Annotated in this window: 45 protein-coding genes (2 of these 45 only partly in view); 22 read left to right on the top strand and 23 right to left on the bottom strand. The window is 73.9% G+C overall.

What is annotated here, in order from left to right:
• The 3 genes from ACFVVA_RS08530 to ACFVVA_RS08520 form a co-directional block, all read right to left on the bottom strand.
• Positions 1–799 carry the 5' portion of a helix-turn-helix transcriptional regulator gene (locus ACFVVA_RS08530; RefSeq protein WP_387687064.1) on the bottom strand. Its footprint begins 158 nt before the window's first position, so only the first 799 of its 957 coding nucleotides appear in the window; its start codon is at positions 797–799; the stop codon falls past the left edge of the window.
• Between the two features lie 218 nt (positions 800–1017).
• Positions 1018–3603, bottom strand: a complete 2586-nt coding sequence (locus tag ACFVVA_RS08525) for an excinuclease ABC subunit UvrA (RefSeq protein ID WP_387687062.1) — start codon at positions 3601–3603, stop codon at positions 1018–1020.
• On the bottom strand, positions 3600–4178 hold the full coding sequence (locus ACFVVA_RS08520; protein ID WP_387687060.1) for a pyridoxamine 5'-phosphate oxidase family protein: 579 nt from the start codon (positions 4176–4178) through the stop codon (positions 3600–3602). Before ACFVVA_RS08520 ends, ACFVVA_RS08525 begins: the two co-directional genes overlap by 4 nt.
• Positions 4179–4489: 311 nt before the next feature.
• Between ACFVVA_RS08520 and ACFVVA_RS08515 the strand changes: the two genes are divergently transcribed.
• The 3 genes from ACFVVA_RS08515 (at position 4490) to ACFVVA_RS08505 (ending at position 8861) form a co-directional block, all read left to right on the top strand.
• Positions 4490–5722: a C40 family peptidase gene (locus tag ACFVVA_RS08515; RefSeq protein ID WP_387687058.1), complete on the top strand. Its 1233-nt coding sequence runs from the start codon at positions 4490–4492 to the stop codon at positions 5720–5722.
• 168 nt (positions 5723–5890) lie between these two features.
• Positions 5891–6304, top strand: coding sequence for a VOC family protein (locus ACFVVA_RS08510; protein ID WP_387687056.1), 414 nt, complete (start codon positions 5891–5893; stop codon positions 6302–6304).
• 181 nt (positions 6305–6485) lie between these two features.
• Complete coding sequence (locus tag ACFVVA_RS08505) at positions 6486–8861, top strand: ATP-binding cassette domain-containing protein (protein WP_387687053.1); 2376 nt, start codon at positions 6486–6488, stop codon at positions 8859–8861.
• Positions 8862–8912: 51 nt separating this feature from the next.
• Here ACFVVA_RS08505 and ACFVVA_RS08500 read toward each other — a convergent pair whose 3' ends face one another.
• From ACFVVA_RS08500 to ACFVVA_RS08480, 5 genes are all read right to left on the bottom strand, one after another.
• Positions 8913–9446 (bottom strand): GNAT family N-acetyltransferase, encoded by a 534-nt coding sequence (locus tag ACFVVA_RS08500; protein WP_359915054.1) that lies wholly within the window; start codon positions 9444–9446, stop codon positions 8913–8915.
• Between the two features lie 111 nt (positions 9447–9557).
• Positions 9558–11426, bottom strand: coding sequence for an endonuclease/exonuclease/phosphatase family protein (locus ACFVVA_RS08495; RefSeq protein WP_380352924.1), 1869 nt, complete (start codon positions 11424–11426; stop codon positions 9558–9560).
• Between the two features lie 225 nt (positions 11427–11651).
• Positions 11652–12605: a Gfo/Idh/MocA family oxidoreductase gene (locus tag ACFVVA_RS08490; protein ID WP_359911225.1), complete on the bottom strand. Its 954-nt coding sequence runs from the start codon at positions 12603–12605 to the stop codon at positions 11652–11654.
• Between the two features lie 161 nt (positions 12606–12766).
• Positions 12767–13477 carry a hypothetical protein gene (locus ACFVVA_RS08485; RefSeq protein ID WP_387687049.1) on the bottom strand — a complete coding sequence of 237 codons (711 nt, stop codon included), beginning with the start codon at positions 13475–13477 and terminating at the stop codon, positions 12767–12769.
• Positions 13478–13644: 167 nt separating this feature from the next.
• The gene (locus tag ACFVVA_RS08480; RefSeq protein WP_387687046.1) at positions 13645–14460 is read right to left on the bottom strand and encodes a sugar phosphate isomerase/epimerase family protein; all 816 of its coding nucleotides are present in this window, start codon (positions 14458–14460) and stop codon (positions 13645–13647) included.
• 108 nt (positions 14461–14568) lie between these two features.
• On the opposite strand from ACFVVA_RS08480, the gene ACFVVA_RS08475 reads away from it, so the two are divergent.
• The 3 genes from ACFVVA_RS08475 (at position 14569) to ACFVVA_RS08465 (ending at position 18235) form a co-directional block, all read left to right on the top strand.
• The gene (locus tag ACFVVA_RS08475; RefSeq protein WP_359911216.1) at positions 14569–15783 is read left to right on the top strand and encodes an ROK family protein; all 1215 of its coding nucleotides are present in this window, start codon (positions 14569–14571) and stop codon (positions 15781–15783) included.
• An 82-nt stretch (positions 15784–15865) separates the two neighbouring features.
• The gene (locus tag ACFVVA_RS08470; protein WP_387687042.1) at positions 15866–16894 is read left to right on the top strand and encodes a hydroxyacid dehydrogenase; all 1029 of its coding nucleotides are present in this window, start codon (positions 15866–15868) and stop codon (positions 16892–16894) included.
• A gap of 3 nt (positions 16895–16897) precedes the next feature.
• Positions 16898–18235: a sulfatase gene (locus ACFVVA_RS08465; RefSeq protein ID WP_387687039.1), complete on the top strand. Its 1338-nt coding sequence runs from the start codon at positions 16898–16900 to the stop codon at positions 18233–18235.
• Positions 18236–18296: 61 nt separating this feature from the next.
• Here ACFVVA_RS08465 and ACFVVA_RS08460 read toward each other — a convergent pair whose 3' ends face one another.
• From ACFVVA_RS08460 to ACFVVA_RS08430, 7 genes are all read right to left on the bottom strand, one after another.
• A complete protein-coding gene (locus ACFVVA_RS08460) occupies positions 18297–20294 on the bottom strand; it encodes a hypothetical protein (RefSeq protein WP_387687036.1) in 1998 nt (665 codons plus the stop codon).
• Positions 20295–20320: 26 nt separating this feature from the next.
• Positions 20321–22165, bottom strand: coding sequence for a dipeptide ABC transporter ATP-binding protein (locus ACFVVA_RS08455; RefSeq protein WP_387687034.1), 1845 nt, complete (start codon positions 22163–22165; stop codon positions 20321–20323).
• Positions 22166–22179: 14 nt separating this feature from the next.
• A complete protein-coding gene (locus ACFVVA_RS08450; RefSeq protein WP_387687032.1) occupies positions 22180–23031 on the bottom strand; it encodes an ABC transporter permease in 852 nt (283 codons plus the stop codon).
• Positions 23028–23987, bottom strand: a complete 960-nt coding sequence (locus ACFVVA_RS08445) for an ABC transporter permease (protein WP_387687030.1) — start codon at positions 23985–23987, stop codon at positions 23028–23030. The genes ACFVVA_RS08450 and ACFVVA_RS08445 overlap by 4 nt, the downstream gene beginning before the upstream one ends.
• Before the next feature lie 87 nt (positions 23988–24074).
• A complete protein-coding gene (locus tag ACFVVA_RS08440; RefSeq protein WP_387687028.1) occupies positions 24075–25637 on the bottom strand; it encodes an ABC transporter substrate-binding protein in 1563 nt (520 codons plus the stop codon).
• A 49-nt stretch (positions 25638–25686) separates the two neighbouring features.
• The gene (locus tag ACFVVA_RS08435) at positions 25687–26484 is read right to left on the bottom strand and encodes a heparin lyase I family protein (RefSeq protein ID WP_387687026.1); all 798 of its coding nucleotides are present in this window, start codon (positions 26482–26484) and stop codon (positions 25687–25689) included.
• A gap of 67 nt (positions 26485–26551) precedes the next feature.
• Complete coding sequence (locus ACFVVA_RS08430; protein WP_387687023.1) at positions 26552–28120, bottom strand: DUF3604 domain-containing protein; 1569 nt, start codon at positions 28118–28120, stop codon at positions 26552–26554.
• A gap of 266 nt (positions 28121–28386) precedes the next feature.
• On the opposite strand from ACFVVA_RS08430, the gene ACFVVA_RS08425 reads away from it, so the two are divergent.
• Entirely contained in the window at positions 28387–29403 is a 1017-nt protein-coding gene (locus ACFVVA_RS08425) for a hypothetical protein (RefSeq protein WP_387687021.1), read from the top strand.
• 73 nt (positions 29404–29476) lie between these two features.
• On the opposite strand, the gene ACFVVA_RS08420 is transcribed toward ACFVVA_RS08425, so the two are convergent.
• Together ACFVVA_RS08420 and ACFVVA_RS08415 are read right to left on the bottom strand one after the other, a co-directional pair.
• On the bottom strand, positions 29477–30019 hold the full coding sequence (locus ACFVVA_RS08420) for a TetR/AcrR family transcriptional regulator (RefSeq protein WP_387687019.1): 543 nt from the start codon (positions 30017–30019) through the stop codon (positions 29477–29479).
• 279 nt (positions 30020–30298) lie between these two features.
• Positions 30299–31210: a LysR substrate-binding domain-containing protein gene (locus ACFVVA_RS08415; RefSeq protein WP_387687017.1), complete on the bottom strand. Its 912-nt coding sequence runs from the start codon at positions 31208–31210 to the stop codon at positions 30299–30301.
• Positions 31211–31402: 192 nt separating this feature from the next.
• Between ACFVVA_RS08415 and ACFVVA_RS08410 the strand changes: the two genes are divergently transcribed.
• From ACFVVA_RS08410 to ACFVVA_RS08395, 4 genes are all read left to right on the top strand, one after another.
• Positions 31403–32782 carry a TolB family protein gene (locus tag ACFVVA_RS08410; protein WP_387687014.1) on the top strand — a complete coding sequence of 460 codons (1380 nt, stop codon included), beginning with the start codon at positions 31403–31405 and terminating at the stop codon, positions 32780–32782.
• Between the two features lie 151 nt (positions 32783–32933).
• Entirely contained in the window at positions 32934–34319 is a 1386-nt protein-coding gene (locus ACFVVA_RS08405; protein ID WP_387687012.1) for a hypothetical protein, read from the top strand.
• 193 nt (positions 34320–34512) lie between these two features.
• Entirely contained in the window at positions 34513–35928 is a 1416-nt protein-coding gene (locus tag ACFVVA_RS08400; protein WP_387687010.1) for a hypothetical protein, read from the top strand.
• 164 nt (positions 35929–36092) lie between these two features.
• Positions 36093–37691, top strand: a complete 1599-nt coding sequence (locus ACFVVA_RS08395) for a TolB family protein (RefSeq protein WP_387687007.1) — start codon at positions 36093–36095, stop codon at positions 37689–37691.
• Between the two features lie 202 nt (positions 37692–37893).
• On the opposite strand, the gene ACFVVA_RS08390 is transcribed toward ACFVVA_RS08395, so the two are convergent.
• Together ACFVVA_RS08390 and tdh are read right to left on the bottom strand one after the other, a co-directional pair.
• The gene (locus ACFVVA_RS08390) at positions 37894–39087 is read right to left on the bottom strand and encodes a glycine C-acetyltransferase (protein WP_359911169.1); all 1194 of its coding nucleotides are present in this window, start codon (positions 39085–39087) and stop codon (positions 37894–37896) included.
• Positions 39088–39140: 53 nt separating this feature from the next.
• Complete coding sequence (gene tdh / locus ACFVVA_RS08385) at positions 39141–40169, bottom strand: L-threonine 3-dehydrogenase (RefSeq protein WP_387687004.1); 1029 nt, start codon at positions 40167–40169, stop codon at positions 39141–39143.
• A 565-nt stretch (positions 40170–40734) separates the two neighbouring features.
• On the opposite strand from tdh, the gene ACFVVA_RS08380 reads away from it, so the two are divergent.
• Entirely contained in the window at positions 40735–42192 is a 1458-nt protein-coding gene (locus ACFVVA_RS08380) for a serine hydrolase domain-containing protein (RefSeq protein ID WP_387687002.1), read from the top strand.
• A gap of 96 nt (positions 42193–42288) precedes the next feature.
• On the opposite strand, the gene ACFVVA_RS08375 is transcribed toward ACFVVA_RS08380, so the two are convergent.
• Complete coding sequence (locus tag ACFVVA_RS08375; RefSeq protein ID WP_387686999.1) at positions 42289–43350, bottom strand: ATP-dependent DNA ligase; 1062 nt, start codon at positions 43348–43350, stop codon at positions 42289–42291.
• Positions 43351–43416: 66 nt separating this feature from the next.
• Here ACFVVA_RS08375 and ligD point away from each other — a divergent pair, with 66 nt between their 5' ends.
• Positions 43417–44424 carry a non-homologous end-joining DNA ligase gene (gene ligD / locus ACFVVA_RS08370; RefSeq protein WP_359913322.1) on the top strand — a complete coding sequence of 336 codons (1008 nt, stop codon included), beginning with the start codon at positions 43417–43419 and terminating at the stop codon, positions 44422–44424.
• Positions 44425–44437: 13 nt separating this feature from the next.
• Here the strand turns inward: ligD and ACFVVA_RS08365 are convergent, their stop codons facing one another.
• Positions 44438–44926: a hypothetical protein gene (locus ACFVVA_RS08365; protein ID WP_387686996.1), complete on the bottom strand. Its 489-nt coding sequence runs from the start codon at positions 44924–44926 to the stop codon at positions 44438–44440.
• Between the two features lie 59 nt (positions 44927–44985).
• On the bottom strand, positions 44986–46209 hold the full coding sequence (locus ACFVVA_RS08360) for an 8-amino-7-oxononanoate synthase (protein ID WP_387686994.1): 1224 nt from the start codon (positions 46207–46209) through the stop codon (positions 44986–44988).
• A 175-nt stretch (positions 46210–46384) separates the two neighbouring features.
• Between ACFVVA_RS08360 and ACFVVA_RS08355 the strand changes: the two genes are divergently transcribed.
• From ACFVVA_RS08355 to ACFVVA_RS08325, 7 genes are all read left to right on the top strand, one after another.
• On the top strand, positions 46385–46837 hold the full coding sequence (locus ACFVVA_RS08355; RefSeq protein WP_387686993.1) for a hypothetical protein: 453 nt from the start codon (positions 46385–46387) through the stop codon (positions 46835–46837).
• Between the two features lie 32 nt (positions 46838–46869).
• The gene (locus ACFVVA_RS08350) at positions 46870–49152 is read left to right on the top strand and encodes a hypothetical protein (RefSeq protein ID WP_387686992.1); all 2283 of its coding nucleotides are present in this window, start codon (positions 46870–46872) and stop codon (positions 49150–49152) included.
• 6 nt (positions 49153–49158) lie between these two features.
• Positions 49159–49878 (top strand): hypothetical protein, encoded by a 720-nt coding sequence (locus ACFVVA_RS08345; protein ID WP_387686991.1) that lies wholly within the window; start codon positions 49159–49161, stop codon positions 49876–49878.
• 29 nt (positions 49879–49907) lie between these two features.
• Entirely contained in the window at positions 49908–50630 is a 723-nt protein-coding gene (locus tag ACFVVA_RS08340) for a hypothetical protein (protein ID WP_387686989.1), read from the top strand.
• Between the two features lie 28 nt (positions 50631–50658).
• Positions 50659–51414 (top strand): hypothetical protein, encoded by a 756-nt coding sequence (locus tag ACFVVA_RS08335; RefSeq protein ID WP_387686987.1) that lies wholly within the window; start codon positions 50659–50661, stop codon positions 51412–51414.
• On the top strand, positions 51407–51658 hold the full coding sequence (locus ACFVVA_RS08330; RefSeq protein ID WP_387686985.1) for a hypothetical protein: 252 nt from the start codon (positions 51407–51409) through the stop codon (positions 51656–51658). The genes ACFVVA_RS08335 and ACFVVA_RS08330 overlap by 8 nt, the downstream gene beginning before the upstream one ends.
• An 88-nt stretch (positions 51659–51746) precedes the next feature.
• Positions 51747–54239, top strand: a complete 2493-nt coding sequence (locus ACFVVA_RS08325; RefSeq protein ID WP_387687393.1) for a DEAD/DEAH box helicase — start codon at positions 51747–51749, stop codon at positions 54237–54239.
• A gap of 203 nt (positions 54240–54442) precedes the next feature.
• Here the strand turns inward: ACFVVA_RS08325 and ACFVVA_RS08320 are convergent, their stop codons facing one another.
• Positions 54443–55294: a hypothetical protein gene (locus tag ACFVVA_RS08320; protein ID WP_387686983.1), complete on the bottom strand. Its 852-nt coding sequence runs from the start codon at positions 55292–55294 to the stop codon at positions 54443–54445.
• A gap of 282 nt (positions 55295–55576) precedes the next feature.
• On the opposite strand from ACFVVA_RS08320, the gene bioB reads away from it, so the two are divergent.
• Positions 55577–56860, top strand: coding sequence for a biotin synthase BioB (gene bioB / locus ACFVVA_RS08315; RefSeq protein ID WP_387686981.1), 1284 nt, complete (start codon positions 55577–55579; stop codon positions 56858–56860).
• 27 nt (positions 56861–56887) lie between these two features.
• On the top strand, positions 56888–57671 hold the 5' portion of the coding sequence (locus tag ACFVVA_RS08310) for an adenosylmethionine--8-amino-7-oxononanoate transaminase (protein WP_387686979.1). It continues 521 nt past the right edge of the window; only the first 784 of its 1305 coding nucleotides appear in the window; the start codon lies at positions 56888–56890; its stop codon lies beyond the right edge, outside the window.

The following is a 57671-nucleotide window of genomic DNA, read 5'->3' as shown; positions in this document are numbered from 1 at the left end:
CGTCCGGCGGGCCCGCGGTGGCGAGGGCGTCGGCGGCGGCGGTCGGTTCCAGCAGGGCGGCGAGGTTCTCCACGGCGAACGGGCTCAGGCGCACCAGGGCCCGTTCGCGCAGCATGGCGCGGGTGAACTCCCGTGCCGCCGCGGCCCAGTGCTCGGCGAGGTCGAACTCCGGGTCGCGTTCGAACCGTTCCTCGCCGGCCTCGGCGGTCTCGAAGCGGTCCACGCGGTACGAGCCGAACCGGCCGGAGGGCCCGCGCGCCACGGCGTACCACTGCCCGGCCTTCAGGACCAGACCGTACGGCTCCAGCCGCCGGTCCCGGGTGCCGCCGCGCGCCGCGTAGCGGGCGTGGAGCACGCGGTCCTCCCACACCGCGCGCGACACCTCGGCGAGCAGCGCGGGCGTCCCGGCCTCGCGGAACCAGGCCGGTGCGTCGAGGTGGAACCGCTGGACGGCGGCCGCGGGGGCGTCGCCGAGCGCGGCGGCGACCTTCAGCCGGGCGGCCAGGGCCCGCCCGGCCAGGCCCATGTCGCGCAGCGGGCCCGGGAGGCCGGCCAGGTGCAGGACTTCCGCCTCCGCGCGTTCGAGGCCGGTGAGGCGGGTGCGGTAGCCGTCGACCAGTCGGTAGCCGCCACCCCGGCCGCGTTCGGCGTACACCGGCACCCCGGCCTCGACGAGGGCGGCGACGTCCCGCTGCACGGTGCGCTCGGAGACCTCCAGCTCGACCGCGAGTTCCGCGGCGGTCATCTCCCGCCGGGACTGGAGGAGCAGCAGCAGCGCGATGGCCCGGCTCGCCCGCACGTCGCCCCCTCCCCTCGTCCGTCGTCGTGGTGCGCCTGTGGTCCCGCGGCGGCGCCGGCACCATTCTCGCCGGGCCCGGCGCCGTGGACCCGCCCCGGGCCCGGCGCGACACCGCGAGCCCGCCCGCCCCGGGGGGAGAGCCGTTGACCCGCCCCGGTTCCGCGGACGGCGCCGCGAGCCGCCCCGGCCCCGGGCGGGCCGAGCGCGGGAGCCGCCCGTCAGCGCTCGGCGCCGTCCGCGGCGTCCAGCAGGGGCAGGCCCGCCGCGTACCGGCGGAGGTATCCGGCGGTGGCCGTGTCCGCACCGGCGACGGTGTCGGGGGTGCCCTGGGCGACCACCGCGCCGCCGTCCGGGCCGGCTCCCGGCCCGAGGTCGATCACCCAGTCCGCGGAGGCGGCGACGGGGATGTCGTGTTCGGCCACGACGACGGTGTTGCCGGAGTCGAGCAGCAGGTCGAGCGCGTCCACGACCCGCTGGACGTCGGACGGGTGGAGGCCCGAGACGGGTTCGTCGAGGACGACCAGGCCGGCCCGGCGGCTCGCCGCCCCGCGCTGGATCGCGGCGGCGAGTTTGAGGCGCTGGGCCTCGCCGCCGGACAGTTCGGTGGCGCTCTGGCCGAGCCGGAGGTACCCGAGCCCGACCCGGTCGAGCGCGGAGAGGATCTCCGCGAGCTGCCGGGGCTCGGTGAAGACCTCCCCGGCCTCGGCGACGGTCAGCTCCAGCACCTGGTCGACGGAGAGCCCCCGGTAGGTGATGTCCAGGACCCCGGGCCCGTAGCGCCGGCCGTCGCAGGTGTCGCAGACCACCCACATGTCCGGGAGGAAGTGCATGTCGACGAGCCTGCGGCCGTGCCCGGCGCAGATCTCGCAGCGCCCGCCGGCGGTGTTGAAGCTGAACCAGGAGGCGTCGACGCCGCGCGCGCGGGCCGTGTCGGTGGCGGCGAAGAGCCTGCGGATGATGTCGAAGGCCTTGCTGTAGGTGGCGGGGTTGGACCGCGGTGTGCGCCCGAGGGGTTCCTGGTCGACCACGGCGACCCAGCCGAAGCCGTCGTGTCCGGTCACCGCGCGCACGGTGTCGGCGGCGGTGCCTCTGAGGGCGGCCGCCACGCTCCCGGCGAGCGCGCCGAGGACGCTGCTCTTGCCGCTGCCGCTGACCCCGGTCAGGCAGGTGAGCCGCCCGACGGGGATGCGCAGCAGCTCCGCGGCGGCGGTGTGGGCGCGCAGGCCGTGCAGTTCCACCCGGGCGGTGCCGTCGTCGACCGGGCGCGGGGTGCGGCGCAGCCGCGGCCCCCGGCCGGCCAGGTACCGCCCGGTGGCGGAGGCGGGGTCGGCGGCCGCCAGGGCGGGCGGGCCGGAGACCAGGACCTCGCCGCCGAGGCGGCCCGCGCCGGGGCCGAGGTCGACGATCCAGTCGGCGCGGGCGATCAGTTCGGGGTCGTGCTCGACGAGCAGGACGGTGTTGCCGGCGGCACGCAGCTCCAGGGCGATGTCGAGGAGGTGTTTCTTGTCCGCCGGGTGCAGTCCGGCGCCGGGTTCGTCCAGGACGAAGACGACGTCGCTCAGTTCGGTTCCGAGCTGGGCGACGAGCCGGGTGCGCTGCAGCTCACCGCCGGACAGGGTGGCGGCGCCTCGGGAGAGCCGCAGGTGGGCCAGGCCGAGCCGGTCCAGGAGGCGCAGGCGGCGTTCGAGGTCCTGCACCAGGGGCTCGCCGACGGTGCGCTGCCGGGGGTCGAGGGTCTCGGCGAGGTGCCCGGCCCAGCGGCGGACCTCGCGGACGTCCACCTCCAGCAGCTCGGGGTACGTCAGGCCGCCGAGGCGGACGGACCGGGCGAGCGGGGCGAATCCACTGCCGTGGCAGGTGCCGCAGGGGTCCTCGCGCAGGTACGGCAGGTAGCGCTGTTTGGCCTCGGCCGTCCGCGCGTTGCCGAAGACCCGTTCCACCTCGGCGAGCGCGCCGCGCAGCGGTTGGCTGGAGGTGTACGTCATCCGCGCGGTCTCGTGGCGGTTCGGGATGTCGACGGTGGCCTCGACGGCCTCGTCCCCGGTGCCGTACAGGACCTCGTGCCGGAACGTCTCGGGCAGCGACTGCCAGGGCCGTGCCAGGTCCACGCCGCGCCGGGCGGCGAGGGCGGGGACGAAGACGTGCTCGCCGGAGCGCCACTTGGCGAACCAGGGCGAGGCGCCTTCGAGGAGGGGGAGGTCGGGGCGGGTGATGACGAGGTCCTCGTGGGCCCGGCGCCGTCCGCCGGCGCCGTGGCAGTCCGGGCAGCCGCCTTCGGGGGTGTGGCGGTCGAAGTGGGCGGTGGTCGGCAGCTCGACGGCGGTTTCCGGAGCCGGGCCGGTGTCCGCATCCGTGTCCGTGTGCGGTGCCGGGCCGAGCCCCGGGAGGCGTGAGAAGAGCAGGCCGAGGTGTCCGTCGATCCCGGTGATGGTGGCGACGGTGGAGCGGGGGTTGCGGTTGAGGCGGCGCTGGTCGACCGCGAGCGTGGCGCCGAGACCGAGGATCCGGTCGACCTTGGGGCGGTTGCGCTGGGTGATGTACTGGCGGACGAACGGCGAAAGGCCTTCCAGGTACCGCAGTTGGGCCTCGCTGTGCAGGGTGTCGACGGCGAGCGAGGTCTTGCCGCTGCCGCTGACGCCGGTGAAGGCGACGAGCCGGCCCTTGGGGATGCTGACGGAGACGTCGCGCAGGTTGTTGGTGCGGGCGCCCACGACGTCGATGGTGTCCCGACGCACCGGGCCGTCCACGGGCGGGGCCGGGACGGGCGGGGCCGGGACGGACGCGCCCTCCGCGCGCGGGGTCACTCCTCGTCCGCCTTCCCGGCGAGCTCGCCGGCCTCGGCGACCTCGCCGACCTCGCCGACCTCGCCGACCTTGGCGAGGTCGGGGGCGAACGCGGCCATCCAGTGCGGGCGCAGCCGGTAGTAGACCACGTCGTTGTCCCAGTCGAAGGCGTCGGCGCCGTAGAAGTCCCGGAAGTACGCGAGCAGGTCCGGCCAGTCCGCGGCCGGCTCGCCGTCGTGGGGGTTGAGGACCTCCACGGTGCCGTGGGTGAACACGCCCAGGTCCTCCCCGCGCAGGTGCGCGGCGCTGGCGGCGGGCCGGGCGGCGAGGTGCCGCGCCTTGGCGGCGCCCCGGGCGGTGCCGAAGTGCCACATGCCGTGCAGGAAGTGCCCGTCCACGCCGCTGATCCGGGGCTCGCCCTTGGCCGTCACGGTGGACAGCGCGAGCGTGCACATGCCGGTGAGCACGCCGGTGAGCTGCCCGGCGGTGAGGGTGCGCTCGCTGTTGATGATCGACCGCAGGTGCGCCGTGGAGCGGGAGAGCGAGGTGTCGAGGAGGGCCTGGAGCCGGCGCAGCTCGTCGGGTGTTTCGCGCATGGGGGTCCTTCTTCCGTGCGAGTTCCGTGCGTCTTTCCGTGGGTCGTCCCGGCCGGCGACGTCACGGCGCCGGCCGGTGACCCCACTGTCTCCGCAGAACCCGACATCCTCTGTCGTATTTCCCCCGCGACTTCCGCGGGCGCGACGGGCCCCGGCCCTCGGCGGATCACCCGGCAACGCCCTCGCCGCCTGCCGCGCAGTTGCCGGTTTCCGCGCCCGTGACCAGCGAACCGGCAACTACCGGAACCCCAGGATCCGTGTGCCGCCGAACCATTGACCCGGAGTCAGCGCCTCCGGAAAGATTCGCGACCATGACTACGCGCGTAAACCTTCTGTCGCGGTGGCTGGTCGCCCCCCTGCGGTGGGCGGCTCTGCTGTCGGTGCTGGTGTCGGTCGGCGTGTTCTTCGCCGGGGCCGGAGCCGCTCAGGCGGCACCCGCCTGCGGGGTGCTCTCCACCGGCGCGGCGCCGCAGGCGACCGCCGCCGTCCGCTCCGCCTGCGGGCTGATAGGCACCCCGTACTCGTGGGGCGGCGGCCACGGCTCGCAGCCCGGTCCGACGTACGGCCTCTGCGACCCCGCCAACGGCGCCCCCAACGACTGCAACGTCCGCGGCCTGGACTGCTCCGGCATGGTCCGCTACGCCTACGACCTGGCGGTCGGCGCGGACGTCATCAACGGCACCACCCGGACCCAGTGGCCGACCTCCCGGGCGGTCGCCCGCTACTACCGGGCGGACGGGACCGCACCGCTGCTCCCCGGCGACCTGGTGTACTTCGGCAACACCGCCTCCACCATCCACCACGTCGCGATGTACCTCGGGCAGGGCTGGATCGTCGAGGCCCCCTACTCCGGCGGCTACGTCCAGGTGGCGGCGCTCTCCTCGCACGGCGACTACTACGGCGCGATCCGGCTGTACGGCCCCGGCAGCACCTCCCCGACGACGCCGCCCACCACCCCGCCTCCGTCGAACAGCGGCCAGTACTGGGTGGACACCAACGCCAACGCGCCGGTGTACGGCTCCCCGACCTCCACCACGAGCACGGGAACGCTGTACCGGGGCACGAACTACGTCTACTGCAAGGCCTGGGGCCGCGAGGTCTCCGGCGGCGCCGGCTACAACCACTGGTGGCTGAAGACCGACCCGGACAGCGGCCCCGGCGGCCAGTGGGTGTCCGCGTTCTACCTGTCCCGGTGGGGCAGCGACGTGGCCAAGGACAACAACGGCACCACCATCCCCGACTGCCCGGGCGGCGGCACCCCGCCCGCCACCGGCAAGTACTGGGTGGACACCAACGCCACCGCGAACGTCTACGCCTCGCCGACCTCCACCAACGCCACCGGGACGCTGTACCAGGGGACCAACTACGTCTACTGCAAGGCCTGGGGCCGCGAGGTCTCCGGCGGCGCCGGCTACAACCACTGGTGGCTGAAGACCGACTCGGACGGCGGCCCCGCCGGCCAGTGGGTGTCCGCCTACTACCTGTCCCGGTGGGGCAGCGACGTGGCCAAGGACAACAACGGGACCACCATCCCCGACTGCTAGGACCTGTTCAGAACCCGTTTCAGGACCCGTTCCGGCCGTGCCGGCCGCAGCCCCTCCCCCTGGGGCCGCGGCCGGCACGGCCGCTTCCCCCGAGGAGATTTCGCGGCCGCCCGGACCGATCAGGATTCGAGAAGCGCCCGGCCGGGGTGCGCGCCTAGCGTTGCAGTCATGAGCGACATCACCATTCACTGGACCTTCCTCCCCCACACCGACCCCGAGGCCTCCCTCGCCTTCTACCGTGATCTGCTGGGCTTCGAGGTGCGCAGCGACGTCGGCGGCGGCCCGATGCGCTGGATCACCGTCGGCCCCGCCGGCCAGCCCGACGTCTCCCTGGTGCTGGAGCCGGCGTCCGCCGACCCGGGCCGCACCGAGGAGGAGCAGCGGACCATCACCGAGATGATGGCCAAGGGCACCTTCGCCCGGGTCGTCCTGGGCACCCGCGACCTGGACGGCGTCTACGACCGGCTGAAGTCCGGCGGCGCCGAGCTGGTCCAGGAGCCGGCCAAGCAGCCGTACGGCGTCCGCGACTGCGCGTTCCGCGACCCGGCGGGCAACATGGTCCGCTTCAACGAACTGGGCTGAGCCGGACACCCGCGGGCACCGGGCCCGCCCCGCCCCTCGTCGGCCGCACCCGAAACCCGTTCGGTCCCGGCCGGATCGATGGTTGGATCGAACGGTTCGAGCACACCGACGGCGGCCGCGGGGCGGGCCCGCCCAGCAGGCCCCTCCACAGACCGCCGAGAGCCAGGGAGCGAAGAGAACGATGACCGAGCGGACGGACGCGCAGCCGCACCTCGCCGACAGCCATGACCTGATCCGCGTGCACGGCGCGCGGGAGAACAACCTCAAGGACGTCAGCGTCGACATCCCCAAGCGCCGGCTGACGGTGTTCACCGGGGTGTCCGGCTCCGGCAAGAGTTCGCTGGTCTTCGACACCGTCGCCGCCGAGTCCCAGCGGCTGATCAACGAGACGTACAGCGCCTTCGTCCAGGGCTTCATGCCCACCCTGGCCCGCCCCGAGGTGGACGTCCTCGAAGGCCTGACCACCGCGATCATCGTCGACCAGCAGCGGATGGGCGCCGACCCGCGCTCCACCGTCGGCACCGCCACCGACGCCAACGCGATGCTGCGCATCCTCTTCAGCCGGCTCGGCACCCCGCACATCGGCTCCCCCAAGGCCTTCTCCTTCAACGTGCCCTCGATCAGCGGCGCCGGCGCCGTCACCGTCGAGCGCGCCGGCAGGACGGTCAAGGAGCAGCGCAGTTTCAGCATCACCGGCGGCATGTGCCCGCGCTGCGAGGGCCGCGGCACCGTCTCGGACATCGACCTCACCCAGCTGTACGACGACGGCAAGTCGATCTCCGAGGGCGCGTTCACCATCCCCGGCTGGAAGACCGACAGCTGGTGGACGGTCGGCGTCTACGCCAACTCGGGCTTCCTCGACCCGGACAAGCCGATCCGCGAGTTCACCGAGCAGGAGATGCGGGACTTCCTGTACCGGGAGCCGACCAAGGTCAAGGTCAACGGCGTCAACCTCACCTACGAGGGCCTGATCCCCAAGATCCAGAAGTCGATGCTGTCCAAGGACAAGGACGCGCTGCAGCCGCACATCCGGGCCTTCGTGGAGCGGGCCGTCACCTTCACCTCCTGCCCCGACTGCGAGGGCACCCGGCTCAGCGCGGCCGCCCGCTCCTCCCGGATCGCCGGGATCAGCATCGCCGACGCCTGCGCGATGCAGATCAGCGACCTCGCCGCCTGGGTCCGCGACCTCGACGAGCCCTCGGTGGCGCCGCTGCTCGGCACGCTCCGGCAGGCCCTGGACTCCTTCGTGGAGATCGGCCTCGGCTACCTCTCGCTCGACCGCCCCTCCGGCACCCTCTCCGGCGGCGAGGCCCAACGGGTCAAGATGATCCGCCACCTCGGCTCCTCGCTCACCGACACCACCTATGTCTTCGACGAGCCCACCACCGGCCTGCACCCGCACGACATCGACCGGATGAACCGGCTGCTGCTGCGCCTGCGGGACAAGGGCAACACGGTGCTGGTGGTGGAGCACAAGCCGCAGACCATCGCGATCGCCGACCACGTGGTCGACCTCGGCCCCGGGGCGGGCACGGCCGGCGGCACGGTCTGCTACGAGGGCGACGTGCCGGGGCTGCGCACCAGTGGCACGGTGACCGGCCGTCACCTGTCCGACCGGACGGCGCTGCGGGAGGACGTCCGCAAGCCCACCGGGAAGCTGGAGATCCGCGGCGCGGGCACCCACAACCTACGGGACGTGGACGTGGACGTCCCGCTCGGGGTGCTCACGGTGGTGACCGGGGTGGCGGGCTCCGGCAAGAGCTCGCTGATCCACGGCTCGATCCCGCGCGAGGAGGGCGTGGTCTCCGTCGACCAGGGGGCGATCAAGGGCTCCCGGCGCAGCAACCCGGCCACCTACACCGGTCTGCTCGAACCGGTCCGCAAGGCCTTCGCCAAGGCCAACGGCGTGAAGCCGGCCCTGTTCAGCGCCAACTCCGAGGGCGCCTGCCCGACCTGCAACGGCGCCGGGGTGGTCTTCACCGACCTGGCGATGATGGCCGGGGTGGCCACCACCTGCGAGGACTGCGAGGGCAAGCGGTACCAGCCGGCGGTGCTGGAGTACCGCCTGGGCGGGCGGGACATCGCCGAGGTGCTGGCGATGTCGGTGACGGAGGCGGAGGAGTTCTTCGGCTCGGGCGAGGCGAAGCTCCCGGCCGCGCACCGCGTCCTGGAGCGGCTCGCCGACGTCGGGCTCGGCTACGTCAGCCTGGGCCAGCCGCTCACCACGCTGTCCGGCGGCGAGCGGCAGCGGCTCAAGCTGGCCACGCACATGGCGGACAAGGGCGGCGTCTACGTGCTGGACGAGCCGACCACCGGGCTGCACCTGGCCGATGTCGAGCAGTTGCTCGGGCTGCTGGACCGGCTGGTCGAGTCCGGCAAGTCGGTGATCGTGATCGAGCACCACCCGGCGGTGATGGCGCACGCCGACTGGATCATCGACCTCGGTCCGGGGGCCGGCCACGACGGCGGGCGGGTGGTCTTCGAGGGCACCCCGGCCGACCTGGTCGCCGCCCGCTCCACATTGACCGGCGAGGCGCTGGCCCAGTACCTGGGCTGAGCCGTACCTGGGCACCCGGGCACCTGGGCCGAGCCGCGCCCGGGCCGGGCCCTACCGGGGCCGATCCGCTCCCGCCCGGTCGAGCGGGAGCGCCATCTCCAGGATCCGCGCCGAGGCGTCCAGCACGTACGGCGTCTCCTGTCCCGTGTAGGCGAACCCGCGCCGCAGGTAGAAGGCGGCGGCGCGGGGGTTCGCCTCGTGCACCCCGAGCAGCATCCGCCCGGCGCCCCGGACCCGCGCCCAGGCGAGCACCGCGTCCAGCAGGGCATCGGCGACGCCGCGGCCCCGGCCGCGGTGCGCCGGGTCCACCCAGACGCCGATCAGGTCGAGCGCGCCGGGTTGGCTCCGGTTCGGGACGGACAGCATGGTGGCGACCCACTCCCCCGCGGCGTCCACCGCGACCAGGCCGAGGCGGTCGGGCTCGTTGACCCAGCCGCACCGGGCCATCCACTCGCCCTCGCCGTGGCGGCTCGCGTCCTCGTGGGTCTCGCCGAAGGCCAGGGGCGTGTCGAGGAGTTGGGCCAGCCGCACCTTCCGCAGGCGCTGCCAGTCCGCGCGCCCGATCCGCTCGATCCGGTAGTCCATGGTCTCCCCGTCGCACGACACTGCCTCCGCCGCCGGTGATCACCGGCGGCGGAGGCAGGATAGCCGTGCCGGGGCCCCCGGATTCCCGAGGCCCTACGGCTCCGTGCGGCCCTACGGCTTGATGCGGACCACCTGCGGGTCGTGGTCGCTGGCCTGCTGGGCGAACTCGGCGTTGATGTGCACCACGTCGTACTTGGCGTAGCCGACCTCGGGGCTGACCAGGATGTGGTCCAGCACCTGCGAGTTGCCCTGGTAGACGTACGAGTACTGCTCGGTCTCCGGCAGCTCGTTCACCAGGTCGCGCAGCACGCCGTCCTTGGTGAGCGCGCCGAGCGCGGGCGAGAACTGGTAGTCGTTGAAGTCGCCGAGGGAGACGACCTTGGCCTCCTTGTCGGCGGCCAGCAGCTGGGCGACGAAGGCCTGCTCCACGGTGGCCTGCTTGATCCGCTGCACCTCGGAGCTGCGGACCGGCTGCTGGAAGCGGCTGTCGATGCCCTGGTCGCCGCCCTTGCTGTTGAAGTGGTTGGCGATGACGAAGACCTTCTTGCCGCGGAAGGAGAACTGGCCGACCAGCGGCTTGCGGCTGTTGGTCCAGGCCTCGTCGTTCGGCTCGATCCGGCCGGGCGAGGCGGTCAGCGCGGTGCTCGCGCCGGTGCCGGTCACGCCGACGGCGGAGGTGGCGGCGCCGCCGGGGATGTCGGTGAAGGACACCCGCTGGGGGTTGAACAGGAACACCTGGCGGATGTTGCCGCCGGGCTCGCCGCCGTCCTTGCCGTCCTGCGGGTCGACCGAGCGCCAGTCGTAGGCCGGGCCGCCGGCCGCCTTGATCGCGGCGATGAACTTGGCCACGGTCTGGCTCGCGTCCACCGTGCCGTCGTTCTTGGCGCCGTTGTTGTCCTGGATCTCCTCCAGGGCGACGATGTCGGGCGAGCGCAGGTTGGTGACGACGCCCTGGGCCAGCTCGGCGAACTTGGCGTCCGGGTTGCCCGGGGCCAGGTTCTCCACGTTGTAGGTGGCGAGGGTGAGCTCGCGGTCGGTCGCCTGGGCGGTGACCTCGCGCTGCAGGTGGTTGTCCTTCAGCGTGCCCATGGTGCCGGCGACCAGGGTGTAGCCGCCGAAGTTGTTGTAGTCCAGCGGGCCGGTGGTGGTGCCGGTCAGCTCGTCGCCGACGTTGGCGACCGGGAAGGGCTGCTGGGTGACCGCGGCCTGCTGCTGGATCATCAGGCGGCCGACGTTGGGCTCGCGGTAGGACTCGTACAGGACGCCGCCGCGCTTGCTGCGCTGGTCCTGGCGGTCGGCGGCGACCCACAGCTCGTTGTACTTGTCGGTCGCCTGGATCACCCGGACGTCCTTGACCTGGACGAGCATGCCCTCCAGGGACTCGTAGAAGTCCAGGGTGTACTTCTCCGGGTTGAGCGCCACGCCGTCGACGGAGCCGTCCGCACCGGCCGGCGGGGCGTAGGTGCCGGGGATGTTGCGGGTGTCGACGACCACCGGGGCGGGCAGCGGGTTGCCGGCCGACAGGACGGTGACGCCCGGGGCGGAGATCTCGGTGAGGGACTGCGAGCCGCCGCTGAAGTTCGGGTAGTACTCGGTGACCTTGCCGCTGACCAGCACCGAGTCGCCGACCTTCACGGTCGGGTTGCCGCCGGTGAAGACGAAGACGCCCTCGCTGGTGGCCGGGTCGGCGTCCGGGTTCGGGTCCTGGAGCCAGAAGCCCTTGGAACTGCCGTACGCGCGCACGCCGGTGACGATGCCGGGCACGCCGGTGACGGGCTTGCCGGCCTGCGGGGATATCCGGGTGCCGCCCTGGATGTCGTGGATCCGCAGCGGGCCGACCTCGGTCGGGGCGGGGGTCGCGGGCGCGGCGGCGTTGGCCACCGGCAGCGGGACGAGCACCAGCGAGGCGGCCAGCGAGGCCGGGATCAGGGCGGCGCGCAGCAGGGCTCTGCGGGGACGGGGTGCGGGGGCGGTGGTCACCGGGGCTGGACTCCTAGCTCCGTCGTGCGGCACTGGCGTGGCACGGCGGTCCGGGCGGAGGCGCGCTTCGAGCGCGCGCTACTCGCGTAGAGAAGAAGCGGGGGACGGACACCCACCCCCCGCGGCGCCCCTCAAGATACGCGCGTAGAAAATGCCCCGACAAGACCCTGCCGGTGAACTGTCGGTTCCCCGGAGATGACTTGACACCAGGTCAGCCCAGGATCCTCACAGCCCGCTCCCAGCCGACTCCCAGGAAGCCCCGATCCGCTCCACGACCAGCTCGCACAGCTCGTGGGTGCGCAGCGCGTCATGGGCGTCCAGGGTGTGCCCGGCGCGGACGGCCGCCAGGAAGGCCAGCACGCACTGCTCGATGCCGCGCTGACGGGCCACCGGCACCCAGTCGCCGCGGCGGCGGACGGTCGGCTGGCCGCGGTGGTCGACCACCTCGGCCAGGTTGCGCACCTCGCGCTTGGAGTCGCCGCCGGAGACCTCCAGCACCTCCTCGGTGGAGCCGGAGACCCGGTTCATGATGCCCAGGGCGGTGAAGCCGTCGCCGGCCAGGGTGAGGACGACGTGCTCGACCAGGCCGTCGCGGACCCGCGAGCGGACGTCCACGTGCTCGATCTCGCCGGGGGCCAGGAAGCGCAGGGTGTCCACCACGTGGATGAAGTCGTCGAACACCAGCGGGCGTGCCGCCTCGGCCAGGCCCTCGCGGTTCTTCTGCAGCACGATCAGATCGCGCGGGCGCTCCTTGGCCTGGACGTAGCCGGGCGCGTGGCGGCGGTTGAACCCGACCATCAGCGAGCGGCCGGTGCGGTCGGCGAGGTCGACCAGCCGGCGGGCGCCGTCCAGGGTCTGGTCGAGCGGCTTGTCGACGTAGACGTCCACCCCGGCGGTGAGCAGCTGCTCCACGATCGGCACGTGCTGACTGGTCGCGGCGTGCACGAACGCCGCCCGGATCCCGCTGCCGATCAGGGCGCCGAGGTCGGTGAAGCGGTGCTCGGGGGCGATCCGGTGGGCCTCGCCGATCCTGTCCAGCTTCGCCGCGTCCCGGGTCATCAGCCGGACGTCCAGCCCGGGCAGCGCGGTGAGCACCGGCAGATACGCCTTCTGCGCGATGTCACCGAGCCCGATCACCCCGACCGGGAGAAGGCCGTCGGAAACAGGGGTCGAATTCATCGGATTCTCCACGGGTACGGCGACACATCGGCCCCACCCTATGCACCGGCTCCCCCGCGCCACCAACCCGCCGCCGGCACCCCCGGGGCGGCCGGGGCGGATGGCGTCGGATCAGGGCGCGGAGTCGGGGTGCGCGCCTCGCGGGGCGGGGCCCCGCGCGCTCACGCGTGGGCGCTGATCTCACCGCCGGCGGAGAGCACGATGGAGATGCCGTTGGCGTCGACGCCGACGTCGTGCTGGTCCGTCTCCAGCGTGCCGTACACGGCGTTGTCGTTGCCGAGGATCTCCGCGCGGTACCGGAGCTCGCCGAGCTTGGTGACCTTGGCCGTCCAGCCGCCCGCCAGCTTGAAGGTGCCCGGTCCCTGGTGGCTCCCGCCCATCCAGGAGTGGATCCGGCCGTCCAGCGAGAGCATGACGAACATGCCGTTGGCGTCGAGTCCGTCGTCGTGCTCCTTCGTCTCCATGGTGGCGAGGACCTGACCCTTGTTGAGGATCCTGGCGACGTAGTGCATGTTGCCGAGGTCCTTGATCTCGGCCGTGCTGCCGTCCACCAGGGTCTCGGTGCGGACGCCCGGGGCCGTCTTGGGCGGCGCTCCCGGCGTCGTCGCGGCGCGCCCGGTGGGGGCGGCGGTCGGGGCGGTGGCCCCGTGCGTGGCGGGCGTGCCGGACGCGGCGGGCGTCGTGGCCGGTGCCGTGGCGGCGGGGGTGGTGGCCGGTGCGGTGGCGGCGGGCGGGGCGGTGGTCGCTGCGGCCGAGCCCTGGGTGTCCGTGGGAGAGCAGGCCGTCGCGGCAGGAACCAGCAGGGCCGCGGCCAGGACGGTTCCGGCGAGCGTACGGGTGGCGGTCGCGCGGCGGATCGTCGAGAGGGGCATGCGGGTTCTCCTGAGCGCAGTACGGGTGAGGAGCAGCCGGTGCGGGTCGTCCCTCCTGTGTGGGCCGGAGGGCGGGCGCCGGGTGCAATTCGAAACTAGTGCGAACAGTCGACGGAATGGAGCATTCCGTGTCACCGAACGGCAACGCCCGGACTGCTTCGTACCGATCACGCCCCGTCAGGTACGGCTCCCTGCCCCGGCACTCCTTCGACCGCTGCCGTGAGGAAGGCCGCGCCGGACGCGAGCAGCGGGGGCAGCGGGGCGGCCGCCGGGTGCCAGGGCGCCTCGTACTCCCAGCAGACCCAGGCGCCGGGCGGCAGCAGGCGCAGGCAGTCGGTGATCGGCAGGACGCCGGCGCCCAGCGGGAGCGGGGTGCGGTCGTGCGGGCCGGCGATGTCCTTGACCTGCACGTGGCCGGGGTACGGGGCGAGCGCGGCCCGGGTCTCGGCGGGCGTCTCGCCCGCGAGATGGGTGTGCATCAGGTCCCACAGGGCGCCCACGGCCGGGTGGGCGACGCGGGCCAGCAGCCCGGCCACCGCCCGTCCGCCCCGGTGGGAGTCGTGGGTCTCGACGAGCACCCGGACACCCAGTGCCCGGGCCTCCTGCGCGACCGCCGCGAGCCGCCGGGCGCCCCGGTCGTCGGCCTCGGCCCGCGGACCGTCGCCGCCGCGCGGGAAGACCCGCACGGCGCCCGCGCCCAGGTCGGCGGCGAGCCGCAGGTGGGAGCGGAGCGCGTCGGTCACCGGGGTGTCCGGTCCGGGGGCGGCGACGCCGACGTAGGAGGCGAGCGCGAGGGGCGTGAGGCCGTGCGCGCGGAGGGTGCGGGCGGCGGCGCGGCGCTCCCCGGGGGTCATCGCCGGGTGGACGGACTCGCCCTCGGCGCAGCGCAGTTCGAGCCCGTCCCAGCCGTGGTCGGCGCCGAGCCGGGCGGCCTCGGCCAGCGGGAGCCCGGGGACGCCGAGCGTGGAGTAGGCGAGCGGCATGGCGGCTCCATGGCTTGTCGGGCGGCTCCGGACGGCCGGGCCAAGGATATATTCAAGCTGAGACAAAGTCCTGACCGCCCGGGCCCGACCCGGGCCGAGGAGCCCGCGATGCCCCCGAGCCGTACCCCCGCCACCGCCACGACGCAGACCGTCGCCCAGGTGAACCAGACCGTCCTGCTGGAGGTGCTGCGGCGGCACGGCACGCTGTCCCGGCAGCAACTGGCCGCCGAGAGCGGGCTGAGCACCGCGACCGTGCACCGGCTGGTCGAGGTGCTGCGCGCCGAGGGGCTGGTGGAGGTGGAGACGGAACGGGCGCCGTCCAGCGGGGGCCGGCCGCCGCAGCTGATCCGGTACAACGCCCGCGCGCAGACCGTGCTGGCGATCGCGATGCGCCCGCGCCGGATCGTCGGCGTGGTGGCCGCCCTGGACGGCACGGTGCTGCACGAGGCCGAGCACCACTGGGCGTTCCCCGGCCCGGACCGGCCGCGGGAGATCGCGGCCGGCGACCTGACCGGCCCCCTGCTCGCGCTGGTGGACGGCCTGCGGGACTGGGCCGGGCGGCACGCGGGGGCGCCGCGCGCCCTCGTCGTGGGCGTGCCCGGGGTGGTCCGGGACCGCACCGGGCTGGTGGAGTTCGCGCCCGCCCTGGACTGGCCCGGGCTGCGGCTGGGTGTGCTGCTCCAGGAGCGCTACGGCGTCCCGGTGGCGGTCGAGAGCAACGTCAACCTGGTCGCGCTGGCGGTGCGGCAGTCGCCGGCCGCGTCCGGCGTGGGCGACCTGGCGGCCGTCGTGGTGGGCATCGAGGTCGGCGCCGGGATCGTGCTGGACGGCCGGCTGCACCGCGGCCGGCTGGGCGCGGCCGGGGCACTGGGCCATCTGATGTCCGGCCACGCGGCGCTGGACCGGCCGCTCGGACGGACCGGCGACACCCAGGCGAGGATCGGCGACCACGCGGTGGACCGGCGGATCACCGAGGCCGGCCTGACGGTGTCCGGCACCCCGGCGGAGCGGGTGGCGGGCCTGTTCCGGCTGGGCCGCGAGGGCGATCCGGCGGCGGTCCGGCTGATCGGCGAACTCACCGACGACCTGGCGCTGGTGGTGGCCAACCTGAGCGCGGTGCTGGCCCCGGAGCTGATCGCCCTGGGCGGGCGGCTGTTCTGGGAGAGCGGGGGCGAGCTCCCGGCGGCGATCGAGAGCCGGCTGCAGGGGCGGGTGCCGGTGCTGCCGCGCCTGGTGGTCGTGCACAGCACCACCACCGAGCTGGTCGGCGCGGCCTCGGCGGCGGTGCGGCTCGCGGACGGGGCGACCTTCATCACCCGCTGAGGCCCGCGGGCCACGCGTGACGGGCTACGAGCTACGGGCGCGACGAAACCCCCACTATTTCTCACTGTGATAGAAACTCCTTGTGCGTCAGCGACCCGAGGAGAACCGGATGCCCACCGCCGCCTTCGCGATGGACCCGGAGCGCTTCCCCGACGTGTACGGGCCCCGGGCGCGCGCCCGGGTCGCCGCCCGGGCCGAGGTGCTGGCCGACCCGGCCTCGCCCGACGGGGTGTGGAGCGCCGAACGGCTGGCCGCCGAACCGCACGCGCTGCGCGACGTCGAGGTGCTGTTCACCGGCTGGGGCGGCCCCGTCCTGGACGCCGCCGCCCTGGCCCGGCTCCCCCGCCTGCGACTGGTGCTCTACGCCGCCGGCTCGGTGCGCCGGATCGCCGGCGAGGCGTTCTGGGCGGCGGGCATCCCGATCGTCACCGCCGCGCACGCCAACGCCGTCCCGGTCGCCGAGTTCACCGTGGCCCAGATCGTCTACGCCCTCAAGGGCGGCTGGCGCCACGTCCTCGCCGCCCGGGCCGCCCGCGCCGCCGTCCCGGCCGCCCGCACCCCGGGCGGGTACGGCTCCACCGTCGGCGTCCTGTCGCTCGGCGCGACCGGGCGGCTGGTCTGCGAGATGCTGCGCGGCTACGACGTCGAGGTCCTCGCGCACGATCCGTACGCCCCGGCGCCGCCGCCCGGGGTCCGGGCCGTCGGCCCGGAGGAACTCTTCGCCACCGCCGACGTGGTGAGCGTGCACACCCCGCTGCTGCCCGGGACCCGCGGCCTGGTCGGCCGGCGGCTGCTGACCTCGATGAAGCCCGGCGCCACCCTGGTCAACACCTCGCGCGGAGCCGTCCTGGACGAGCCCGCGCTGCTGGCCGTCCTCGCCGAACGCCCGGACCTCTTCGCCGTGCTGGACGTCACCGACCCCGAGCCACCGCTGCCCGGCTCCCCGCTGTTCACCCTGCCCAACGTCGTCGTCACCCCGCACCTGGCGGGCAGCCGCGGGCTGGAGCGCCGCCGCCTCGGCGATCTGGTCGTCGAGGAGTTCGAGCGCTGGCTGCGCGGAGCGCCGCTGCGCCGGGCGCTGGACCCGCACACCTACGAACGGATGGCCTGACCAGTGCCCGACCCCCTGGACCGGAGCAGCCCGGACGTGGTGCTGATCCTGACCGACCAGCAGACCGCCGACGCGATGAGCGCCGCCGGGAACCCGTACCTGCGTACCCCCGCGATGGACGCGCTGGCCGCTGCCGGCACCCGCTACCCCAACGCCTACTGCGCCCAGCCGCTCTGCACCCCCTCCCGGGCCAGTCTGATGACCGGCCGCCTGCCCAGCGCGGTCGGCGTGACCGGCAACACCGGCGGCCCCGAGGACCCGCTGCTCGGACGGCTGTTCACCGAGGCCGGGTACGACTGCGGCTACGGCGGCAAGTGGCACCTGCCCGAGCTCGACCTGCCCGCGGACCGGGGCTTTCGCCGGATCCACCCGGCGGGCGGGGACGACGCCGGACTCGCCCGCGCGGCCGCGGAGTTCGTCCGCGCCCCGCGCGAGCGGCCGTTCCTGCTGGTCGCCTCCTTCCTGGAGCCGCACGGCATCTGCGAGTGGGCCCGCGGCCAGGACCCGCGCACCGGTCCGCTCCCGCCCGCGCCGCCCGTCCCGCGACTCCCGCCGCTGCCCGCCAACTTCCCGGTCGGGCCGTACGATCCGGCGCTGCCCCGGCTGGCCCGGCTGGCCCAGCCGCACACCCACCCGACCGCCGAGTGGCGGGAGGACGACTGGCGCCGCTACCGGCACGCCTACTACGCCCTGGTGGAGCGGGTGGACCGGCACATCGGACTGCTGCTGGAGGCCGTGGCGGAGCGCGGCACGGACCGCGGGACCGTGGTGGTGTTCAGCTCCGACCACGGCGACGGCGCGGGCGCCCACCGCTGGAACCAGAAGTGGGCCCTGTACGAGGAGTGCGTGCGGGTGCCCCTGGTGGTCTCCGCGCCCGGGGTGGCCGCCGGCGCCGTCGACGAACGGCTGGTCGCGGCCGGGCTGGACCTCATCCCGACGCTCTGCGACCTGGCCGGCATCGAGGGGCCCGACGGGCTGCCCGGCCGCAGCGTCCGCGCCTCGCGGCCGCACGACAGTGTGGTGGTCGAGACCCGCTGGGAGATCCCCGGCTTCAACAACGCCCTGGGCCGGATGGTTCGCGCCGGGCGGCACAAGTACGTGTGCTACGCCTGGGGCGACCACCGGGAGCAGCTCTTCGACCTCGCGGCCGACCCCGGCGAACTGGTCAACCTCGCGGTCGACGCCCGGCACGCGGCACTGCTCGACCGCTTCCGGGCCCTGCTGTCCGAGCACTGCGCGGAGGTCGCCGACCCGTTCACGCGCTTCGTCCCGCGGGCCGCCGGGGAGCCGCACGCCACCGGGAAGTCGCAGGCCACCGGGAAGCCGCACGCCGCGCACTGACGCGAAGGGGCCGGCCCACCCGGGCCGGCCCACCCCCCGCCGTTTACGGCTCCCCCGCCGTCTACGGCCGGACGGCGATCAGTTCGCGCCCGCGCAGCGTGTAGAGCACCCCGTCCTCGTCCGCGGCCAGCCGGGCGCCGCTGTACCACTCGGCGTCCAGCTCGACCAGCACGGTCGCGGCCAGGGTGTCGCGGTCCAGCCGGAACAGGGTGCGCTCGCTGACCCCGTACAGGGCCCCGCCGAGGGCCAGCAACCGCGGGTTGGCGCCGGACACCGCCCCCAGCTCGGCGCGCCGCCCGATCACGGGGGTGAACCCGCGCCTCCCGGAGCCCCGCAGGTCGACGGTGAACGCCCGGCCGTTCACGGTGAGCCCGTACAGGGTGTGCCCGTGCACGGCCAGGCTGCTGACGCCCGCGCCCAGGTCGGTCGCGGTGCGCCACAGTTCGCGGCCGGCCACCGGGTCCCAGCCGGCCAGGTCGCCGCGCGGGCCGGTGGGCCGGGCGTTGTCGCCCCCGAGGAAGGCCTGTCCGCGCCCGGCGGCCACGGCGCGCACCATCTGCTCCGGGCCCAGCGGGTCGGTGTGCACGGTGGGCCGGCCGCTGCCCGGGCGGTAGGTGACGAAGGAGCCGCCGCCGGTGGTGTCGGCCTGGACGCCGAGCAGCAGCAGGCCGCTGTCGGGGTCCCGGCGGATCACCTGGGGCCGGTTCTGCTCCTGGGGCAGCGCCGCCTCCTCGACCGGCACCCGGTCGACGCCCGGCCGGTAGCGCCAGATGCCCTGCGAGGAGTAGACGCCGAGGTAGAGGGTGCCGTCGTCGAGGACCAGGGTGTCCTTGGCCTCGCCCGGAACCGGGAGCTTGCGGACGGTGCCGGCGGCCAGGTCGTGCAGGGCGATCGAGCCGTTGCCGCCGACGTACACCCGCCCGGCGCGGGCCGCCACCGACATGCCGAGCTGGGGGGCCGCGGGCGCGCCGGCCTCGACCAGGTCCCGGGTGGTGACGGTCCCGGTGCCGAGGTCCAGGGTCCAGACGGTGCCGCCCTCGGTGACGCCCGCCAGGGTGTCGCCGAGCCGTCCGAGGCCCCAGGAGTTGCCGTCCGGTACGGGCACCGCGAGCTGGTCGAGGGCGCCGGTGGCGAGGTCGTGGCGCCACAGCACGCCGTGCTCGGTGGAGGTGAACCAGAGGGTGTCCCCGCGGCGCTGGAAGTTGGTGACGCTCTTGGTGCCGGGGACGGCGAAGGAGCGCAGCACCCGGTGGCCGGCCGGGTCGAGGAGCGCGACGTGGGCGGGCGCGCCCTCGGTGGAGACGGCCAGCAGGTCGTCGCCGAGGACGGTGATCCGGCGGATGATCGTGTCGCCGCGCAGGTCGGGCGGGGTGATGTCGGTGACGGCGCCGGTGGCCCGCTCGACGGCGTACAGGCTCGCCCGGGTCGCTCCGCCGCCGCCTGCGAGGTTGCTGCCGACGCCGAGGTAGGCGTGGGTCGCGGTGGCCGCCACGGCGCGGCCCTGGGTGGCACCCGGCGCCGGGGAGGCGACCTCGGTGACGGCGCCGGTGGCCGGGCTCCAGGCGTAGAGGCCGGGACCGGCGGCCCGGCCCTTCTGCCGTCCGGTCGCGTAGACCGTCCCGTCCGGTGCGACGGCCACGTCGCGGACGTCGGCGCCGGGGACGTTGCCGAGCGCGGTCAGTGTGCCGTCGTAGCGGTAGAGGTTGGCCGCGCCCGGGGCGTCGGTGACTCCGAGGTGGAGCACGCCGTCCCGGGCGGCCGAGCCCTGGACGAAGTTGCCGGTGGGCAGCTCGACGGTGGCGGTGACCCGGCCGGTCGGCAGGTGGTGGCCGATCACCCGGGCCGGGGCGAGGTTGCGCGATCCGATCCACAGGGTGTCGCCGATCAGCGTCGCGCTCATCAGTGGGAAGTCGCTGTTCCCGGGGCCGAGTTCGGTCACGTCCGGTCCGTTCGACGGCCGGCCCGTCGGCGCGGCGGCGGCACCGGTGGCCGGTCCGAGCACCGAGAGCGCGGCCACCGCACCGGTGCCGAGCAGGAGTTGGCGACGCGAAGGGGGCACGGCAGGCATGGGGCTCCAGAGTCCGGTCATGGGCGGGGCAGGCCGGGGGCGCCGGCGGCGGCCAGCAGCTCCCGGGTGTACGGGTGGGCGGGGGCGGCGAACAGCTCGGCGGCGGGGGCCCGTTCGACGACCCGGCCGTGCCGCAGCACCAGCACGTCGTCGCACAGGTGCCGGACCAGCGCGAGGTCGTGCGAGATGAACACCAGCCCGACGCCGTGGTGTTCGCGCAGTTCGGCGAAGAGGTTGAGGATCTGCGCCTGGACCGAGACGTCCAGCGCGGAGGTCGGCTCGTCGGCGACCAGCACCTGCGGGCCGACGGACAGGGCCCGCGCGATCGCGACCCGCTGGCGCTGGCCTCCGGAGAGCCGGTGCGGCCGGGCGTCCAGCACCGCCTCCGGCAGGCCGACCAGCTCGCACAGCCCGCGCGGGTCGCGGTCCCGCAGCCCGTGGGCGGCCGGCGGTTCGGCCAGCGCCTCGCGCACCGTCATCCGGGGGCTGAGCGAGGCGTACGGGTCCTGGAAGACCAGCTGCACCCGGCGGCGCAGCTCGCGTTCCTCGGCGCGGTCGGCCTCGGCCCAGGACCGGCCGTCCACCCGCACCGTCCCGGCCTGCGGGCGCACCAGCCCGAGCAGCGCGCGGGCCAGGGTGGACTTCCCGGAGCCGGACTCGCCGATCACCCCGACCGCCCGGCCGGGCGCGGCGCTCAGGCTCACGCCCTCCAGGGCTGGCGGTCGGCGGCGGCCGTAGCGGACGGTGAGCCCGTCGGCGACCAGGACGGGCTCGGCGGACCGCTCCGACCGCCGCGGCCCGCTGTTCCGACGTTCCGTCACCACGGCTTGGGGCACCGGGAGATGGCAGGCGAAGCCGGAGTCGGCCGCGCCGGTCCACTGCGGCGCCGAGGCCGTGCAGCGGTCGTCGGCGGCCGCGCAGCGCGGGGCGAAGGCGCAGCCGTCCGGTGCCCGGCCGGCCGCCGGCGGGCGTCCGCCGATGACGGCGAGCGGTGCACCGGGCGGACCGTCCAGCCGGGGCACGCCGGCCAGCAGCCCGGCGGTGTACCGGTGCCGGGGCGCGGCCAGCAGGTGCGCGGTGGAAGCCCGTTCGACGATCCGTCCGGCGTACATCACCTGGACGGTGTCGCAGCTGCGGGCCACCACGCCGAGGTCGTGGGTGATCAGCAGGACGGCCGTGCCGGTCTCGTCACGAAGCCGGACCAGCAGGTCCAGGATCTCCACCCGGGTGCTCGGGTCGAGCGCCGTGGTCGGCTCGTCGGCGATCAGCAGGTCCGGGCGGTTGGCCATCGCCATGGCGATCAGCACGCGCTGGCGCATGCCGCCGGAGAACTCGTGCGGCCGGTCGCGGTAGCGGCGCGCGGGCTCGGCGATGCCGACCAGGTCGAGGAGTTCGAGCGCCCGGTCGCGGGCGGCCCGGCGGCTCGCGCCGTGCACCAGCGCCGCCTCGGCGAGCTGGCGGCCGACCGGCATCCGGGGGTTGAGGTGGGCCAGCGGGTCCTGGAAGACCATGCCGATGCGTCGGCCGCGCACCGCGCGCACGGCGGGTTCGGGCAGGGCGAGCAGGTCGGTGCCGTCGAACCGGACGGTGCCGCCGGTGGTGCGGCAGCCCGGCGGCAGCATCCGGTTGACGGCCAGCGCGGTGAGGGTCTTGCCCGAGCCGGACTCACCGACCAGGCCGAGGATCTCGCCCGGCCGCACGGTGAAGTCCACCCCGCGCACCGCCTCGCCGCCGCCCGCCGTGACGCGCAGGCCGCGCACCTCCAGCAGCGGCCGGCCCGGCACCGCGGCGGCGGTCGGGGCCCGGTCGGTCCCGGTCGTGGCCACCACACCGGTCGTGGTCACCGCATCGGTCGTGGTCACCGGATCAGTCGTGGTCAACGCAGTCTCTCCCGGTTGAACGAGTCGGCGAGCAGGGTCAGGCCGAACACCAGCAGGCCGAGCAGGAGGACCGGCGCCAGGGCGTAACCCGGGTGGAGGAAGAGGTACTTGGAGCCCGTGTTGATCATCGTGCCGAGCGAGGGGGCGGGCGGCTGGATGCCGAGGCCCAGCACGCTCAGTCCGCCCTCGGTCTTGACGGCGTGCGCCATCGCCACGGCCAGCAGCGCGGTGGTGGCGTCGACGACGTTCGGCAGCACGTGGCGGCGCAGGATCCGGCCGCGCGGCACGCCGAGCACCCGGGCCGCCACCACGTGGTCGCGGGCCAACTGGGCGAGCAGGGCGGCCCGTGCCTGGCGTCCGAAGGAGGGCAGCGCGCTGAGCACGATGGTGGCCACCACGGTGCCGGTTCCGGGGCGCACCAGCAGGGCGAGCGCGAGTCCGAGCAGGACTCCGTGCAGGCCGAGCAGCAGGTCGAACAGCCGCTGGACGGCCTCGCCCAGCAGCCGGTTCAGCCCGCCGAGCAGTCCCAGCGCGGTGCCGAGCACGGCGGCCGCCGGGACGGCCAGCAGGCAGACCAGCAGCTCGGTGCGAATCCCGGCCAGCGCGCGGGCGAGCAGGTCGCGCCCGACCTCGTCGGTGCCCAGCAGATGGGCCGCCGACGGCCCGGCCAGGGCGTCCGGGCCCTGCCGGTAGGGGTCCGCGGCCAGCAGCGGGCCGAGCAGCCCCAGCAGCACCACCAGGAGGACGAGCAGCGCGCCGGTGCGGCCGCGCCGGGTGCGCAGCGCGGCCGGGAGCGCGGGCGGGGCGAGCCGCCAGCGGCGCACTGCGGGGGTGGTCGTGGCGGTCACCGGTCCTCCCCGGTGCCGGCGCGGGCGATCCGCGGGTCGAGCCGGCCGACCAGCAGCTCCGAGCCGAGCTGGACGAGCACGGCGACGGCGACGGCGAGCATGATCAGGGTCTGGGCGACCGGGTAGTCCCGCTGGTTGATGGCGTCCAGCAGCAGCTGGCCGAGGCCGTGCCGGGCGAAGAGCTGTTCGGCGACCACCGCGCCGCCGAGCAGCTCGCCCAGGTGCAGGCCGAACTCGACGAAGAACGGCGCCAGGCTGTTGGGCAGCACATGGCGGGCCAGGACCCGCCGGGGCGAGGCCCCCTTGGCGACGGCGGTCAGCACGAACTCCTCCTGGCGGGTGCGGCGCAGCTCGGTGGCGAGCAGCCGGGCCAGCACCGCCGAGCCCGGCAGCGCGAGCGCCACCGCGGGCAGCGCGAGGTACTGGACGGCGAGGTCCGGCGCGGCGAACAGGTCCCGCTCGCCGCCGGCGGGCAGCAGGCGCAGCAGCACCGCGAAGACGAAGACGAACAGCACGGCGGTGACGTACACGGGCAGTGCCAGCAGGGCGGTGGCCACCGGGTCGAGCACCCGGGCGAGCCGGCCGCGCCGCTCGGAGGCCAGGGCGACGCCCAGCAGCAGGCCGAGGACCAGCATCAGCAGGCCGGCGGCGAGGGCGAGCTGAACGGTGCTGCCGACGCTCTGGCCGATCAGCCGGGTGACCGGTTCCCGGTAGTGGAAGGAGCTGCCGGGGTCGCCGGTGAGCAGCCCGTGCAGCCAGCCCAGGTACTGAACGGGCATCGGCCGGTCCACGCCGAGGCTGTCGGCGAGCCGGTCGCGCTGCTCCTGGTCGGCCTCGGCGCCGAGCGCGGCGGACACCGGGTCGCCGGGGGCGAGGCGGAGCAGCAGGAAGACGGCGACGGAGGCGAGCCAGAGCGTGGCCAGCGCGCCGGCCGCCTTTCTGGTCCAGTAGGGCACGGGGGTACTCCGGGTGGTCGGGCGGGCGGGGGCCGCCGTCCCAGGACGGTGGGGGTCGCCCTGGGACGGCGGTCGCGTTGCGGCGCGTCAGGCGGTGCGGCGGGTGTCGTCGAGCCGCAGGTAGCCGAGCGCGCTGGTGGCCACGCCGTGGACCGAGGAGGCGAAGGCGTAGGTCTCCCAGGCGTGCGCGAGGGTGATGTGGAAGGACTCGGCGAGCAGGTACTCGGACAGTTCGTGGTTGACGTCGGCCCGGGCCCGCTCGTCGGCGGCGGCGAAGGCGCGGGACTGGAGTTCGGCGTAGGCGGGGTCGGTGACGTGCGAGGTGTTCCGGCCGACCTGGAGCGGGCCGGAGACGGTGATCCCGCTCAGCGGGGAGACGCTGACCATGCCGTGGTTGGCGATGAACAGTCCCTCCAGCGTGCCCTGTTGGATCTTCGGCTGGAGTGCGGCGTTGTCGAGCAGCTGGACGTCGACGCCGAAGCCGGCCTGCTCCAGGTCGTACTTGACCAGTTCCACGAGGGAGGCGAACACCGGCGAGTTGGCGGCGGTGAGCGGCACCCGTGCGCCCTCGGCGCCGGCCTCCCGGAGCAGCCCGCGGGCCTTCTCCGGGTCGTGCGGGTAGCGGGTGACCTGGTCGGGGGTGACGCCGGGGGTGTTGGACGGCCAGGGCAGGCTGCTCGCCTCGGCGTGGCCGCCGTACACCTGGGCGACGATGCGCTCGCGGTCCACCGCGTACTGCAGGGCCTGGCGCACCCGGCGGTCGTCGAAGGGCCCGCTGGTGGTGTTCACGCCGAGGAACGCCTGCTGGTAGGAGGACTTGGCGGACTGCACGGCGAAGCCCGGGTTCCCGCCCAGTACCTTGAGGTCGCGTCCGGGCACCGCGCCGATCAGGTGGGACTGCCCCGACTGGAGGGCGGACAGCGCGGCCTGGCTGCTGGTCACCGACCGGACGGTGATCCGCTCGAAGCGGGGCCGCCCGCTCTGCCAGTAGTGGTCGTAGCGGGCCAGGTCGAGCTGGTTGCCGCCCTTGAACGACTGCCAGGTGAAGGGCCCGGTGCCGTTGACCTTCTCGGCGGCCTTGCCGTCGACGTAACTGCGGGCGTCCACCACGGGGTTGAAGGCGAGCGCGTCGAACAGGTTGCTGGTGGGCCTGGCGAGGGTGAGCGTGACCTCGTTGCGGGCGCTCGCCCTGATGTCGGCGAGCCGTTCCAGCAGCGGCTTGACCTGGGAGGACTTGGCGGCGCCGGTGAGCGAGAAGACGACGTCGTCCGGGTCGAGCGGGCGGCCGTCGTGGAAGGTGACGTCCTCGCGCAGCTTGAGCACCAGCCGGGTGCGGTCGGCGCTCCACTCCCAGGAGGTGGCGAGCCAGGGCACGGGCTGCAGCGTCTGCGGGTCGAGGTCGACCAGCCGGTCCAGCACCAGGTTGACGAACACCGGGGTGTCCGGGCCGCGGTGGAGCAGCTGGGTGGGGTCGGGGGCGGCGCCGTAGACGATCTGGAGGTCCGGCGCGGAGGCGGTGGCGGAGGCCGCGGCCCCGCCGGCGGCGTCCTCGGTGGCCGAGCGGCAGCCCGCCGCCAGCAGGGCCGCTCCGGCGCTCAGGCCGAGGAAGCCTCTTCGGGGCAGGCCGCGGTGACGGGCTGCGTCGCTCATGGTGGTGCTACCTCTTCGGTTCTCGGGGTCCGGGGTCCGTGCGCGCGGGTCAGTACCTGGTCACGACGACGCTGTCGCTCCAGGCCACCACGTCGGGGCCGCCGGTCGGGTAGGGGATGTTCTTGGCCGGGTTCCAGTTGGCCCGGTAGATGCCGGTCTTGAAGTACGGCGACTGGTTCTGGTGGTAGTTGTTGAGGCCGCTGTACGCGCCGACCTGCGCGCCGTCCCGGAACACGGTGACGGCGCCGGGGGTGGTGTCGGTGGACCAGGTGATGTCGAAGGCCCACTGGTTCCAGTGGCCGAACTGCACGTCGCCGAGCGGGATCACCGCCTCCTGGACGGTGCTGGGGTCGGACAGCCAGTGCACCTTGAGCCGCCAGCTGCCGTCCTTGACGGTCAGGGCGATCGGCGGCTTGGTGTCGCTGCCGTCCGCGAGCGGGTAGCCGTGCCACTGGGCGACGATCGTCTCGGTGGGGGTCCGCACCCAGTCGGCGGGCAGGTAGTCGGCGAGGGCGAAGCGGTAGCTGCCCCAGCCGAGGGAGTTGACGGCGACCTCGGAGCGGTAGGAGACGCCGTCGTTCGGCACGGCGAAGCGGGCCGCCCGGCCGCTGCCGCCGGCGGGGGCGCCGGCCACGGTGATGCTGCCGTTGCCGTCGACGCGCTGGCGGGTCCAGGCGGAGACGGTGCCGGATTCGAAGTCGTCGGCGAAGACGTCGGTACCGGACACCAGGGCGGGAGCGGTGGGAGCGGCAGGGGCGGGGACGGCGGCGTGGGCCGGGGCGGCGGCGGTCACGGCCAGGGCGGCGGTGAGCACGGCGCCGGCGAGGCGGCCGGGGAGGCGGGACATGGTTCTTCTCCTTCTGGAGGTTCGGGGCTGATCGACCGGGGGCGCGGCCGGCTGACGGGGGATGGCGTCAGCCGGCCCGCCGACAGGAGTCGGCCGGTCCCACCCAGGTCGGGCTGGACCAGGCCCACTGGTCGTTCAGCTGCCGGACCCGCACGTGGTAGAAGTCCCCGTCGCCGCCGGGGCGTTCGTCGGTCAGCTCGAATTCGGCGGTCGTCTCCCGGTCGGGCACGGCCCGGTCGAAGCGGTAGGCGCCGGAGACGAACCCGCCGGTGAATCCGGTCCGCGCGCCGGCGAGGAGTTCGCCGACGGCGTGGGCGCTCTCCACGCCGTTGACGACGGCGACCAGCCGGGTGCGCGTGTCGCCCTCGATCCGCAGCGAGAAGCCCTGGGTGCTGTCGGTGGCGGTGTTGGGGTTGCCGTCGGTGACCGTCCGCAGCCGGAGCTCGCCCGGCCCGGTGCGCTCCCACCAGGACGGCCGGTAGGTGTCCGGCTCGGCCTCGGCCGGCGCGACGGTCTCCGGGCCGCGCAACCGGGGCTGGACGTCCAGCAGCCGCCCGCCCTCGATCCGCAGCACGACGTCCCAGTGCACGGGTTCGCCGCGCCGGCCCCAGCCGACGGCGAAGCCCAGGGTGCCGGAGAAGGCGTCCGATCCGCCGGCGCCAGCGAGGAGTTCGGGCCGGCTGACCCGGTGGACGGGTACGCCGTTGCGGAGCAGTTCCACGTGGTCGAGCGCGTCCAGGCCCTGGACGGTGACGTGGATCCGGCGCCGGTCGGCGGTGGCGGCCTCGGCGCCCATCGGGGCGCCGTTGACGGAGGTGGCGAGCAGGATGCGGTCGCCGGTGATCGCGTACGTGCGGCGCTGCTGGACGGCGTTCCAGATGCCGTCCCGGGTCAGTTCCGGGGCCCAGACCGCCACCCGGCCGTGCCCGTGGCTGCCGGGGAAGGCGCTGTGGTGGTCGGTGGAGCCGATCAGCCCGAAGCGGTGGCCCAGGCGCAGGCCGTGGACGGCCGTGGCGGCGCCGGCGCGCGGGCCCATGGTGTGCAGGTAGCCGCGCGGCGCCTCGTCGGACTCGGCGCAGCCGTGCATCGACATCATCTCCACCACCGGGGCGAACTCCTCGGTGTAGGAGGCCCAGTCGATGCCGCGGCGGGCCGGCCCGTAGCCGATGTGGTGCGGCAGCGCCCAGGTGCGCACGCCCTGGGCGGCGAGCACCCGCAGCCGGGCGCGCAGTTCGTCCAGGTCCGCCGCCCGGATGATCTCGCCGCGCGGGCCGTCGAAGTACACGCAGTGGTCGCCGTGGGCGAGGCTGTGCCACTCGAAGGACTGGAAGGTGACGAAGCGGCCGTCCTCGTGGGCGGCGGCGGTGACGTCCTGGACGTGGTCCCAGAGCCGGGCCAGCCGGGCGAAGCCCTCGGTGTGGTAGTCGACCAGGCTCGCCAGTTCGGGGGTGCGCTCGGGCAGGTCGGGCCACCAGCCGTGGCCGGTGACGCTGGCGAAGTCGAGTTGGAGCCGGGCGTTGGCGTAGGCGTCCTCGATGCTCCCGTGGCCGTAGCTGATGCCGCAGTGGTTGTGGAGGTCGCCGACGTACAGGCCCAGGCCGGCGTAGCCGGGTGCGTCGGTGCTGGGGGCGGTCATCGGGGCGGGGCTTCCTCGGGTCCTGGTCGGCCATGTTTGATCGACTCTGAGAAGAAGGTAGCCGCGATCTCCGGGGGACGGTCAAGGCTCGGCCGTTCGGTGTCGTGCGATCGCCATCGGGCGAAACATCGTCTTCATAGAAGACCTGCTGGTGAAGCTGGCCACCTCGCTGGTCAGCCGGTCCACGACGACCCACCGCGCCCGGCCCGGACTTTTGATCGATCTGATAGAAACTTCGCGACACCCCTCAGCTGAAGGACGGATCCATGCCGCACCCCGCCCTGCCCGCCGCGCCCGACCTCGGCGCCTCCCACCTCGTCCGCGCCCCCGAGCGCCCCGAACCCGGCTACTGGGCCGGCTGCCCGGGCGTCCGGTACGAGCCGGACCTCGACCGCTTCCTGCTCACCTACCGCGAGCGCCGCCCGCGCGGCGCGACGCACGGGCCCGACCGGGGCTGGCGCTGCGCCGTCGCCGAGAGCACCGACGGCATCGCCTTCCGCGACCTGTGGTCCGTCCGGCGCGACGAACTGGACTCCCCCTCGATGGAACGCCTCGCCCTGCTGCCCCGCGACGGCGGCTACCTGCTCCACCTCAGCCACGTCGACCCGGCCGACAACCGCTGGCGCGTCGACGCCCTGCGCGCCGACGCCCCCGAGTCCTTCGACCTCGCCACCCGCACCCCCGTCCTCACCGCCGCGACCACCGGCACCGAGGGCGTCAAGGACCCGTACCTGCTCGAAACCGACGCCGGCGTCCACCTGTTCGCCACCGTCTCCCGCGCCCGGCCGTTCACCCCCGAGGAGCAGGACCGCGCCCACGCCGACGCCGACATCCACACCACCGGCCTCACCGTCCAGCCCACCGCGCTCGCGGTGTCCCCGGACGGGCTGCGCTTCACCGCCCCGCCGGGCCGCGCCGCCGAGGCGCTGGACGTCGGCCCGGCCGGCGCCTGGGACGGCTACGAGTCCCGGATCACCACCGTCCTGCCCGACGGCCGGGGCGGCTGGCTCGCGCTCTACGACGGCTCGGCGGACGCCGCCGGCAACTACGAGGAGCGCTGCGGCCTGGCCGCCTCCACCGACCTGCGCGACTGGCACCGCCTCACCCCGGACGGCCCCTGGCTGGACATCCGGTACGCCGACCTCGTCCCGGCCCGCGGCCGCTGGTACCTCTACTACGAGCAGAGCCGGCCGGACGGCGCCCACGAGCTGCGGGTCGCCGTCCTGGACGAGTTCGCCGGAGTCCGCCCCGACGGCACCCCGGCGGCGCCGCACCACGCCTGAGCCCGGGGCGCGGCGGCCCGGACACCCGGGCCGCCGCGTCAGGCTTCGGGCTTCGGGCTTCAGGCTTCGGGCCTCAGACGGCCAGCAGGGCCTCGGCGATGCCGCGGGCCCGCCAGGCGGCCTCCGGGGTGCCCTCGCGCAGGGCGGTGACGATGGCGCCGTCCATCAGGAGGGCGAACTGCCGGGCGCGCTCCCCGGGCTCGGGGACGCCGGCGTCCCGCATCAGCCGCTCGACCAGGTCGATGACGCGGGTCTTGTGCAGGGCCGCCATCCGGCGGGCCGGGCTGGCCGGGTCGGCGATCTCGGTCATCGTGTTGATCGCGACGCAGCCGCGGAAGTCCTGGGTCGCGAACCGTTCGGCCAGCGCGTCGAAGACGTGCAGCGGGTGGCCGCCGTGGGCCGCGACCCGCTCGGAGAGCCACGCCCGCCACCGGACGTCGCGGCCCTCCAGGACCGCGGTCACCAGCTCCTCCTTGCCGGTGAAGTGCCGGTAGAAGGAGGCCCGGCCCACGCCGGACTCGGAGAGGATGCGCTCCACGCCGACCGCGCGGATGCCGTTCGCGTAGAAGAGGGTTTCGGCCGTGCTCAGCAGGCGCGCCCGTGCGTTGACTGCCACGGGGCCGATCCTATCCACTCTTGACGCCAAACGGTACCGGTCGGTACCGTCCTCCAGTCGGTACCGGTCGGTACCGTTTAGCGGGGGCGGTCCCGAGGGGGGCGCCGAACCTCGACCGCCCGCACGGACCAGCGGCTGCACGGCCGCCCGGGCCGGGACGCCACGCCGGAAGCACCACGGCGGGCCGCCCGACCCGGGACGCCGAGCAGCCGCGGGCGCCGAACGGCCGCAGGCGCCGAACCAGCCGCCCGACCCGCAGCCGCCCCGCGCACGGTCGGCTCACCCGCCCGCGGCGGCCGCCTGCGCGAGGGAGTCCAGCACCGGCCGGACCAGCGGATGCCCGTCGGCACCGGTCCGGACGGCGGCGAAGACCCGCCGGGTGGCGAGCTCGCTGTCCACCGGCCGCACCGCGACCTCGCGAAGGTCGACGCCGCGCAGCGCCGAGCGCGGGACCAGCGCCACCCCGAGGCCCGCCGCGGCGAGCGCCACCACGGCCCGGAAGTCGTCGGAGGAGTGCAGCAGCCGGGGCTGGAACCCGGCGTGCTCGCAGGCCAGCAGCACCACGTCGTGGCAGGGGTTGCCCGGGTACGGCCCGATCCACGGCTCGTCGGCCAGCGCGGCGACGGCCAGCGGGCCGGACTCGTCGGCCAGCCGGTGGCCGAGCGGCAGGACGGCCTCGAAGGGCTCGGCGTACAGCGGCACCCGGGTCAGCCGGGCGTCGTCGGCGCGCGGGGCGCCCCGGTACTCGACGGCCACCGCGAGGTCGGCCCGGCCGTCCAGCACCATCGGCAGGCTGGCGTCGCCCTCGGCGTCCAGCACCTTGAGCCGCACCCCGGGGGCGCGCTCGGCGAGCAGGCCGACGGCGGGGGCGAGCACCGAGGCGATGGCGGTCGCGAAGGAGGCGACGGTGACCTCCCCGGAGACGCCCGCGCTGTACGCGGCGAGGTCGGCCTCGGCGCGCTCCAGCTGGGCGAGCACCACGTCGGCGTGGCCGAGCAGGATCTCCCCGGCGGCGGTCAGCCGCACGCCCCGGCCCTCCCGGGCGAGCAGGTCGTGGCCGGTCTCCTGTTCCAGGGCGGCCAGCTGCTGGGAGACCGCGGAGGGGGTCAGGTAGAGGGCGGCCGCCGCGGCGGTCACGGTCCGGTGGTCCGCCACGGCCCGCAGGGTCCGCAGCCGTCGTGCGTCGATCACGGACCAATTCTGCCAGCGCGGCGCGCGTTACCCGGACGCGGCGGGTTTTCCGCCGGACCCACCGCCGGTGGCACATTTCCGGCCGAGATCGCCCCCGCCCGTTGACCGCCCGCCCCGGACGGCGTTTGGCTCGTGGCCGAACCGGGCCGCGGGGGTCGTGGGCCCGGCACCGTCATCCGGGGAGGACGATCGATGACCACCGCACGCACCCGCCGCTGGGCGGCCCGTACCGCCGCCGTCCTGGCGGCCGCCGCCGTGGCCGGCGCCGCGATGCCCGCCGCCGAGGCCAGGCCGCCCAAGGGCGACACCGCCCGCGTCAGCGAGGGCCCCGCGGGCGAGGGGCCCGACCGCGAGTCCTTCGCGCGCGGGCTGAGCGGCGACGGCCGCTACGCCCTGTTCTCGTCCTCCGCCTCCAACCTGCTGCCCGGCGGCCACGGCAGCTCGGGGGACGTCTACGTCCGGGATCTGCGCAACGGCCACCTCGAACGGATCGGCGTCGCCGCCGACGGCTCCGCGTTGAACGACGGCGCCGGCGACGCGGCGATCAGCGGCGACGGCCGGTACGTGGCGTTCACCACCCGCGCCACCAACGTGCTGCCCGGACAGCGGAAGCACGAGAACGACCTCTTCGTCCAGGACCGGTGGACCGGCCGCACCGAACTGGTCACGGCCGGCGACGGCACCTCCGGCGCGGGCGACGACCAGAGCATCCGCAGCGCCCACGACCCGGCCGTCAGCTGGGACGGGCGCTACGTGGCCTACTCCTCGGACCGCACCGACCTCGCACCGGGCGTGCACGGCGGCAAGTTCAACGTCTTCGTCACCGACCGCTGGACCCGCACCACCCGGGTGGTCAGCACCGGCGCGGACGGCACCCCCGCCGACAACAGCTCCTACCGCCCCACGATCAGCGCCGACGGCACCGTCGTCGGCTTCAGCTCACGGGCCGGCAACCTGCTCCCGCCCGACGGGGCGCAGCCCGCCGCCGGGACCGCCGTGTCGCCCCTCGCCTCCGGCACCCGCCCCTACCCGTCCTACGTGTGGGACGCCCGCACCGGGAGGACCACCGGTGCCAGCCTCGACGAGGCCGGGCAGCTCCAGGGCAGCGGCGCCGACGGGCGGATCAGCCCCTCCGGCCGCTACGCCGTCTACGCCCTCTTCCAGCCGGGCGGCCGGCCCGGCTCGCACGGCGTCCACAAGGACGTCTTCGTCCACGAGCTCGCCACCGGCAAGGTCACCAGGGTCAGCACCCCGCTTCCGGGCGGCACCGGCACCGACTCCTCCTTCGACGCCGAGATGACCCTGGACGACCGCTGGGTCTTCTTCGCCTCCGAGGCCGCCGACCTGGTGCCCGACGACACCAACGAACAGACCGACATCTTCCGCACCGACCTGTGGACCGGCCGGACCGACCGGGTCTCGCTCACCGCGGACGGCACTCAGAGCACCTCCGCGTCCTCCTTCCCGGCCGTCGACGCCTTCGGCACCACGCTGCTGTTCACCGCCGACGACGGCAACCTGGTGCCGGGCGACACCAACGGCTGCGCGGACGTCTTCCGCCGCCGACTGTAAGGACCCGACTCCCCTGCGGGATACGTCCGTTGGCGTATTTCCCGACGAGATCACCGCCGCCCGTTGACCACCGACCCTCCCGACGGTTGGCTCTGCGAGAGCCCGCCGCCGGGAGGGAGCGCGGCCGGCCGATCCCAGGGGAGGACGTTCCATGACCACCGCACGCACCCGCAGATGGCTGGGCCGCGCCGCCGCCGTGCTGGTCGCCACCGCCGTGGCCGGCGCCGCGATGCCCGCCGCCGAGGCCAGGCCGCCCAAGGGCGACACCGCCCGCGTCAGCGAGACCGCCAAGGGCGAGCAGCTCAACGCCTACTCGACGCCGCTCGGGCTGAGCGAGGACGGCCGCTCCGCGCTCTTCACCTCCGCCGCGACCAATCTGCTGCCCGGGCCCGGCACCCCGAACACGGACGAGGTCTACGTCCGCGACCTGCGCAACGGGCACATCGAGAAGGTCAGCGTCGCCGACGACGGCTCCGCGCTGAACGCCGCCACCACCGACGCCTCGATCAGCGCCGACGGCCGGTTCGTGGCCTTCAGCACCACCGCCACCAACGTGGTGCCCGGCCAGCCGAGCCACCCCAGCGACGTCTTCGTCCGCGACCGCTGGACCGGACACACCGAACTGGTCACCGCCGCCGCCGTGCCGAGCACCGACGACCAGAGCGGGTTCGGGGCCCTCAGCCCCAGCATCAGCCGCGACGGCCGCTACGTCGCCTACGTCTCCAACCGCAGCGACCTCGCCCCGGGCACCCTGCGGCGCGGCAAGAACAACGTCTACGTCACCGACCGCTGGACCCGCACCAGCCGGCTGGTCACCGTCGGCGCGGACGGCTCGGGTGCCGACAACGCCTCCTTCGCCCCGACGATCAGCGCGGACGGCGCCACCGTCGGCTTCACCTCCCGCGCCGGGAACCTGCTGCCGGAGCCCCCGGCCACCGACGCCGACGCCGCCACCGACTCGCCCCGGCTCGCCGGACCCCACTACTACCGGTACTACGTCTGGAAGGCCGGCACCGGGAAGATCGTCGGTGCGAGCCTGGACGGCACCGGCGAGCTGACCGGCGTCTCCTACGACGCCAGGGTCAGCCCGGACGGCCGCTTCGCGATCTACAGCGTCCCGGTGTTCGTCGGCGGCTTCCCCGGCCCGGCCCACGGCATCCGGCTGGACCTGTACGTCCACGAGCTGGCCACCGGCAAGGTCACCAAGGTCAACACCGACCTGCCGGGCACCAGCACCAAGTGGTCCTCGTCCGGCGGCGTCATGACGGCCGACAGCCACTGGGTCTACTTCGACTCCGGCGCCGAGACCCTGGTCCCCGGCGACACCAACGACGCCGGCGACATCTTCCGCCGCGACCTGTGGACCGGCCGGATCGAACGGGTCAGCCTCACCCGGGACGGCGGGCAGAGCACCTCCTCGTCCTTCAGCCCGTTCGTGGACGCCACCGGCGACACCGTGCTCTTCACCGCCGACGACGGCGACCTGGTGCCGGGCGACACCAACCAGGTGCTGGATGTCTTCCTGCGCCGCCTGTGACGGCCTGACGCACCCCGAGGCCCCGGGACCCTGACGGTCCGATGCCCCGACTCCCTTGCGGGATACGACCGGTGGCGTATTTCCGAACGGAATCGCCACCGGTCGTTGACCAACCGTCCGCACGACGCTTGGCTCTCCCCGACCGGGCCGCGGGGGCCGTGGGCCCGGGACCGCCATCAGGGGAGGACGATCCATGACGCACGCACCCACTCGACGCCGGCTCGCCCGCGCCGCCGCCGTGCTGGCCGCCACCGCCGTGGCCGCCGGAGCGGCGCTGCCCGCCGCCGAGGCCAAGCCGCCCAAGGGCGACACCGCCCGCGTCAGCGAGACCGCCAAGGGCGGGCAGATCAACGGGCGTTCGATCGCGATCGGGCTGAGCGAGGACGGCCGCTCCGCGCTGTTCACCTCGACCGCGGCCGACCTGCTGCCCGGGCCCGGCACCCCGAACGCGGAGGAGGTCTACGTCCGCGACCTGCGCAACGGACACGTCGAACGGGTCAGCGTCGCCGACGACGGCTCCCGGCTGGACGCACCCACCGCGGACGCCTCGATCAGCGCCGACGGCCGGTTCGTGGCCTTCAGCACCAGCGCCACCAACGTGGTGCCCGGCCAGCCGAGGCGCTTCAGCGACGTCTTCGTCCGCGACCGCTGGACCGGCCGCACCGAACTGGTCACCGGGGGCGGGTCCGGCGACGACGAGGGCTACTCCGACAGTCCGTCCCTGAGCCGGGACGGCCGCTACGTCGCCTACACCTCCAACCGCACCGACCTCGCCCCGGGCTCGGACCCGCGCCACTTCAACGTCCTGGTCACCGACCGCTGGACCGGCACCACCCGGGTGGTCACCACCGGCGCGGACGGCGGGGCCGCCAACAACACCTCCTACGGTGTGACGATCAGCGCGGACGGCGCCACCGTCGGCTTCACCTCCCGGGCGACCAACCTGCTCCCGCAGGCCCCGGCCGCCAACCCCGCCGCCGCCGCCGACACCGACCCCGACCCCGGCACCGGCACCGGCACCGGCACCGACGCCGGTGCGCCCGGGCTGGCCCCGGCCCGCTTCTACCCGTACTTCGTCTGGAAGGCCGACACCGGGAAGGTCTCCGGCGCCAGCGTGGACGACGAGGGCACCCTGCGCGGCGTCAGCAGGGGTTCCCGGATCAGCCCCGACGGCCGCTACGCCCTGTTCGGCCTGCCGTTCCGCATCGGCGGGCCCGGCTCCAACCACTTCCGGTCGGACCTGTACGCCCGGGAACTGGCCACCGGCCGGCTGACGCGGCTCAACGCCTTCCTGCCCGGCACCACGACCACCGCGAGCGCCCAGGACCCCGCCATGACCTTCGACGGCCACTGGGTCTACTTCGACTCCGCCGCCGACAACCTCGTCCCCGGCGACACCAACGGCGTCAGCGACGTCTTCCGCCGCGACCTGAGGACCGGCGCGATCGAACGGGTCAGCCTCACCCGGGACGGCGGGCAGAGCACCTCCGACTCCTCGGACCCGTTCGTGGACGCCGGCGGCGGGACGGTGATTTTCACCGCCGACGACGGCGACCTGGTGCCGGGCGACACCAACGCCGCCGCGGACGTCTTCGTACGCCACCCGTGACGGTCCGAATGGCTTGATTCCCTTGCCGCATACGTCCGTTGACGTATTTTACGCCGACATTACCGGAGGGCGTTGACCCCCCGGCCCTCCCGACGATTGGCTCTGCCGAAAGCCCGTTGCCGGGAGGGAGCCCGGCCGGGCGATCGCTGGGGAGGAACACCTTCATGACACGAACCACCCGGACGACCCGCAACCGTTGGCTGTCGGGCGGTGGCAGCGTCCTGGTCGCGGCCGCGCTGCTCGCCGTCGCCGCCGCCCCGGCCCAGGCCGGCCCGGCGCCGCGCGGCACCACCCAGGTCAGCCTCGGACCGAACGGCGCGGCGCCCGACAACCAGTCGACGGCCCAGGGCATCAGCGCGAACGGCCGCTACGCCCTGTTCACCTCCCGGGCCACGAACCTGCTGCCCCACCCCTCGGTGGGCTGGAGCAACGCCTATGTGAAGGACCTGCGCACCGGCCGCCTCGAACAGGTCAACCTGTCCGACGCGGGCGGGGCGCTGAGCGGCTCGACCGACCAGGCCGGGATCAGCGCCGACGGCCGCTACGTCGTCTTCGAGAGCGAGGACGAGAACGTGGCGCCCGGCGCGCAGGTCAAGAACCGCACCGAGGTGTACATCAGGGACCGCAGGACCGGCCGCACCGAGCTGGTCAGCAGCAGCCCCACCAACACCGACACCGACCAGTACCACTCCTCGTACAACGCGCAGGTCAGCGGCAACGGCCGGTACGTGGTCTACGTGTCCTCCCGGACCGACCTGGACCCGACCGTCGTGGACCCCGAGCCGGAGCCCACCCCCGAGCCCTCGCTCGCCCGGCCCTACACCTGGAAGATCAACGTCTACCTCACCGACCGCTGGACCCACACCACCCGGCTGGTCTCCCACGACGTGAACGGCAAGCCGGGCGAGAGCACGTCGTTCCGACCGACGATCAGCGCAGACGGCCGCACCATCGGCTTCGGCTCCATCTCCAGCCTGCTGCCGGACGAGCAGGCCCCCGGCCTCGCCGCCGCGACCGCCGCGGCGGCGGCCACGGCCTCCGCCCCCGCCTCCTCCGACGCCTCCGCCGACGTGGAGCTCACCCCGAGCGCCGCCGAGGCCGCGCGCCGCAGCGTCCCGCAGTCCGCGGCGCAGCCGAGCCTGGCCCGCCCGACCGCCGCCCCCTACTACACCTACGACGTCCGCTCCCGGACGCTCACACCGGTGAGCGCGGGCCTCGACGGCACGATCGGCAGCTCCAGCTTCGAGGCGACGATCAGCCCCGACGGGCGGCGCGCGATCTACACCCTGTCCGAGCCCGGCGGCTCGACCGGCGGCCACCGCTACCACACCGTGCTCCACGTGCGGGACCTGCGGACCGGCACCGTGACGAAGGTCAGCGGCGGCCTGCCCGGCACCAGCTCGGTCGGCTCCTCCGACCACGGCTCGATCAGCGCCGACAACCGCTGGATCTACTTCGAGTCCGCCGCCGACAACCTGGTGGCCGGCCCCCAGCACCCGGGCTGGGACGTCTACCGCCAGGACCTGCGCACCGGCCGCACCGAGCGGGTCGCCGCCGCGCCGGACGGCTCGCTCGGCAACGGCTCGTCGACGCAGCCGTTCGTCTCCGCCTCGGGCAACACCGTGGTGTTCGACTCGACCAGCGGCAACCTGGTCACCGGCGGCACCGGCCCGGCGGTCGAGAACGGCCAGGTCTTCGCCAAGCCCGCCGGGTTCCACCGCAGCGTTGCCGGCGACGACCAGGGCGAGAACGAGGACGACTGACCGGCAGCCGTCCTCCGGCAACCACGACGGGGGCGGGACGTCGGCGGGGCCGGCGTCCCGCCCCCGTTGCGGGAGGGTGGGGCAGATGGTCCTGGGGCCGTGCGGCGGGGGCGCGTCGATTCGCCTCCGCCGCGCGGCGGTTGTGAGCCCGTGGGCCGGTCCGGTTCCGAGCGGTCCGGCCCACGGGCAGCCTGGGTGGAGGTCAGCCCTCCAGGGCGGCGCGCGCGTCCACGAAGGCCGCGACGGCGCGCTCGACGTCCTCGGTGGAGTGCGCCGCGGACAGCTGCACCCGGATCCGGGCCTGGCCGTGCGGCACCACCGGGTAGGAGAAGCCGATCACGTACACGCCGCGCTCCAGCAGCAGTTCGGCGAGCCGGCCGGCCTCGGCCGCGTCGCCGATCATCACCGGGGCGATCGGGTGGTCGCCGGGCAGGATCTCGAACCCGGCCTCGGTCATCCGCGTCCGGAACAGCGCGGTGTTGGCCGCGAGCCGCTCGCGCAGCTCGTTGGACTTCTCGACCAGGTCGAGCACCTTGAGCGAGGCGGCCGCGATCACCGGGGCCAGCGAGTTGGAGAACAGGTACGGGCGGGAGCGCTGGCGCAGCAGGGCGACGATCTCCCGGCGGGCGGCGACGTAGCCGCCGGAGGCGCCGCCGAGCGCCTTGCCGAGGGTGCCGGTGATGATGTCCACGCGGTCCATCACGCCGTGCAGCTCCGGGGTGCCCCGGCCGCCCGCGCCGACGAAGCCGACGGCGTGCGAGTCGTCCACCATGACCATGGCGTCGTAGCGGTCGGCCAGGTCGCAGATCTCGCGCAGCGGGGCGACGTAGCCGTCCATCGAGAACACGCCGTCGGTGACGATCAGGCGGCGGCGGGCGTCCTGGGTGTCCTGGAGCTGCTTCTCCAGGTCGGCCAGGTCACGGTTGGCGTAGCGGTGGCGGCGGGCCTTGCTGAGCCGGATGCCGTCGATGATGCTGGCGTGGTTCAGCGCGTCGGAGATGACGGCGTCGCGGTCGTCCAGCAGGGTCTCGAAGACACCGCCGTTGGCGTCGAAGCAGGAGGAGTAGAGGATCGTGTCCTCCTGGCCGAGGAAGGCCGAGAGGCGGTCCTCCAGCTCCTTGTGGACGTCCTGGGTGCCGCAGATGAAGCGGACCGAGGCCATGCCGTAGCCCCAGCGGTCCAGGGCGTCCTTGGCCGCGGCGAGCACCTCGGGGTGGTCGGCCAGGCCGAGGTAGTTGTTGGCGCAGAAGTTCAGCACCTCGCCCGGGCGGCCGCCGCCGGTCACGGTGACGGCGGCGCTCTGCGGGCTTCCGATCACCCGCTCGGGCTTGAACAGGCCGGCCTCGCGGATCTCGTCCAGGGTGGCGGCGACGTCGGCACGCACGTTGTCGAACACTGCGGTCTCCTTAAGCAGTTCGGCGGGAGCAGTTCGGCGGGGCTGGGGCGGGCTCAGGCGGTCCAGTCGAGGATGATCTTGCCGCAGTTGCCGCCCGCGGCGTCGTCGAAGGCGGCCTCGAAGTCGGTGGCGGCGTAGCGGCCGGTGATCACCGGGCTGAGGTCCAGGCCGCCCTCCAGCAGCACGGACATCGCGTACCAGGTCTCGAACATCTCGCGGCCGTAGATGCCCTTGATGGTGATCATCGAGGTGACGATCGAGGCCCAGTCCACCGGGAACTGCTCGGCGGGCAGGCCGAGCATGGCGATCTTCCCGCCGTGGGTCATGTTGGCGATCATCGACTGCATCGCCTCGGGACGGCCGGACATCTCCAGGCCGACGTCGAAGCCCTCGCGCAGGCCCAGCTTCTGCTGGCCCTCCTCGATGGTGTGCTCGGAGACGTCGAGCGCCAGCGTCACACCGACCTGGCGGGCCAGGTCAAGGCGGTACGGGGAGACGTCGGTGATCATCACGCTGCGGGCGCCGGCGTGCTTGGCGACGGCGGCGGCCATGATGCCGATCGGGCCGGCGCCGGTGACCAGCACGTCCTCGCCGACCAGCGGGAAGGACAGCGCGGTGTGCACGGCGTTGCCGAACGGGTCGAAGATCGCGGCCACGTCCAGGTCGACCGGCACCCGGTGCACCCAGACGTTGGAGGCGGGCAGGGCCACGTACTCGGCGAAGGCACCGTCACGGTTGACGCCCAGGCCGACGGTGTTGCGGCACAGGTGGCGGCGGCCGGCCAGGCAGTTGCGGCACTTGCCGCAGACCAGGTGGCCCTCGCCGCTGACCAGGTCGCCGACCGCGATGTCCGCGACGCCGGCGCCGAGCTCGGCGACCTCGCCGACGAACTCGTGGCCCAGCACCAGCGGGGTCCTGATGGTCTGCTGGGCCCAGCCGTCCCACTTGCGGATGTGCAGGTCGGTGCCGCAGATGCCGGTCCGCAGCACCTTGATCAGCACCTCGCCGGGGCCGATCTCGGGCATGGGGACGTCCATCAGCCAGAGCCCGGGCTCGGCCTGCTGCTTGACGAGTGCCTTCACGGCGGCTCCTGACGTGCGGGTGGGACGGCCTGCGGGTGCGGGGGCAGGCCGAGGGAGCCCGGTTCGACCGTCCCTGACGGGTGCGCTCCGGGCAGGCAGAAATCTGCCTGGTCGGAGGGGGTGCGGTCCATCGAGGAATTCTTAAGGGCGGCCACAGCTGGGCTGAACGATCGTGCCCGAGCGGCGGCCGACGGCGGGTGCGGCATGCCGGTGCTCACCCGTCCGGCCGAGCGCGGGGCGACCGCCGTGCCGCCGTCCGACGGGACGCCGGCCGGGGTGGGCGGCCCGGCCGGACGTGCGTGACCCGGCCCGGGTGGGCGGCCCGGCGCAACGTGCGCGGCCCGGCCGGGGCGGCTGGCACCGGGCCGCCAGCCGGACGGGGCACTCGGCTGACCGCGCTCCCGTTCGGTCCAGCCCCGCACCGACCCGCGCGCGGCCGTACGGCGGCGGTGCTTACGGTGGCGACGCTCCCCCGCGGCCCCGTGGAGCAGCGCCCCGGCCTGCCCGGGAGCGCTCCGGGGCCCTTCGCCAAGGGGCCGTCCGCCCCAGAGAGGCGCCTGCGCCGATGACCGACACCCGATGGCCCCGACCGGCCGTTCCCCGCTCCGTGCGGGTCCCCCGCACTCCGCGCCCGGCCGTCCCCCGGTCCGTACGGGTGGCCTCCGCCGTCCTCGCGCTGAGCGGCCTGCTCGCCGTCTCCGCCTGCTCCGGGGACGCCGGGCCCGCGCGGCAGGCCGAGCCGGCCGTCACCGCCGAACCGGCCGCGCTGAGCCCGACCGCCACGCCGACCGGCAGCGCCACCGGCGCGGTGGTGCCGCTCACCCAGGACGTCATGAACCAGCTGGACAGCGCGATCAAGCAGGTGATGAGCGAGGTCTCCATCCCCGGGGTGATCGTCGGCTACACCGCTCCCGACGGCAGCTACCAGCGCACCTTCGGCGTCGCGGACAAGAACTCCGGGGCGCCAATGTCGGCCGACATGTACATGCGCATCGGCAGTGTGTCCAAGACCTTCACCGCCACCGGCATCCTGCGCCTCGTGGACCAGGGCAAGCTGGGCCTGGACGACCCGATCTCCAAGTACGTCCCGACCGTGCCCGGCGGCGACGGCATCACCCTGCGCCAGCTCGGCGAGATGCGCAGCGGCCTGTTCAACTACACCCTGGACTCCGACTTCCAGCAGGCGTTCTTCGGCAACCCCAACCAGCCCTTCACCCCGGACCAGTTGCTCGCGTACGCGTTCAAGCACCCGGCGAACTTCGCCCCGGGCGCCCAGTTCGAGTACTCCAACACCAACCTGATCCTGCTCGGCCTGGTGGTCGAGAAGGTCGGCGGGCAGCCGCTCCAGGACTTCCTGAACCAGCAGGTGTTCACCCCGGCCGGGCTCTCCAGGACCAGCCTGCCGACCGACGCGGCCTTCCCTGACCCGCACGCCCACGGCTACACCAACCAGACGGCCAGCGGCGCGGTCGAGGACGCCACCAACTGGAACCCGTCCTGGGGCTGGGCGGCCGGCGCCGTCATCTCCAGCCTCGCCGACCTGCAGACCTGGTCGAAGGTGCTGGCCACCGGGGAGCCGCTGATCAAGCCCGCCACCCAGGCGGAGCGGCTGAAGTTCGTGCCGGTCGGGCCGACCCCGGACCTCGGCTACGGCTTCGGCGTGTTCACCACCCACGGGTGGATCGGCCACAACGGCTCGCTGCCCGGGTACGAGAGCGTGGTGATCTACCTGCCGCAGGCCAAGGCCAGCCTGGCCATCCTGCTCAACACCGACATCCTGCACGACGGTTCGGAGCCCTCGACGTTCCTGGCACGGGCGATCACCCAGATCGTCTCGCCGAACAACGTCTACACGCTGCCCACCCCGCCCGGCTCGGCCTCCCCGACGGCCTCCTCCTCCCCCACGGGCTCCCCGACGGCCTCGCCCTCGCCGACGGGCTCTCCGACCGGCTCTCCGACGGCCTCGCCCGCGGAGACCGCGTCGGCCACGCCCACCGGCGCCGCCACGCTGCACATCTCCTGAGCACATCTCCTGGACCGCACCCGCAGGACCCGCACGTACGCGGGAGGGCCCGACCGGGTCGGGCCCTCCCGCGCCGCCGCGCTGTCCGGCGCGTCGTCAGCCGCCCAGCACCTTGCCGAGGTCGTACGAGACCGGCTCCTCCAACTGCGCGTAGGTGCAGCTCTCCGGCGTGCGGTCCGGCCGCCAGCGGCGGAACTGCGCGGTGTGCCGGAACCGGGTGCCCTCCATGTGGTCGTACGCGACCTCGACCACCCGCTCGGGGCGCAGCGCGATCCAGGAGAGGTCCTTGCCGCCGGTCCAGCGGCTGACCGCGCCGGGCAGCCGGCCCTCGGCGTGCGCGGCCTCGTCCGCCCAGCCGCCCCAGGGGTGCTGCGAGAGGTCCTCCATCCGCAACGGGGCCAGTTCCTCGACGAGTTCGCGCCGGCGGGCCATCGGGAAGGCGGCGCAGACGCCGACGTGCTGGAGCCTGCCGTCCCCGTCGAAGATGCCGAGCAGCAGCGAGCCGACCACCGGGCCGCTCTTGTGCTCGCGGTAGCCGGCCACCACGCAGTCGGCGGTGCGCTCGTGCTTGATCTTGTACATGGTCCGCTCCCCCGGCCGGTACGGCTGGTCCAGCGGCTTGGCGACCACCCCGTCCAGGCCGGCGCCCTCGTACTCGGCGAACCAGGTCCGGGCGAGGTCGAGGTCGGTGGCGGCGGGGGCGGTGAACACCGGGTCGGCGGCGTCGGCGAGCGCGGCCTCCAGGGCCTGGCGGCGCACCGACAGCGGCTCGTCCAGCAGGCTCTCCTCCCCGAGGGCGAGCAGGTCGAAGGCGACGAAGGAGGCCGGGGTCCGCTCGGCGAGCAGCCTGACCCGGCTCGCGGCCGGGTGGATGCGCTCCAGCAGCTCCTCGAAGCGCAGCCGGCCGTCCCGGGCGATCACCACCTCGCCGTCCAGCACGCAGCGCGGCGGCAGCTCCCGCCTGAACGCCTCGACCAGTTCGGGGAAGTACCTGGTCAGCGGCTTTCCGGTGCGACTGCCGAGCTCCACCTCGTCCCCGTCGCGGAACACGACGGAACGGAAGCCGTCCCACTTCGCCTCGTACTGCATCCCGGGCGGGATCCTGGCCACCGACTTGGCGAGCATCGGCGCCACCGGCGGCATCACGGGCAGGTCCATGCGTCCGATCCTCGCCCGCTTCGCCCCGGAGCGCGCGCCGGGCGCCCGGCGCTTAGCGTGTGGGGCATGGGCTCAGCCGTGGAACTGGAAGTCGCCGGGCGCACCGTCCGGCTGTCGAACCCGGACAAGGTGTACTACCCCGAGCGCGGCTTCACCAAGCTGGACGTCGCGCAGTACTACCTGGCCGTCGCCGACGGGGTGCTGCGCGGCCTGCGCGACCGGCCGACCACCCTGCAGCGCTTCCCGGACGGCGTGGACGGCGAGTTCTTCTACCAGAAGCGCGCCCCCAAGGGCCTGCCGGAGTGGCTGCCCACCGCCCGGATCGAGTTCCCCTCCGGCCGCTCCGCCGACGAGATCTGCCCCACCGAGCCGGCCGCCGTGCTGTGGGCCGCCAACCTGGGCTGCCTCACCTTCCACCCCTGGCCGGTGCGGCGCTCCGACACCGGCCACGTCGACGAGCTGCGGATCGACCTCGACCCGCAGCCCGGCACCGACTTCCACGACGCCGTCCGCGCCGCCCACGAACTGCGCGCCCTGCTGGAGGAGTACGGGCTGCGCGGCTGGCCCAAGTCCTCCGGCGGGCGCGGACTGCACGTCTACGTGCCGCTGGCGCCCGAGTGGACGTTCACCGACGGGCGGCACGCGGTGATCGCCCTCGGCCGGGTGCTGGAGCAGCGGATGCCCGGGAAGGTCACCACCGCCTGGTGGAAGGAGGAACGCGGCGAGCGGATCTTCGTCGACTACAACCAGATGGCCCGCGACCGCACCATCGCCTCCGCCTACTCGCTGCGCGCCCGCCCGCGCGCCACCGCCTCCGCCCCACTGCGCTGGGAGGAACTGGACGACGCCGCCCCCGAGGACTTCGACCTGCGCACCCTCCCCGCCCGCTTCGCCGAACTCGGCGACCTGAACGCGGAGATGGACGGCCTGGCGTTCCGCCTGGAGCCCCTGCTGGAGCTGTACGAGAAGCAACTGCGCGACGAGGGCCTCGGCGAACTCCCGTACCCGCCGGACCACCCCAAGGCGGCCGGCGAGCCCACCCGGGTCCAGCCGAGCCGGGCGAGGAAGAAGTAGCCGGCCGGCCCGGTCAGTCCACCGGCGGCGCCCACAGCGCCCGGACCCGGTCGGCGGCCGCGTCGTACCCGAGGAACGGCGCCCCGGTGTCGCCCTCGACGTACATCGGCACCGGCCTGCCCAGCCGCCGCCCGATCGCGGTCAGGAACCCGCACAGGACGTCCAGTTGCTCCTGGCCCTGGAGTTCGCCGAGGCCGACGTCGAAACCGATCTGCTCCGCCCCGAGGAACCGGAAGACGGCGCAGACCTCCGGGGCCGGCCGCACGCACAGAACCGGGCACCTGGCACCGGCGGGCCGGGACAGCACCGCCTCGGCCCGCGGCAGCGGCAGCACGAAGCACCCCACGATGAACTCGTACGCCCAGCCCTGTTCCTCGACCAGGTCGAGCAGGGCCTGCCAGTCCGCCACCGTCGTGTCCTCGATGAACACCTCGGCGAGGCAGCCCCCGTCGGTCGGATCGAGCAGCCGTGCCACGTGCTCGTCCCAGCGCAGATCGGTCATCCCGCCGTCCTGCCCGGCGGGCCCGGTCGCTCCGAGCGGCTTGTCGCTCCGCCGTCCGCTCATTCGCCCCGCGCACCGGCCGGGGCCAGTTCGGCGACGATGCGGACGGCCTCGGCGATCTGCCCGTCGGTCAGGTCGCCCCGGGCGGTCAGCCGCAGCCGGGAGATGCCGTCCGGGACGGACGGCGGGCGGAAGCAGCCGACGGCGAGGCCCGCGCGGCGGCAGTCGGCGGCCCAGGCGACGGCGGCCTCGGGGCCCGGGGCCCGGACGGACACCACGGCCGCCTCGGGCTCGCAGCTGTGCAGTCCGGCGGCGGTGAGCTGCCGGGCCAGGGTGCGGGCCACCTCGCGGGCGCGCTCGGCGCGGGCCGGCTCGGCGCGAAGCAGCCGCAGGGCGGCGAGGGCGGCGCCGGCGGCGGCCGGGGCGAGACCGGTGTCGAAGATGAAGGTGCGGGCGGTCTCGGTGAGGTGGCGGATCACCCGGCGCGGGCCGAGGACGACGCCGCCCTGCGAGCCGAGCGACTTGGAGAGGGTGGCGGTGGCCACGGTGTCCGGCTGCCCGGCGAGCCCGGCCGCCGCGAGCGCCCCGGTGCCGCCGGGGCCGAGGACGCCCAGCCCGTGCGCGTCGTCGACCAGCAGGGCGGCGCCGTGCGCGCGGACGGCCTCCGACAGCGCGGGCAGCGGGGCCGCGTCGCCGTCCACCGAGAACACCGAGTCGGTGACCACCAGCGCCCGCGGCTGCGCCCGATCGGCCAATGCCTCGGCGACGGCCGCCGGGTCGCTGTGCGGGGCCCGGTGGACGTCGGCGCGGGAGAGCCGGCAGCCGTCGATCAGCGAGGCGTGGTTGTAGGCGTCGGAGACGATCAGGGTGTCCGGGTCGGTGAGCGCGGTCAGCGCCGCGAGGTTGGCCGTGTACCCGGAGGAGAACACCAGCGCAGCCTCCGTTCCGCAGAACTCGGCCAGCTCCTGCTCCAGTTCGGTGTGCAGCGCGGTCGTCCCGGTCACCAGCCGCGACCCCGTCGAGCCGCCGCCCCAGCGCAGCGCAGCGTCCGCGGCCGCCCGCGTGACGACCGGATGCCTGGTCAGGCCCAGGTAGTCGTTGCCCGCGAGGTCCAGCACCGGGTCGTCCGCGGCCCGGCTGCGCAGCGTCCGCGTCAGCCCGGCCTCGGCCCGCATCGCGGCCGTCTGGTCGAGCCAGTCGAAGACCTGCGCGGGAGCGGCGGCCGGGGCGGGGGCAGGGGCGGGGACGGCGGAGCGCGGCTCGGCCGCGAGCGGATGGTTCATGCCCGGCACTCTGGCATGCCACCGCGTGTCGGGCAATGTGCGGATCGGCACAGTATGAACGGGCCAATCCAGTCGTGATTCACCACATGTTAACCAGGTATCAATATTCAATTCACCGAAATCGCGGCCGCAAAAATAGTACGATCCTTGCCGATCATTATCCGGGGGGAAAACAATGACCGACCTCGAATTCGAGCGTCGCATGAATCCGTGGCTCTTCGACGACAAGGGCAATCTCACCGAAGAGGCGAAGAAGCAGTTCCCGGACCTGGCCGGCGCCAACGCCGCACCGGTCTCGCTGAGCCCGGCGGCCGGCGGCAAGACCGTCGCCGTGAACCCCGGCGTGCTCCAGCAGGCCGCGCAGAACGCCTTCGCGCTGCGGGACGCCGTCAAAACCGAGTGCGACCAGCCCGGCGAGCACGTCAACGCCGCCGCCGGGTCCCTCAAGGGCTGGAACCTCGGCGGCGTGCTCACCGCCACCTGGGGCACCTGGACCAGCCAGTCCAGCGGGCTGCAGACCACCGTCGGCGACATCGGCACCAACCTGCAGACCACGGCCCAGAGTTACACCAGGACCGACACGGACATCCAGGCCCACTTCAACCAGGCGCAGGGCGCCGGACGCTAGCGCCGGCGCGAACGGGGGGATACAGCACGATCATGGTGACGTTCAGTCAGCTCCAGCAGGTCGACCTCGGCGGCCTCGCCTCCGCGGCGGGCGACTTCGAGAACCTCGTCCGCAAGTGGGACCTCACCCAGCGGATGCAGAACGAGGTCATCGGCACCATCCAGCAGTCCGGCTGGCACGGCGACGCCGCCGGCCTCGCCAACGCCAAGCTCACCTGGGCCCGCGACCAGATCCACGCGGCCTTCGAGGAGGCCTCGGCCCTGGCCAAGACGCTCCGCGACGCCCACACCGAGATCACGGCGGCGAAGAAAGACCTCACCACCGCGGTCCAGAACGCGACCCACGAGGGCCTCACCGTCGACGGCGAGGGCGCGGTGCACTGGCCGCCGCCCACGACCCAGGAGGACAAGAAGGACCCCGAGTACGCCAGGAGCTGGAAGGCCAAGGCCGAGACCGCCGCCAAGGCCATCGGCGACGCCATCGACCGGGCCACCGAAGCCGACCAGGACGCCTCCCGGGCCCTGGGCGACGACACCGGCAGCGACGGCACCGCGTTCAACGCCAACCCCGTCGGCGGCATCCCGGAGGAGGAGGCCAAGGCGGCCACCTACATCCTCGGCCTCGGCGACCAGGCCAGCGACGCCCAACTCAAGCACCTCCAGGAAATCCTGGACCACCACAAGAGCGACCCGCGGTTCGCCACGTCCTTCTACGGCAACCAGGACCCGGCGACCTTCATGGCCAAGTACGGAGCCATGGCGCAGAGCGGGGACTACGCCAACAGCCCGGCCCGCAGCGCGGCGATCAAGGGCATCCAGCAGGACCTGGGCCTCACCCTGGCCACCGCGACCGACACCAAGCAGCCGCTGCACGTCTCGGACGAGTGGGAGAAGCGGTTCCGCGCGGCCGGCGCCACGCAGATCCCGCTCCGGCCCGGCGCCGACCCGGCGAAGAGCCCGTACGGCTACCAGATCATGGCCAACCTGCTGCGGAACGGAACGTACGACGCGCACTTCCTCAACCCCATCGCCGCGCACGTCACCCAACTCACCCAGGAGAACCCGACCCGCTGGGAGGTCCCGGCCTACCGCAGCGGCGGCTACCCGTTCGACGAGTTCAAGTTCATCGGCCAGCCGGACAAGGACGGCAACCTCAAGGGCTTCAACCCGCTGTCCGGAATCCTGGACGCGTTCGGCCACAGCCCCGAGGCCGCCACCAAGTTCTTCAACGACCCGGTCACCACGTACAACCCGGACGGCAGCGTCAAGAGCACCGGCGGCCAGAACACCTACTTCAAGCTGTTCACCGACTCCGGGAACAACTCCGTCCTCGTCGACATGAACTACCCGCTGCGCCCGCTCGAAGGCGGCCCGGCCGACCCGAACAACGTCGGCCCGCTCGGACACGCCCTGGAGGCCGCCGCCACCGGCCGCGCCTGGGACGACACGGAGGGCAAGTACCCGCCGCACACGGCGGAGATGAACGCCGTCATGAAGCAGGTCGTCGACCGGTTCGGCAGCGGCGACGGGCCCGCGACCCTTCGCGGTGGTGTCTTCGCCGATCTCAACGGCAGCATCGGCAACATGGCGGCCAACTACATCGGCGACATCGAGAACTCGCTGGACGGCCCAGGACCGAACAACACCAATTCACACGCGCGGCTGTCCGTTCCCGGCGTGCCCGCCCTATTCGACCAGTCCCAGGTGAGCGTGCTGCTGTCCACCGTCGGCCGGAACCCGGACGCGTATGCCTCGATCGCCACAGCGCAGCAGACCTACCAAACGGCCCAGATCGAGCAGGTCATCGCCACCCGGGAGCCGCACGGGGATCTGACCGCGGCGGTCGAGAACGTGACCAGGCCGGGCGGACAGGTCGCGGGCATCCTCACGAAGGCCGTGTCGGACGAGATCTATGAGAACCATGCCGCGTCCGACCAGCAGTACAACGACGCGCTCGACTCCAAGAAGGAGATAGCCAAGATGGTCTGGGACTACACCGGCGGAATAGCCGCCGACAAGGTCCCCCACGTCGGCGGCATGATCAACGAGAAGGTCGACGAGCTGATGACCCAGGTGGCCGACAGCTACAAGGTCGACACCACGAACGAGGCGCGGGACGACGCCCAACGGCGCACCGCAGTGGCTGTCGGAGGCGCGCAGCAGGCCGTCATCAACGCCGTTGAGGGCGCCAGCCGCGATGCCGGACTCGACCAGGGATACGTGAACACGCTGGCGAACCGGGCCAAGCAGACCTTCAGCGAGGGTTGGACCAACGGCCAGGCCCTCTACAACCCCAAGTTGAGCACCAAGGCGTGATGAAGCATGGCTGACGTCGCACACATCATCCCCCGCTCGCCCGACGACCCTCCCCGGCGCCGCTCCCCGGTCCGGCCCTGGCACGCCGCTGTCGCCCTCGCCATGGTCGCTGCGGTGAGCGGCGGACTGTGGGCCTGGAAACCCTGGCAGTCGGTGGAGCTGCCGGAGCACACGTGCTGGGGAGTTCTCGGCCGAAGCGACCTGAAACCGCTCGCGGGCCCGGACGGGAAGGCCACCGAGCCCAAACCGTCCCGCCGAATCGCCACGCCCGCGAGCCCAGGGCCGTTGGGCACGGGGGACCTCGACTACCGCTGCTACGTCTCCTGGGGAAGCGGAACCACCCTTCTCGACGTGGATGTCCGACCACCGAAGGACGGGATCGACAACTATCGGCAAAGCGACGCCGTCCTCGGGCAGGTCGCCCCGCTCGACTTCGGCTCCGGCGCGACCGGGTGGGTCCTGGACAACAGGAACACTCCCGGGGGAGCGGTGGTCCGGCTCTACGTGCCGTGCGACTACGAGGCCCCGAAGGGTGGCAGTGGCCAGGCCGCACCGTCGTACCTCAGCGTCCGGGTCACCGGGGACGTCGTCCACGGCGCCTCCCCCGCCAAGGCGCACCAGGCCTACGCGGACATCGCGCTCAAGGTCGGCCGGGCCGCTGTGACCGCGTACGAGTGCCGCAACACCGTGACACTGCCGAGTACCGCCCCCCGCGTCGTCTCGTAGCACCACCGGAAACAGGAGCTGACTGAACCGTGGTCGACGCCGCACACATCATCCCGCGCTCGCCCGACGACCCGCCGCCACCACCGCCGTGGTGGCGGCGGCCCCGGGTGCTGCCGTGGCTGGCCGGGAGCCTCGCGGTGGCCGCCGCCGTGGGCGGCGGGCTGTGGGCCTGGAAGCCGTGGCAGTCGGTGGAGCTGCCACAGAGCGCGTGCTGGGGAGTACTGGATGCGAACGACCTCAAACCGCTGACGGGCCCGGACGGGAAGGCCATCGAGCCCCGGCCGTCCCGCGAGATCGCAACCCCCGCGAAGCCCGCCTCGGGGAGCCGTGACTCTCGTTGCCGCGTCATGTGGCCGGACGCGACCATCCTGCTCGACGCGGAGGTACGACCGGCACGCGACCGGATCGACGCCGACCGGAAGAACGACGCCGGCGGCGGGTCGGTCACCCCGCTCGACTTCGGCCCCGGCACGACCGGGTGGGTCACGGCCAGCAACATCGTCCCCGGGAACGCGTCGGTCCGGCTCTATGTGCCGTGCGACTTCGACGCGCCGAGGGACGACAGCGACCAGCCCCCGCCGAAGTACTTCGGCGTGCTGGTTTCCGGGGACATCGTCCACGGCGCATCCCTCGGCAAGGCCCATCAGGCGTATGCGGACATCGCCCTCAAGATCGGCAGAGTCGCCGCGACCGCGTACGAGTGCCGGAACACCATGACGCTGACCGCTACCGCCCCCCGCGTCGCTTCCTAGCGCCCGGACAACAGGAGCTGCCCGAACCATGGTCGACGTCGCACACATCATCCCGCGCTCGCCCGACGACCCGCCGCCGCCACCGTCGTGGTGGCGGCGGCTCCGGGTGCTGCCGTGGCTGGCCGGGGGCCTCGCGGTGGCCGCTGCCGTGGGGGGCGGGCTGTGGGCCTGGCAGCCGTGGCGGTCGTTGGAGATCGCGCAGAGCGCCTGCTGGTCCGCGCTGTCACGCGATGACCTGAAGCCGCTGGCCGGGCGGTTCGGGAAGGTGTACGAGGCCGTGCCGCGGGCCCGGCTCCAGACGCCGGCCGTGCCGGACGAACCCCGGGTCCGCAGCACCGACTGCCGGGTCGTCTGGAACGGGGACGACGGCTCCGGCGGCTTCCTCCTCGACGTCCGGGTCCACCCCGCCTGGGACGGGGTGGACGCCGACCGCGCCAGGGACACCGGGAGGCACCACGCCGTCGCCGACCTGGACTTCGGCCCCGGGGCGGTGGGGCTGGCCAGCGACGATTCGGATCACTTCGTCCGGCTCTACGTGCGCTGCGACTTCCAGGTGCCGCCCGGGGACCGTCCCGATCTCAAGGCCCCGCCGTACGTCCGCGTGGAGGCCGGGGGCGAGCCGGTGGACGGCGCCTCGCCCGCCAAGGCCCGCCAGGCGTACGCCGATGCCGCGCTGAAGGTCGCCCGGGTCGCCGCCGCCGAGTACCGGTGCACCAACCAGGTGCAGCTGCCTGCGGCGGCCCCGGCCGTGCCTGAGCTGTCGAAGGGGAAGGCCGGTGGCTGAGCGTCCGCGCCGCCGCCGTGTCCTGCCGATCGCACTCGGCGCGGCGGTGCTCGGGCAGCCCTCCGAGAGGCCGTACCGCCTGGTCACGATCACCGGCGACCGCTGGTCCTCGGACACCCCCGTCACCGAGGTCCACCGGATCCGTATCGCCGCCGCCCTGCGCACCGCGAGGGAGCTGGTCCGCGCCCAGCGCTGCACGAACGACCCGCAGCTGGCCGCGCGGGAGCCCGCCGCACCGTTCTGACGGCCTCCCGACCTGCCCGTCGCGGCCCCGGGCTTTGCCGGGGGTGGCGGCGAGCAGGCAAGATAGCCGGGTGACCCTCCTTGATCTGATGCCGAAGCCCGCCACCCCCGACGCGCTGTACGAGACGTTCGCAGCCTGGGCGGAGGATCGGGGGATCACCCTGTACCCGGCGCAGGAGGAGGCGCTGATCGAGCTGGTGTCGGGGAACAACGTGATCCTGGCGACGCCGACCGGGTCGGGCAAGAGCCTGGTGGCGGCGGGGGCGCACTTCGCGGCGCTGGCGGCGGGGCAGCGGACGTTCTACACCGCCCCGATCAAGGCGCTGGTGTCGGAGAAGTTCTTCGACCTGGTGAAGATGTTCGGCACCGAGCAGGTCGGCATGATGACCGGCGACGCGAGCGTGAACCCGACCGCGCCGATCATCTGCTGCACCGCCGAGGTGCTGGCCCAGATCGCGCTGCGCGACGGCACCCGGGCGGACATCGGCCAGGTGGTCATGGACGAGTTCCACTTCTACGCGGAGCCGGACCGCGGCTGGGCGTGGCAGATCCCGCTGCTGGAGCTGCCGCAGGCGCAGTTCCTGCTGATGTCCGCGACGCTCGGCGACGTCCGCCGCTTCGAGGAGGACCTGACCCGCCGCACGGGCCGTCCGACCACGGTGGTGCGCAACGCGACCCGCCCGGTGCCGCTGTTCTACGAGTACCGCCGCACCTCGATGCACGACACCCTGGAGGAGCTGCTGCAGACCGGCCAGGCGCCGGTCTACGTCGTGCACTTCACCCAGAAGGAGGCGGTGGAGCGGGCCCAGTCGCTGATGAGCATCAACATGTGCTCGAAGGCGGAGAAGGAGGCCATCGCCGATCTGATCGGCGGCTTCCGTTTCACCACCAAGTTCGGCCGCAACCTGTCCCGTTTCGTGCGTCACGGCATCGGCGTGCACCACGCGGGCATGCTGCCGAAGTACCGCCGGCTGGTCGAACGCCTCGCCCAGGCGGGCCTGTTGAAGGTCATCTGCGGCACCGACACGCTCGGCGTCGGCGTCAATGTGCCGATCCGCACGGTGCTGTTCACCGCGCTGTCCAAGTACGACGGGCAGCGCGTGCGCATCCTGCGCGCCCGCGAGTTCCACCAGATCGCCGGCCGGGCCGGCCGGGCCGGCTTCGACACCGTCGGCCAGGTGGTGGCGCAGGCGCCGGAGCACGTGATCGAGAACGACAAGGCGATCGCCAAGGCCGGGGACGACCCGAAGAAGAAGCGCAAGGTGGTCCGCAAGAAGGCGCCGGAGGGCTTCGTCGGCTGGACCGAGGAGACCTTCGAGAGGCTGATCGGCGCCGACCCGGAGCCGCTGGTCTCCCGGTTCAAGGTGAGCCACGCGATGCTGCTGTCGGTGATCGGCCGCCCGGGCAACGCCTTCGAGGCGATGCGCAAGCTGCTGACCGACAACCACGAGGACCGGGCCGCGCAGCGCCGGCACATCCGCACCACGATCGCCATCTACCGTTCGCTGCTGGAGGGCGGCGTGGTGGAGCGGCTGCCGGAGCCCGACTCCGAGGGCCGGATCGTCCGCCTCACCCTGGACCTCCAGGAGAACTTCGCGCTCAACCAGCCGCTGTCGACCTTCGCGCTGGCCGCCTTCGAGCTGCTCGACCCGACCTCGCCCTCGTACGCGATGGACGTGATCTCGGTCGTCGAGGCGACCCTCGACGACCCGCGCCAGATCCTCGCCGCCCAGCAGAACAAGGCGCGCGGCGAGGCCGTCGGCGAGATGAAGCGGGACGGCATCGAGTACGAGGAGCGGATGGAGCGGCTCCAGGAGATCACCTACCCGAAGCCGCTGGAGGAGCTGCTCACCCACGCCTACGAGGTGTACCGCCGGGCGCACCCGTGGATCGGCGACCACCAGCTGCAGCCGAAGTCGGTGGTCCGCGACCTGTACGAGCGGGCGATGACCTTCTCGGACTACGTCGGCTTCTACGAGCTGGCCCGGACCGAGGGCATCGTGCTGCGCTACCTGGCCGGCGCGTTCAAGGCGCTGGAGCAGACCGTCCCCGAGGACGTGAAGACCGACGACCTCAAGGACGTCATCGCCTGGCTCGGCGAGCTGGTCCGCCAGGTCGACTCCAGCCTGCTGGACGAGTGGGAGCAGCTGGCCAACCCGACCGAGGCCGCCACCGCCGAGGTGCGGCTGGACGACAAGCCGGCGCCGGTCACCGCCAACGCCCGCGCCTTCCGCGTCCTGGTGCGCAACGAGATGTTCCGCCGGGTCGAGCTGTGCGCGCTGGAGCACTACGAGGAGCTCGCCGAGCTGGACGGCGAGTACGGCTGGGACGCGGACCGCTGGGCGGACGCCATGGACGGGTACTGGGAGGAGTACGACGACCTCGGCACCGGCCCGAACGCGCGCGGCCCCAAGATGCTGATCATCGAGGAGGAGGACTCCTCCTGGCGGGTCCGGCAGATCTTCGACGACCCGGAGGGCGACCACGACTGGGGCATCAGCGCCGAGGTCGACCTGTACGGCTCGGACGAGGAGGGCCGGGCGGTGCTGCGGGTGACGGCGGTGGACCGGCTCGGCGGCTGAGCCGGATCCCGGTCCGGGCGCGGGCCCGGTCACGGATCCGGTCACGGATCCGGTCACGGATCCGGTCCTGACGATGACGAATCCCCCCGGAGGCCGCGGCTTCCGGGGGGATTCGTCATCGGGCCGTCGTCGCCATCGGGCCGCCGTCGGACCGTCTCGGGCCGTCGTCCGGCCGTCGTCATCGGGCCGCCGTCAGGCCGCCGTCACATCCAGGCGAACGGCGAGCCCGCGGCGTAGGAGAGCGCGCGGGTGGCCTCGTCCAGGGTCTGTTCGCTGCTGGGCGCCGTGCCGGTGGCCCCCGGGAGCGGCGTGGCCGGTGCCCCGGTGCTGCCGGGGGTGGTGGCCGGCCGGCCGTCGCCCGAGCGCGAGCTGGTGACGGTCACGTAGTGCCCGACCGCCTCGATCCGCGGCTCGCCGCCCGTCCGGGCGCCGCCGGGCGGCTGGGCGGGGGCGGTGGTGGTGTCGGCGAGGATGAAGGCGACCGCGCCGGGCTTGGCCCGCAGGGCGTCGGCGGCCCTGGCGGCGGAGGGCTGGTCGGGGAAGCGCAGCAGGGTGACGCTGCTGAGCACCGGGCGGTCCTGGCCGCTGAAGCTGACGGTCAGGTAGCTCTGGCAGCCGGTGTCCTTGAGCGGGTCCTGGGTGCGGTCCTGGAGCACTTCGGCGCAGTTCTCGCCCTGCCGGACGCCGTTGCGCCGCGCCTTGAAGGCGCCGACCTCGACGGGCCGCTGGGCGGGGAAGAGGTTGTCGACGTTGAGGGCCTCGGGGTCGGTGCGCGGCGGCGGGGCGCCCACCACCTTCGGCGTCGCGGTCGCGTCCTTGCTGGACGGGCCGAGCCCGGGTATGTAGTCGCCGGGCATCGGGCGGGTGATGATCCATCCCCCGGCCGCGACCACCCCGACGACGACGATCCACCCGACCGTTCGACGGGCCGTCAGCCGACGGCCCCGCGTGCGGTCCGTCCCCCCATCGGTGCCGGCGTCGCCGCCGACCCCCTGCTCTGCCCGGCCTTCCCGGCCTTCTCCCGGAGTCGGGGTGCGCTCCCCCTGCGTGGTCATGGCGCAGATTCTAAGCAACCGGGGGGTGGCGTGGGTCACGGGGTCGGGGGTTGTGGATCATCGTCCGCCGCGGCCCTCGGCCACCGGCCCGGCGCCACGCTCGCCGCCCGCTCACCACCCACTCCCTACCCGCCGGTAACCTCCGGCCCGGCCTCGCGTCAAGCGCGTGACCAGCGGCGGAGCCGTGACCTTCGACACTGTGGCAATCGGCACATCCTCACACCGATCTTCTGGCGGGTTTGCTCTGGCGCCGCTCGATCACCACCAGGCAGGATCGGCCCCATGGATCTGCTCGATACCCTCACCGCCAAGGGCCTGCGCGGCGAAGTCCCGACCCGCGAGGAGGCCCTGGCCGTCCTCGCCACCACCGACGACGAGCTGCTCGACGTGGTCGCCGCGGCCGGCAAGGTGCGCCGCCGCTGGTTCGGCCGCCGGGTCAAGCTCAACTACCTGGTGAACCTGAAGAGCGGGCTCTGCCCGGAGGACTGCTCGTACTGCTCGCAGCGGCTCGGGTCCAAGGCCGAGATCCTCAAGTACACCTGGCTCAAGCCCGACCAGGCCGCCGACGCGGCCCGCGCCGGGGTGGCCGGCGGCGCCAAGCGGGTCTGTCTGGTCGCCAGCGGCCGCGGTCCGACGGACCGCGACATCGACCGGGTCACCGACACCATGGCCGCCATCAAGGACGCCGACCCCGAGGTCGAGATCTGCGTCTGCCTCGGCCTGCTCTCCGACAACCAGGCGGAGCGGCTCAAGGCGGCCGGCGCCGACGCCTACAACCACAACCTCAACACCTCCGAGGGCACCTACGGGACCATCACCAAGACCCACACCTACGCGGACCGGGTGGACACCGTCCAGAAGGCCCACGGCGCGGGCCTGTCCGCCTGCTCCGGCCTGATCGCCGGCATGGGCGAGAGCGACGAGGACCTGGTCGACGTCGTCTTCGCCCTGCGCGACCTCGGCTCGGACTCCGTCCCGGTCAACTTCCTCATCCCGTTCGAGGGCACCCCGCTCGCCAAGGAGTGGAACCTCACCCCGCAGCGCTGCCTGCGCATCCTGGCGATGGTCCGCTTTGTCAACCCGGACACCGAGGTGCGGATCGCCGGCGGGCGCGAGGTGCATCTGCGCTCGATGCAGCCGCTCGGCCTGCACATCGCCAACTCCATCTTCCTCGGTGACTACCTGACCAGCGAGGGCCAGGCCGGGCAGACCGACCTCGACATGATCAAGGACGCCGGCTTCGAGGTCGAGGGCGCCGGCGAGGCCACCCTGCCGCGCCACCGCGCGGACGTCGCCGAGGCGGAGCGGGCGGGCGGCGGCTGCGGCACCGCGGCCTCGGCCTGCGGCAGCGGCGGCGGCTGCGGGCCGTGCGGCGGGCACGCCCACGGCTCGGACGCCTCCGCCCCGGAGACCGTCCCCTCCGACGCCGTCCCCTCGGAGACCGTCCCCTCGGAGACCGTCTCCCCGGCGGCCGTCGCCGAATCCGGCGCCGAGGACGAGCTCCGCAGCGACCTCGTCAAGGTCCGCCGCCGCGGCGCCGGCACCGAACTCGCGCCCAACGCCTGACAGTTCCGACCCTCCGGAGAACGCACCATGCTCCAGCCGTCCGCAGCCGACCTGCTCGCCCTCGACCGCGCCCATGTGTGGCACCCGTACGGGCCGATGCCCGGGACCGCCACCCCGTACGTGGTCGAGTCCGCCTCCGGGGTGCGGCTGCGCCTGGCCGAACCGGTCGAGGGCGGGCGGCGCGAGCTGGTCGACGGGATGTCGTCCTGGTGGGCAGCGATCCACGGCTACCGGCACCCGGTGCTGGACGAGGCGGTGCGCGAGCAGCTGGGGCGGATGAGCCATGTGATGTTCGGCGGGCTCACCCACGAGCCCGCCGTCCGGCTGGCCGCCAGGCTGGTGGAGATCACCCCGGAGCCGCTGCGGCACGTCTTCCTCGCCGACTCGGGCTCGGTGGCCGTCGAGGTCGCGATGAAGATGTGCCTCCAGTACTGGCAGTCCACCGGGCGGCCGGCCAAGCGCCGGCTGCTCACCTGGCGCGGCGGCTACCACGGGGACACCTTCCACCCGATGTCGGTGTGCGACCCGGACGGCGGGATGCACCACCTGTGGGGCGGGGTGCTGCCCGGACAGCTGTTCGCTCCGGAGCCGCCGGCCGGGTTCGACGCTCCGATCGACCCCGAATACGCGGCGCGGTTCGAGGAGTTGATGGCACGTCACGCCGACGAGCTGGCCGCCGTCATCGTCGAGCCGGTGGTCCAGGGCGCGGGCGGGATGCGCTTCCACTCCCCCGCCTACCTGCGGATGCTGCGCGAACTGTGCGACCGCTACGGGGTGCTGCTGGTCTTCGACGAGATCGCCACCGGCTTCG

This window comes from Kitasatospora sp. NPDC058048 (assembly GCF_042885555.1).
GTDB lineage: Bacteria > Actinomycetota > Actinomycetes > Streptomycetales > Streptomycetaceae > Kitasatospora > Kitasatospora lactacystinica.
The sequence above is the reverse complement of the archived record's forward strand: the minus strand, read 5'-3'. Positions and strand labels throughout refer to the sequence as shown.

What these genes read in the sequence shown, in the direction of transcription:
- bioB (WP_387686981.1), top strand. Translation starts at nt 55,577, where the DNA reads ATGGATCTGCTCGATACCCTCACCGCCAAGGGCCTGCGCGGCGAAGTC.
- ACFVVA_RS08400 (WP_387687010.1), top strand. Translation starts at nt 34,513, where the DNA reads ATGACGCACGCACCCACTCGACGCCGGCTCGCCCGCGCCGCCGCCGTG.
- ACFVVA_RS08475 (WP_359911216.1), top strand. Translation starts at nt 14,569, where the DNA reads ATGCCCCCGAGCCGTACCCCCGCCACCGCCACGACGCAGACCGTCGCC.
- ACFVVA_RS08320 (WP_387686983.1), bottom strand. Translation starts at nt 55,294, where the DNA reads ATGACCACGCAGGGGGAGCGCACCCCGACTCCGGGAGAAGGCCGGGAA.
- ACFVVA_RS08380 (WP_387687002.1), top strand. Translation starts at nt 40,735, where the DNA reads ATGACCGACACCCGATGGCCCCGACCGGCCGTTCCCCGCTCCGTGCGG.
- ACFVVA_RS08500 (WP_359915054.1), bottom strand. Translation starts at nt 9,446, where the DNA reads ATGGACTACCGGATCGAGCGGATCGGGCGCGCGGACTGGCAGCGCCTG.
- ACFVVA_RS08360 (WP_387686994.1), bottom strand. Translation starts at nt 46,209, where the DNA reads ATGAACCATCCGCTCGCGGCCGAGCCGCGCTCCGCCGTCCCCGCCCCT.
- ACFVVA_RS08365 (WP_387686996.1), bottom strand. Translation starts at nt 44,926, where the DNA reads ATGACCGATCTGCGCTGGGACGAGCACGTGGCACGGCTGCTCGATCCG.
- ACFVVA_RS08490 (WP_359911225.1), bottom strand. Translation starts at nt 12,605, where the DNA reads ATGAATTCGACCCCTGTTTCCGACGGCCTTCTCCCGGTCGGGGTGATC.
- ACFVVA_RS08335 (WP_387686987.1), top strand. Translation starts at nt 50,659, where the DNA reads ATGGTCGACGTCGCACACATCATCCCGCGCTCGCCCGACGACCCGCCG.
- ACFVVA_RS08355 (WP_387686993.1), top strand. Translation starts at nt 46,385, where the DNA reads ATGACCGACCTCGAATTCGAGCGTCGCATGAATCCGTGGCTCTTCGAC.
- ACFVVA_RS08430 (WP_387687023.1), bottom strand. Translation starts at nt 28,120, where the DNA reads ATGACCGCCCCCAGCACCGACGCACCCGGCTACGCCGGCCTGGGCCTG.
- ligD (WP_359913322.1), top strand. Translation starts at nt 43,417, where the DNA reads ATGGGCTCAGCCGTGGAACTGGAAGTCGCCGGGCGCACCGTCCGGCTG.
- ACFVVA_RS08410 (WP_387687014.1), top strand. Translation starts at nt 31,403, where the DNA reads ATGACCACCGCACGCACCCGCCGCTGGGCGGCCCGTACCGCCGCCGTC.
- ACFVVA_RS08345 (WP_387686991.1), top strand. Translation starts at nt 49,159, where the DNA reads ATGGCTGACGTCGCACACATCATCCCCCGCTCGCCCGACGACCCTCCC.
- ACFVVA_RS08510 (WP_387687056.1), top strand. Translation starts at nt 5,891, where the DNA reads ATGAGCGACATCACCATTCACTGGACCTTCCTCCCCCACACCGACCCC.
- ACFVVA_RS08375 (WP_387686999.1), bottom strand. Translation starts at nt 43,350, where the DNA reads ATGGACCTGCCCGTGATGCCGCCGGTGGCGCCGATGCTCGCCAAGTCG.
- ACFVVA_RS08395 (WP_387687007.1), top strand. Translation starts at nt 36,093, where the DNA reads ATGACACGAACCACCCGGACGACCCGCAACCGTTGGCTGTCGGGCGGT.
- ACFVVA_RS08435 (WP_387687026.1), bottom strand. Translation starts at nt 26,484, where the DNA reads ATGTCCCGCCTCCCCGGCCGCCTCGCCGGCGCCGTGCTCACCGCCGCC.
- ACFVVA_RS08515 (WP_387687058.1), top strand. Translation starts at nt 4,490, where the DNA reads ATGACTACGCGCGTAAACCTTCTGTCGCGGTGGCTGGTCGCCCCCCTG.
- ACFVVA_RS08505 (WP_387687053.1), top strand. Translation starts at nt 6,486, where the DNA reads ATGACCGAGCGGACGGACGCGCAGCCGCACCTCGCCGACAGCCATGAC.
- ACFVVA_RS08325 (WP_387687393.1), top strand. Translation starts at nt 51,747, where the DNA reads ATGCCGAAGCCCGCCACCCCCGACGCGCTGTACGAGACGTTCGCAGCC.
- ACFVVA_RS08350 (WP_387686992.1), top strand. Translation starts at nt 46,870, where the DNA reads ATGGTGACGTTCAGTCAGCTCCAGCAGGTCGACCTCGGCGGCCTCGCC.
- ACFVVA_RS08520 (WP_387687060.1), bottom strand. Translation starts at nt 4,178, where the DNA reads ATGCGCGAAACACCCGACGAGCTGCGCCGGCTCCAGGCCCTCCTCGAC.
- ACFVVA_RS08480 (WP_387687046.1), bottom strand. Translation starts at nt 14,460, where the DNA reads ATGCCGCTCGCCTACTCCACGCTCGGCGTCCCCGGGCTCCCGCTGGCC.
- ACFVVA_RS08405 (WP_387687012.1), top strand. Translation starts at nt 32,934, where the DNA reads ATGACCACCGCACGCACCCGCAGATGGCTGGGCCGCGCCGCCGCCGTG.
- ACFVVA_RS08425 (WP_387687021.1), top strand. Translation starts at nt 28,387, where the DNA reads ATGCCGCACCCCGCCCTGCCCGCCGCGCCCGACCTCGGCGCCTCCCAC.
- ACFVVA_RS08485 (WP_387687049.1), bottom strand. Translation starts at nt 13,477, where the DNA reads ATGCCCCTCTCGACGATCCGCCGCGCGACCGCCACCCGTACGCTCGCC.
- ACFVVA_RS08440 (WP_387687028.1), bottom strand. Translation starts at nt 25,637, where the DNA reads ATGAGCGACGCAGCCCGTCACCGCGGCCTGCCCCGAAGAGGCTTCCTC.